Here is a 57019-nt window from a genome sequence, read left to right as displayed (position 1 = left end):
CGTGCCGGGGGCGGGGAGCCCATCTTCGGTGGTGCTCTCCGTCATGCTGCCGTTGCGGGCTTGAATTACCAGGTAATTAAGCGGCTGCTCACCGCTGTTGCGCCAACAGCGTCGTCCTTCCGGGGCTACCCTGACTACCGATCCCGGGCCTACCGGCACGATGTGGTCATCCACACTGAACTCGCCTTCACCGCTCAAGAAGAAATACACCTCTTCGTTGAGCTTGTGAGTGTGGGTAAAGGGCATGGCGACTCCTGCAGGCAACGAGTTGATGGATATCTCCATGCCGCTCAGCCCCAGCTCCTCCTTGAGAAAATGTTTTCCCTTTGCCGGTCTCGGCAGCAGGGGATGTGCAAACAGGTAATCCATCCACTGCTGTGGCTCACCCACCTGGATACAGGACATGTTTTGCTGGCTCTTCATCGGTTCTTCCTCGTAAAGGGTGAGATCAGCGATCGCTTACCTGCGCGGCGAGCGCAGGCGTGCGGTTCCCGTACTGGAGTTCATCCAGGATTTGCCGGGCTTGCTGGAGCTTGCCGGTGGCGGCGCCGGCCTGCAGGTACTCGGCTTGAGCAAACCAGCTGTAGGCGTACTGGGTATGAGTCAGCGCCTGGGTTGGGTCGGCTGCTGCTGCATCGAGGTGGCACTGCCCGACGCTAAGCGCCAGGTTGCTGTCGACAAACTCGGGGTCGAGCTCGGCGGTCAGGCAATGGGGCTGCGCTGCCTGGGTGGGTAAAACGACACTGAGGGCGATAGCGGACGCAAGAGACACAGACAATATAATACGGCTCATGTCGATCACTCCTAGGTTTGACGTTTAGGAAGATTGGTTCCATCATGGAACCTGTGGGCGACGTTAGGTTTTATTAAAGAACCTGTCAAGAGGTTTTTCGCCGTTAAATTGAAATTCGTCGGGAGCGTCCATTGGAAAGAGTCAGCTTTGAAGACCGGAATTGCTCGCTAGCTCGGGCCCTGGATGTTTTGGGTGACTGGTGGAACGTGTTGATCATCCGCGAGGCGCTGTGGGGCACTCACAAGTTCGATGATTTCCAGCGTCATCTCGGCATGTCCAAGGGCATCCTGTCCAAGCGCCTGAAGCTGTTGCAGGAGCACGGGATTCTGGAAAAGCGCAGCCAGGGAAACAGCGTCGACTACTTCCTTACCGCCAAGGGCCGTGAGGTGCAGACCGTCATCATCAGCATCATGCAATGGGGCGACCGCTGGTATCCGCAAGCTGAAGGCTCGCCGGTGGTGCTGGTCAATCGCCAGACAGGCGTGCCGCTCGCGCCGTTGGGCTTGCAGGACAGTGAGGGCACGCCGCTGGAGCTGACTGATATCGGTCTTTGTGCAGGCCCTGGCGCCAACGAGGAAACCCGCGAGCGAATCCGCCAGATTCAGCGCCGCCAGGCCCCGAGCTGATCAGACGAGTTTTTATGTGTGCGGCCTGGTGGCGATCGGAGCTCCGTGCCGAATCATTGAGTTGCTAGGGCCCGTTCGCCATGGCATGCCGACGGGGGATTACTCTGTGACGAATGTTGCAATGACCGTCCCGGGAAGGGCATCCGCTGCATAGGTAAAGGTGCCGGAGGTGCGTACTTCTTCGGCCGCACGCATCAAGCCGCCGAGTGCAGCGCGGGCCATTGAACCGCCAACGCTGATACGGCGGACACCCGCATCCTGAAGTTCTGACAATGAATAGGTCGGGCCTTTGAGGCCCATGACCACGTTGACCGGCTTATCCAGCGCCTGGCATACCGCGCGGATCGATTCGATATCCGGCAGGCCCGGCGCGTAAAGCACGTCCGCTCCGGCTTCGGAGAATGCCTGCAGTCGCTTGATCGTATCGTCCAGGTTCTCGCGACCGTAAAGGTAGTTCTCGGCTCGTGCTGTCAACACAAAGGGCAGCTCGCGTGCGGCTTCGGCAGCGGCTTTGATACGGTCTACGGCGTGGGCCAGCTCGAAGATCGGCGCATCCGGGTCTCCCGTGGCATCTTCGATGGAGCCGCCCACCAGACCTACTGCGCACGCCATGCGAATGGTCTGCGCGCAGGTTTCGGCTGCAGCACCGAAACCATTTCCCAGGTCGGCGGACACGGGCAGATGGGTCGCTGCGACGATCTCGGCAGCGTTTTTCAGGATCTCGTCACGGCTGAGGCCGGTCAGCGAGTCCCGCTTGCCCTGCGACAACGCATAACCTGCGCTGGTGGTAGCGAGTGCTTCAAAACCGAGGCTGGTAAGCAGCCGGGCCGATCCCGCATCCCATGGGTTGGGAATCACGAACGTCCTGCTGCGTTGGTGGAGCTCTTTGAACTGCTCGAACTTGCGCTGCTGATCGGACACTGCTTCCCCCTGTGTTTTTGTTGTCGGGCCAAACGCGTTTGAAAGCCATCTCACAGCTGGGATTAAAGCACAGCCGCGGCGAGCCCTTGGGCTTGCTGGATCAACCGTCTGACGGGCGCGACAGTCGCTTTATGGAGAGGAACTATGCTTGGAAAAACAGCGGCACGGACGGTCTTGTTTGCAGTAGAAGGAAGTTTAGCCAGAGCGCTTCGAACGTAGCTTCTGACTCACCTTGGCGCTGGCGCACCGGAGGCTGGCTGTCGAATGATATTGATATATTTGCGCAATTAAACTTTACGGTTTCATTCAAAATTAAAGACTTCAAGGCGGATCATGCTGGATATCACCAATTTATGGCTGTTTGTAATTTCCGTGTTTCTCCTGTCAGTGACGCCAGGGCCGGATATGGCTTATGTGGTAGGCCAAAGTGTTGCCAATGGTCGTCGCGCTGGAGTCATTTCGGCTGCGGGAGTGGCTCTGGGTAGCTGCACCCACGCCTTGGCAAGCGCAGTCGGCTTGACGGCCTTGATTGCCGCTTCACCGATGATTTTCACCCTGGTGAAATACGCGGGTGCGCTATATCTGATGTACCTGGGGAGCAAGCTGATCCTCGGCACTTTTAGCCGTACGAGTACCGATGGAGACGGCAAGTCTGAAATCAAAAGAGGCGCAAGGCTGGGCGAGCTGCTTGCGAAGGGCTATATCACTACTCTGACTAACCCTAAAGTGCTTTTGTTTTTTATCTCCTTCTTTCCGCAATTCGTCGTGCCCCACGGCAATTACCAAACGGAATCCTTTTTGATGTTGGGCGCGGTATATGCGCTGGTGGCTTTTTTAACCGATGCCATGTTTGCTCTTCTAGCAGGGAGCGCTGCGGGAACGGTATCTCGCAACAGGCGCGTGCAGAGCCTGCTGGACCGGGTAGTTGGCACCACCTTTATTGCCTTGGGGGTCAGGCTGGCCTTTGTCCATCGCTAGCAGGTATTGGAAAAAACAGTTTTTCAACGGTCTGCCAGGCTCTGATCAAGCCTGTTGCCAGGCACCTTGCCATCCGGCTTGGGCGTAGCCTTTTCCAGCTGCGGGCAGGCCCATTCCACAAATGCCCGCACGCGTGGTGAAAGTTGCAAGGCGTGTGGGTAGACCAGCTGGATGGGCAGGTCCGCCGGCTCGAATGCTTCGAGGACTCGCACCAGACGGCCGTCCGCCAGCTCGTCGGCCACCTGGTAGTGCGCCAGGCGTGTTACGCCCAGGCCCTGCACGCAGGCGAGGGCAGTGCTGCGGATCTGATTGCAGACCAACCGTGGGCTGATGTCCTGTCCGACCTCCTTGCCATCGTGCCGGTAGTACCAGCGTCTTCCGTGGGCGGCGAAGGCGATGCAGGCGTGGTTGCCCAGTGCGGCGGGGCTGTCGAGGGGCGGGGCGTTGCGCAGGTATTCGGGGCTGACGCAGGTGATCAGGCGGGTGGTGCCGACCTGCCTTGCCACCATGGCGGAGTCGGGGAGGTGGCTGATGCGCAGGGCGAGGTCCAGGCGTTCTTCGAGCAGGGGCAATACTTGGTCGCTCAGCTTCAGCTCTACCCGCATCGCTGGGTGTTCCTTGAGAAAGGCGTTTACCAGCGGGGTGACGTAGCGTTGGCCGAATTCCACCGGCGCGGTGATGCGTAGCAGGCCGCGGGCAACGCCGTCGCGCGCATCCAGGCGCTGCTCCATCTCATCGAAATCGCCCAGCACCCGGCGGCTCCAGGCCAGGTACTCCGCGCCTTCTTCAGTAAGCGCCATGCGTCGGGTGCTGCGATTCAGCAGACGCACGCCAAGGTGGCGTTCCAGTGCGGCCAGCGAGCGCACCAGAGAGGCGACCGATTGCCCGCTGGCATCCGCTGCGGCACTCAGGCTGCCGCTGTCGACGATGCGAACGAAGTTGGCCATTGCCTTGAGCTTGTCCATTACCACCTTCTTATCTGTGCGATTACTGCATAGGTCTTGTCAGGCGCGCACCATAGGTCAAAGGCGCATTGCCGGTGAAACTTCACGGACTGTTTTCAACCGGAGTGCCCACATGAATCAACAACCAAGCCCCGCCCGGATCCTGGCATACGACCATATCGGAATTCGGGTCAGTAACAAGCAACAGGCGATGGCTTTCTACCAGGCGCTCGGCTTCGTGGAGAGCGCCAGCTTCCCGCTGTTTGAAGCCAACGAAATGCTCAGCGCCGATGGCGTGCGGATCAATCTCATCTTTAACGGTACGCGCACGCCCAATGCCCACAATGCCCTGCTGGACGCGCCGGTGAAGCTGCCGGGCATGACGCACCCGGCCTTTATCGTCGATGACCTTCAAGCGCTCGAAGCCTGGCTGGGTGAGCACGGGATCGTCATCACCGAAGGGCCGCACCACATCGGCCCGCGAAGAGTCGCGCTATTTATTCGCGACCCTGACGGCAATGTCCTTGAATTCAACCAACTGGTGGATGGAGAAGCGCAATGAAACTGTACGACCTGCAAGCGTCCGGCAACTGCTACAAGGTTCGGCTGTTCGCGTCACTGGCCAATATCGAGCTGGAATTGGTGCCGGTGGACTTTCTCCATGGCGAGCACAAGCGGCCGCCGCTTTCCGAGCTCAATCCGCTGGGGCAGTTGCCCATTCTGGTGGATGGACAGTACGTCTACCGTGACTCCCAAGCGATTCTCGTTTACCTCGCGGGCGCCTATGGCGGGCTGGCCTGGTGGCCGGCGCATCCCCAGGGGCAGGCTGAAATCGTCCAGTGGCTGTCTTTCGCCGCCAATGAAATCAACCACAGCCTTTGTACCGCCCGGCTGGTGCAGAAGTTCGGCTATGCGCTGGATAAAGAGGCCGCGCTGGCGAAAGCTCCGGCAGTGCTGGCGCTGCTTGACCAGCACCTGGAAGGCAATGAGTGGCTTGCGATGGGCCGGCCCACCATTGCCGATTGTGCGGTCTATCCGTACGTGGTGCTGGCGCCGGAAGGTGGTGTGGATCTAACGCCGTACCGCCACGTAGCCCGTTGGATGGAGCGGATCGAGCAGCTGCCCGGCTGGCAGGCAGTGGATGCCGTTATGCCTGAAAGCGCCTGACCGATGCCGTGTTACAACCCATCCGCCAAGCGACGTGCGCGCACATGATCGATCAGTGCACGCAGCTTCGGCGGCTGGTTGTGACGGCTTGGGTAGTACAAATAGAAGCCGGGAAAGGGCGGCAGGAAATCATCGAGCAGCGACACCAGTTCGCCGCGCTCGATATAGGGCAGAAAGGTTTCCTCCATGCCGATGGTGATGCCGCCGCCGGCCAGTGCTGTGCGGATCATCAGCTGCATGTCGTTGGTGGTGATTCGGGGATCGACGCTTACATCGAAATCCCGCCCGTTCTCGCCGAACTCCCAGCGATAGGGCGCCACTTCCGGTGCAGGGCGCCAGCCGATGCAGTGATGCGCAATCAGTTCGCGCGGGTGGTGGGGCGTCCCGTGCGCGGCGAGGTATGCCGGTGAGGCGACCGTTACCTGGCGCTGCAGCCCGGTGATGGGGATCGCCACCATATCCTGTTCGATCACTTCGCCCAGGCGAACGCCGGCATCGAAGCCTGCGGCGACGATGTCCGACTCGTCGTCCGTCACGGTGATATCCAGGACCACGCCTGGGTAGGCCTCGGCGAAGGAAACGATAAAGGGCCCGGACAGAAAACGCTCCGCAATCGAAGTGACCGCGACGCGCAACAGTCCCCGCGGCGAGCTGTCGGCGGTCACAGCCTCCAGTGCAGTAGTGACCTTGCTGAGTGGCTCGGCCAGCTGGCGATAAAGCTGCTCGCCCGCTTCGGTCAAGCGCACGTTGCGCGTGGAGCGCTGCACGAGGGTGATGCCGAGGCTATCTTCAAGCTTGCGCATGCCCTGGCTGACGGCTGAGCGGGTGATGCCGAGGCGGTCGGCAGCGGCGCGGAAGTTGTCCGATTGCGCCACAGCGACAAAGAGCGGCAGAAGCTTGAGATCGGTTTTCATTGGTTAATTTTGCTAACCACTGCAGTTAGTAATGGGCGAGTTCTTTTGACGCTGCTGCGACTCTAGAGTCTTGGTCGTGACTCATCAAGAGGACGCATCTCATGAATCAGAATGTCAGCAAGGTCGTGCTTGTCACTGGTGCAAGCAGTGGTATCGGCGAGGCCACCGCGAGGTTGCTTGCCGAGCATGGCGCAACGGTTGTGCTGGGCGCGCGGCGCGCCGAGCGGCTTGAACATATCGTCCGGGATATCACCGCTGCCGGTGGGCGCGCGCAGGCCTATTCCCTGGATGTGACCGATCTGGAGCAGGTCAGGGCGTTCGCCGACCATGCCGTTGCGCAGTTCGGCCGCATCGACGTCATCGTCAACAACGCCGGGGTCATGCCGCTCTCGCCCCTGGAAGCGCTGCGGGTCGAAGAGTGGGACCGGATGATCGACGTCAACATCCGCGGTGTGCTCCACGGGATTGCCGCCGTGCTGCCGGTTATGAAGGCGCAGGGTGTGGGGCAGGTGATCAATATCGCCTCGATTGGTGCCCATGCGGTCAGCCCGACTGCAGCCGTCTATTGCGCGACCAAATATGCCGTATGGGCCATTTCAGAAGGGTTGCGCCAGGAAAATACCGACATTCGCGTAAGCACCATCAGCCCCGGAGTGACCGAGTCCGAACTGGCGGAAAGCATCGCTGATCCCACCGGGCGCGAGCAGATGAAGGAATTTCGCAAGATTGCCATCAGCCCGGAAGCCATCGCCCGAGCCATCCAGTTCGCCATTTCCCAGCCAGACGATGTGGATACCAGCGAAATCATCATCCGCCCGGTCCGGAGTGCCTTCTGATGAAACTCTTTCATGCATTGCTGGCTGCCGGAATGCTGACCGCTCTTGCCGCCCCCAACCTGAGCAGCGCACAAACGGTGGATGAACGAAGCGCCCGCGGTGCGGAGGTCATTCGCCAGCTCAACAACGGTAAAACACAACCTGCACTTGAGGCCATGCGCGGCGAATTCCCGTTCCTCGCCGAAGCGACCGAAGCCTACGCACTGGGCGATGTCTGGAGCCGGCCAGGGCTGGACAGTCGCACACGGCAATTGACCGCCGTGGCGGTCATGGCGGCGCTGGGAGACACCGGCACCATGCGGGTGCATGCGGGCTATGCGCTGAACATCGGCGTCTCGGAAGAGGAGCTGAAGGAGATGATTTACCTGATCACGGTGCCGGCGGGCTTTCCCCGGGCCATCGCAGCATCCAGCGTGCTTGCCGACCTGTTTGAGGAGCGCCGCCAGGCCGCAGCGGAGCGAGAGCAGTGAACCCTGAAGACGGCGCGTCTCAGGTCGGGCGGGCGCTTGGCTGCAGCGCGCCGGTGCGGTCCAGGTGCAGACGCAGGAAATCCTCGGCGAGAAACAGCCGGCCTTCATAACCGGCGGCGGCCTCGGCGCGGATTTCCTCGATGGAGTGGCCGCGATTCGATCCTGGCTGGTAGCGCGCGCTGAAATGGGTAAGGACCAGGTTGGGCACACCGGCCTGCTGCGCGAAACCGGCGACCTGAGCTGCAGTGCTGTGGCCGAAGGGGTTGCCGGTGGCTTGGGTAACGGCCTGGCCGTAGGTGGCCTCGTGAACCAGCACGTGCGCGCCCTGGCAGGCTTCGGCCAGCAATGCAGGGCGGTCGTTGTCGCCGCCGATGACAAAGCGCCGGGGCGGCCGGCCGTAGTCCAGGTAATCATCGCTGCACAGCAGGCGGCCCTCATGTTCCACATCAAAGCCACGTGCCAGCTGGCCCCAGATCGGGCCACGGGGAATGCCATCGCGCGCCAGACGGTCGATGGCGAGTTTCGGATCCGGACGGGCCTCGGTGAAGCTGAAGCCGTAGCTGGGTACACGATGGGAGAGGGCGGTGGCCTCCACGCGCACCTGGGAGCTGCGCCATTGGCCAAGGGTTTCGACCGCGCGAAAACGCAGTTCGAAGGGCAGCCAGGTGTGGCTCATGGCGAAGGTGCTGCGCAGCCAGGGCTCGATGCCCTCCGGAGCGATGATCTCCAGCGGTTCCTCGCGCCGCGCCATACCGGCGCTGGCGAGCAGGCCCGGCAGGCCGTAGCAGTGATCGCCATGCACGTGGGTAATGAAGATGGCCCGCAGGCCATGCAGTGTCAGCGGCGTGCGCAGCAGCTGGTGCTGAGTCCCTTCGCCACAGTCGATCAGATACCAGCCCTTGCCGCTGTCTTCCAGCAGGGCCAGGCCGCTGACGTTGCGCGCCCTGGTGGGGGTGCCGGAGGAGGTGCCAAGAAATAGCAGGTCCACGCTTTCGCTCCAGTGTCGTTGTCGCGCCAGTATGGCGCACGGCATTCGACACCGGGTATGGACCTGCTGGTTCTCACGGCTGCATGCAGTTGACCATCCAGGACACACCGAAGCGGTCGGTAAACATGCCGAAGCGCTCGGCCCAGAAGGTTTTCTCCATCGGCATCACCATCTGTCCGCCCTCGGACAGTCCATTGAACAGGCGTTCGCCTTCGACAACGCTCTCCGGGTGCAGGCAGATCGAGCAGCCCTTGATGCCTTCATAGGGCCCGCCGCCGCAAACATCGCCGGGCAAGGTGTCGGATGCCATCAGGCACTGTTCGCCCAATGTCAGGCATGCGTGCATGATGCGGTCGCGGTGTTCGGCGGGGAACTGCTCGGCGTCCGGCGAGTCGGCGAAAGTCATTGTCGCCAGCTCGCCGCCCAGCACCTGCTGGTAGAAAGCGAAGGCCTCACGGGCCTGGCCATCGAAGGTGAGGTAGGTGGAAATCTTCATGGTCGTTCTCCTTCAACGGGTAAGTTGCGCGCGCAGGCGCTGTTCCTGCTCGCGTAGTTCCGGGGTGAGCTCGGCGCCGAAGTCTTCTGTTTCGAACAACTGACGGATTTCCATTTCAGAATCACCGATGGCCGATGCAGGGCAGCGCTTTACCCAGTCGATGGCCTGCTGCAGTGACTCCGTCTGTAACAGCCAGAAACCGGCAATCAGCTCATTGGTCTCGCTGAACGGGCCATCGACAACCGTGCATTGGCCGCCGGCAAACCTGACGCGCGCACCCTTGCTACTGGGATGCAGGCCCTCGCCGCCCAGCATCACGCCGGCCTCGACCAGTTCCTCGTTGTACTGGCCCATGGCGGTCAGCACCGCTTCACTGGGCATTTCTCCGGCCTCGCTTTGAGGGGTGGCCTTGATCATCACGATAAAACGCATATCGAATCCTCCAGACTGAAAAGCCTAGGCGAAGAATGTCGCCGGCTCTGATCACTGGTCGAACGGACGGGCAACGGATCGACAGGGCGGAAGATGTTTTTTGTGCAGGTCGGCGGGACGGCCGGGCCTTGGGCCGAACGCGAGGTAAAGCTGCACTATGCTCAAGGCGAGGCAGGGCACGCTGCATGTCGCCAGCCGGCGCCATGGCCAGTCCTGACGTCCGATCAATGAGTCGAGGGGTTCACTATGTGGCTGGTGCTCATACTGCTGGTGCTGATTGCGTTCATCGTTTATTCAACGGTGAGTTGGAAGCTTCATCCTTTTCTCGCGCTGCTTGCGGCGGCAATCCTGGCGGGCTTCGCCTATCAGGTGCCGGTCGGTGAAATCCTCAAGACGGTGGCGTCGGGCTTCGGTGGGATTCTTGGCTACATCGGCATCGTTATCGCGCTGGGTACCATCATCGGGGTGATCCTTGAACGCTCCGGCGCGGCGATCACCATGGCCGAAAGTGTGATCCGGCTGCTGGGCGAGCGCTTCCCGACCCTGACGTTGTCGATCATCGGCTACCTGGTGTCGATCCCGGTGTTCTGCGATTCGGGCTACGTCATTCTCAATTCGCTGAAGAACGCCCTGGCGGCGCGGATGAAAGTCTCGGTCGTGGCCATGAGCGTGGCGCTGGCCACCGGCTTGTATGCCACCCATACCTTCGTGCCGCCGACCCCCGGGCCGATTGCGGCGGCGGGCAACCTGGGGCTGGAGGGGTCGCTGGGGCTGGTGATCGCCGTCGGCCTGCTGGTATCGGCCGTGGCGGCGCTGGCCGGGATGCTCTGGGCCAATCGCTTCCTCAAGCAGGATGATCGCGCGTTGCTGGACGAAGCCCCCAGCGAGCTGCTCGCCGAAGACGTGGATTTCGAAACCTTGCGCGCCCGCTATGGCACGCTGCCTACGGCCTGGCAGGCGTTCGCGCCGATCTTCGTGCCCATTGCGCTGATCTGCATCGGCTCGGTTGTCGCGCTGCCGGGCAAGCCGCTGGGCGAGGGTGTGGTGTTTTCGGTGCTGAGCTTTCTCGGCCAGCCGGTGGCGGCCTTGCTGATTGGCTTGGGCTTCGCCTGCACGCTGCTCAAGGGCGAGGACAAGCGCCAGCAATTCCACGACCAGGTGGCCGCGGGCATCGTCTCGGCGGCGCCCATACTGCTGATCACCGGTGCCGGCGGTGCCTTCGGCGCGATGCTGAAGATCACGCCGCTGGGCGATTACCTGGGACAGAGCCTGTCGGCGCTGGGCATCGGCCTGTTCATGCCCTTTATCGTTTCCGCCGCGCTGAAGACGGCGCAGGGCTCCACCACCGTGGCGCTGGTGACGACTTCAGCGATGGTCGCACCGCTGCTGGGCAGCCTGGGACTGGACAGCGAAATGGGCCGGGTATTGACGGTGATGGCCATCGGCGCCGGCGGCATGACGGTGTCCCATGCCAACGACAGCTTCTTCTGGGTGGTCTCGCAGTTCAGCCGCATGAAGGTTTCCACGGCCTACCGCGCACAAACCGTGGCGACGCTGATCCAGGGTGTGGTCGCGATGATCCTGATCTGGCTGCTGAGCCTGGTATTGCTCTGAGGACCCTGCGCCTCACACCGGCGGACCCGGTGTGAGGCGCGGTGCCAGCTAGCGGGCCTGGTGTTCGGCGGACAGCGTCTTGATCATCGCCACCGTCAGGTATAGCCGCGGCGCTATGCTCGACAGTTCGATGTACTCGTCATCGGCATGGAGGCCAGCGCCCACCACACCCATGGTTTCCAGTACGGCCGGCTTGTCGCTGTCGGGCACATAGGCGTAGCCGGCATCGGTGCCGAAGCGCATGGCGATGGGTTCGATGGTCTTGCCAATTTCTCCATAGAGCTTCTGCGCCGTCTCGGCCAGCCGGTCCGAACCGGCGTTCTTAGCCAGCGGCGGACGGCCCTTGTCGATGCGCACCTGCACCGTGGTGTCGTCGATCAGCTTGTCCTTGATGATGCGCTGGGCATCGGCCAGCACCCGGTCGGTCTCGGTGAGGTCCGAGTAGCGCATGTCGGCTTCGGCAGTGGCGCTGTTGGGGATGATGTTGCGCTTCTCGCCGCCCTTGATCATGGTCCAGTTCACCGTGGTCCCCTTGTCCGCATCACCCAGGTCCTTGAGCTGTACCAGTTGATGCGACAGCTCCATCACCGCGTTGCGGCCGTCTTCCGGGGCGGAACCGGCGTGGGAGGACTTGCCCTTCACCTCGAGCATCACGCCATTGATGCCGTTGGTGGCGATGGTCACGGCATCCTTGTCTGGCGGCTCGTAGGAAAAGACATAGTCGTGCTTGCGGGCGAGCTCGGCGATGATCTTCTTCGAGCCGGCCGAGCCCATTTCCTCGTCGGGGTTGAACAGCACGGTGAGGGTGCCGAAATCCTCGAACTTCTGGTCCTGCAGGAGCTTGATCGCATGCAGGATCATCGCCACGCCGCCCTTGGCATCGGCCACGCCCGGGCCGTAGGCGCGGTTGTCATCGGTGCGGAACGGCCGCTTGGCGGCGGTGCCTTCGCCGAAGACGGTGTCGTAGTGGACCATCAGCAGGAAGTTGGCAGTGCCGCTGCCTTTCAGCGTGCCGACGATATTGTCGCCCGCCGAGGGCGTCGCCGGGGTGGTCGTGACTTCGGCACCCAGCGCCTTGAGGCGTTCGACCAGCATCTGGCTAACGGTGGCGAGCCCTTGTTCCAGGCCCGTGCCGGTATCGACCGCCACCAGGGATTTCAGGGTTTCGAGGTAGGCCTGCTGCTCCGTTTCAGCCTGTTTGAGCAGTTCATTGGGCTGAAGCTCGGCAGCGAAGGTGGGAAGGGCGAACAAGCCGAGCGCGAGGGCGGCGGCGAGGGAAGTGCGTCGAGCGTGCATGAGGGCCTCGTTCGTTTTTTGTGGTTATCGAACAATGAGAGGTCCGACAGGCACGCATGTTCCGCCCGTCTATTTCAGCGGATTGGCGGTCAGTTTTCCGGCTGGGCGCCGTACAAGCGCTTGCTCCAGTCTTCCACTGTGCCCTGTTGCAGGCGCCGGTCCACCAGCTTGCGCCAGGACGGCACCAGCGGCAGTTCGCTCAGTTCCTGCAGCGCCGTGTGATCCAGGGTGCGCTGATACAGCACCTCCAGCACCCGGGTCAGGGACCAGCGTGGGAATGGCCGGTGTTCCAGCGTAAGCATCTGCCCGGCCTCGAGCGTGCCGGGTTCCAGTACCCGGTAGTACCAGCCGGTCATGCCGCTCTGCTGCACGCGCAGCGCCATGTCCGCCACGCCGAAACGGTCGTTGAGCTTCCAGCAGGGCTGCCGGGTCTGGACGATTTCCAGGCGAGCGTCGCCGCAGCGCAGGATGTCGCCAAGACACAGGTCCGCCTCGCTCAAGCCCCGGGTGCTGATGTTCTCGCCGAAGGCGCCTGGCTGCTTCAGCAGCGGCAGATCGCCCAGCTGCTGGCGCCAGCGCGCGTAGTGCTCGTAGGCGTAGTGGTGCACCGCCTTGTTCACGCCGCCATGCACTTTAGGGTCACCCTGTTCGTCGCCCTGCAGCCCTTCGACGTCGACCTGGACGGGGCCCGCGACCGGCTGCTTGGCGATGGCGCTGAAGCTGCCTGGCCGGGTGTAGGGCACGGCCTTGCCCGTCAACACTTGCTCGATTCTTGCCAGTTTCATCCCACGCTCCCGTGCCATGCAGCCTGCGATTATGCCCCATCGTCTCGAGCTGACTCCTGTCGAATCCGCTCTGGAGCGTATATGGTTCCGGCTGGATAAACCGATGACGGAGCCTTCGATGAGCCTGACCACGCCCTACGATCCACAGAACATCTTCGCCAAGATCATTCGCGGCGAAGCCCCTTGCTACAAGCTCTACGAGGACGAGGATGTGCTCGCCTTCCTCGACCTGTTCCCGCAATCCTTCGGGCATACGCTGGTGATCCCCAAGCGTTCGGCCGCCTGCAACCTGCTCGACGTGGACACCGAGGCGCTGTGCAAGGTGATGCGGGTGGTGCAGCAGCTCACTCGGGTGATCGTCGATGAGCTGCAGCCGGAGGGCGTGCAGGTGGCGCAGTTCAACGGCGCGCCGGCGGGGCAGACGGTGTTCCATATCCACATGCATATCGTGCCGCGTTATGCGGGGCAGGGCCTGGGCGTGCACGCGGCGAAAGCAGCGGACCACGACGAGTTGGAAAAACTGCAGCAGCGCTTGGTGCAACGGATCGCCGCTTCATCCTGATTGCGGCGCGCAAGAGATTCGAGCAAATCAGATTCGGACCATCGGCAGCCGCTGCCGCGAACGTCGTCTGCTGGAGCGGCCTCCAAGTTCAACAGTCCATGAACGAGCGTTGCGAGGCCGCTATGAGTACAAACCAAAAAGCTACCGAGCCGTCCGCTGCCGATGAAGTCGATGTAACGATGACCGATGCGGGCGAGAAGAACCCCGGTGAGGACCCTGATTTCGACGAGCAGGTGCGACCTGGGGACGATGGCAAACCGGAAGTGTTGCCGGACGATCCGGATATTCAGGGTAGCGACGGCTCGGCGGGGCCGGGCTAGAGGTCAGTTCTGAATCGCGATAGCGCGCCGGCAGTCATCTTTACAGGGCAGACCCGCGAGTCAACCGGCTTTGGCGGGTGCGGCATGGGAGGCTTGCCAGTTTGAAAGCGCTCGCTGGCAATCGCACGGTTGTCTGGCATTCTCGTTAGCAATTGCTGTCATATTGCCGTGCCGGATGACCGGCGTTTCATTGCCAAGGAACTGCCATGCGCCTGATCGTTGCCCTGACTGCCGTGCTGTCGTTGACCGCCTGTTCTTCCTGGCAGCCTGATCCGGACGAGATCAAACCGATCCCGGCAGAGCGGGTGCTGGCCTATCAGGAGCCTCTGGAAAATGCCGGCGAAGTGGTGGTCACCCGAGACTTCGGCTTGCGTGGCGGCGGTTGTTATATCGCGGTGATGATCGACCGCGAGCTGGCTGCGCGGATCCATGTGGGCGAGGTGGTTCGCTTTCAGGTCCCGAGCGGGGCGCGAATAGTCAGCATCGGCGTCGACCCGCTGGACGATACGCTGTGCAGCAAGCTCCGCCTGCGCCGCGAGAAGCTTGCGCAAGTCGAGGCGGGCAAGACCTTGGAGTACCGGGTGGTCGTCGATAATCGCATCGGTTTCGATATCGTTCCGGTGGAGGACTGACTGCCCTTCAGTTTTATGTAGGAGCGGGCCACGCCCGCGAAAATAGCTTCACAACTCGCATTTCGCGGGCATGGCCCGCTCCCACTCTCCAATGCTCTGACGGCGCCAGCGGCAGCGGGCCCGACCAACGCAGCAGCGAAGAAGCACCAAAGTATTATTCGTGCCGGCTCGGGTGCTTCGTAACCTGCAGGCATGATGCCTTTATTGTCTTACCTCACCGGCCTTTTCAGTCCGATTTCCCATGGCTTGCAACGTACCTGCGCGCTGGTTCTGCTGGCGTGCCTGTCACCCCTGGTCGCCACCTCCGCCGCTGCTGAAGGGAAGGAAACGTTGCCGGTCCTCACGCTCAGCGCGCTGCAGTTCGGCACTGCGCACTGGGAGCTGGACCACCTCAAGCGCCAGGGTCTCGACCGGAGCAATGGATTTGAGCTGAAGGTGCAACTGGTGGCGGACCTGCCGGCCTCGCGCCTGGCGGTTTCCAGTGGCAGCGTCGAAGGTGCGGTGAGTGACCTGCTCTGGGCCCAGGCCCGCTACGAGGCGGGAACGGCTTATCGCTACGTTCCTTTTTCTTCGCAGATCGGCGAAGTTCTGGTAGCCGAGGACAGTGCCATCCGCACGCTGGCGGACCTGCGCGGCAAGCGCATTGGCGTGGCTGGCGGGCCGGATGGGCTTGGCTGGCAGTTGCTGCAGCAGGCGGCCAGCCGCCAGGGAATCGACCTTTCCCGCGAAGCGCAGGTGCAGTATGCGGCGCCGCCGCTGCTGAGCCAGGCACTGCGCCGGGGGCAGGCGGACGCACTGTTGACCTTCTGGCAGTTCTCGGCGCGCATGCGGGGCGAAGGCGGTGTGCGTACGGCGTTCGCCCTGGAGGATCTGCTCAAGTCGCTGGGGCTGGAGGCGCAACTGCCGGTACTGGGCTATCTGTTTGCCGAAACCTGGGCGTCTCGCAATGAGGATCTGCTGGGGCGCTTCCAGCTCGCACTGCGCCAGACCAAAACGCAACTGGCGCAAGAGCCTGCTCACTGGCAAGCCATAAGGCCGTTGATGCGGGCCGAGGATGAGGCTGTGTTCGACGCGCTGCGAGACAGCTTTATCGAAGGCATTCCGCCGCCTCTGGATGAAACGCGCATCGGTCATCTGCAGCAATTGCTCAAGCTCGTTGGCGCGGATCCGCAGAAGCTGATGTCGGCTGAACTGTTCCGGGTAGGGCAGTGACTTCGCCACGCTGGGCCTGCTGGATCGCGCTGCCGCTGGCCGTGTCGCTGTGGGCGGTGGTTGCACTTCTTGCACAGACGCCGTTGCTGCCCTCGCCCCTGGTGGTGCTGGATACCTTCTGGCAGGCGCTGCAGAGCGGTGCTCTGCTGCATCACCTTGGGGTCACCCTGCGGCGGGTGATCTTCGCCTTCGTCCTGGCCATGCTGTTGGGCGCATTGATCGGCATCTGGATGGGTCGTTCGCGGCTGACCAACGCCTTGCTCGACCCGTTGCTGGTGCTGTTTCTCAACCTACCGGCGCTGGTGACCATCATTCTGCTCTATGTCTGGTTTGGCCTGGTGGAAGTGGCGGCGGTGCTGGCGGTGGTGATCAACAAGGTGCCCAACGTCGCCGTAACGCTGCGCGAAGGCGCGCGTAGCCTGGATCCCCGGTTGGAGCAAATGGCGCATGTGTACCGCTTCAGTCATAACCAGCGGCTTGTTCATGTCTGGCTGCCGCAACTCTTTCCTTACTTTATGGCGGCGACCCGAGGCGGGCTGGCGCTGATCTGGAAGATCGTTCTGGTGGTGGAGTTGCTCGGACGCTCCGATGGCATCGGCTTTCAGCTGCATATGGCCTTTCAGGTGTTCGATGTGGCGAGCATTCTGGCCTACAGCCTGGCCTTTATTGCGGTGGTGCAACTGATCGAGCTGGTACTGCTGCAACCGTTGGACCGGCGAGCATCCGCCTGGCGCGAAGCAGGTACGCCCCATGCTTGAGTTGTGTCTGGACGGCGTGGTCGTCGGCCATCCGGTCATCGGCCGGGTCGCGACTACGGTGGCGGAAGGCGATCGTATCTGCCTGCTGGGCCCATCGGGAGTGGGCAAGACCACGCTGCTCAATGCCATCGCCGGACTTGATCCACGGCTGAGCCCGATGGTCTGGGCGGAGGAGGGTCTGCGCATCGGCTATCTGTTCCAGGAGCATCGTCTGTTGCCCTGGCGCACGCTGCGGCAGAACCTGGCGCTGGTGGGTGCGGCGCCGGCTGATATCGAACGGCTGCTGGAGCAGGTCGGGCTGGCCGGAGCCGGTGACCGGTTGCCGGATCAGCTATCGCTGGGTATGGCCCGCCGTGCAGCCTTGGCGCGCTGCCTGGCGATAAAGCCACAGCTGCTGTTGCTGGACGAGCCGTTCGCCTCGCTGGACCCCGACCGGGCCGCCGAATTACGCGCGCTGATTGCACAGTTGCTCGATGCCCAGCCACAGATGGCAATGATCTGCGTAACCCACGATGCCCGAGATGCCGACGACCTGGCCAATCGTCTCTGGTACATGGCCGGCACGCCGGCGACGCTGCAATACGATCACGCCTTAAGTAGCGATGCCAGCGCCAGCGCGATCAGTGAGCGGTTGCGTCTGGGCGTGCTGTAGATGGGCTTGCCCGCGAGCGCTGCTCTTCAGTCCGGTATGCCGATAAAGTTCGCGAGCAAGCTCGCTCCTACAAAGCGGTGTGTCAGCCGGTGGCCAGCTGGGTCAGCGCATGCAGCGCCAGGCCTACCAATCCGCCGACCAGGGTTCCGTTGATGCGGATGTATTGCAGGTCCTTGCCGACGCTTTGTTCCATCTGCTCGACCAGTTCGCGGCTCTCCCAATTTTCCACCCGCTGAGCGATATAGGCGCCTATCTGCCCGCGGTAGCGTTCGAGCATGGCCGGGGCAGCTGCCAACAGGCGCTCGTTGATCCAGTTGCGCATGGCCGTATCGCTTGCCAGGGCATCGCCCAGGCCCTGGGTCAGGCGGACGATACGCTGGCCGATCCGCGAATCGGGGCTGGCCAGGTCGGCTTTCAGCCACTCGGTCAGTTCGCTCCAGAGCGACTGGATATAGGCGGTGGTCGCCGGATGTTCCAGCAACTGGGCGACGATGCGTTCGACCTCTAGACGATAACCCGGGTCGTGTCTGAGGCGTTCGATATAGCCCTCAAGGTGCTCGTCGAAGCGGGTGCGCAAGGCATGCTGCGGATCGTTGGCGATCTCGGCAATCAACGCCGAAACGCCATCGACAAACTTGTTCGCCGACCAGCCGCCTACGGCCTTGCCCAACCCCAGGTAGCGCAGGGTGCGAACTTCGGCGGTGATGGCGTTGGCCACCAGCGCGCGGGTGTCTTCGTCCTGCAGTAGCACGTCCAGGCGTGCCAGGCTCTCGTCGAGCATGGCCTGGTGCTTGCCCTGGCGGGTCAGGACTTCCAGGATCTGCCCGCAGACCGGTGCCAGGTCGGCCTTGCGCATGCGCTTGGTCAGGCGAGTCTGGACGAACTGGCGCACGCGTTCGTCCTGCAGCGAATCGGCGCCGAAGCGCGCCATGCCGACCAGTTGCCGGCCTACCGCCTCGGCGTTGTCCGGGTGCCGCAGCCAGCCGGCCAGGCGCCCACCCAGATCCAGTGCCTGCAGTTTGCTCAGCACCAGCGGCGTGGCGAGGAAGTGTGCGGTGATAAAGGTCGACAGGCTCTGGCCGATGCGCGCCTTGCTGCGCGGGATGATCGCCGTATGCGGAATGGGCAGGCCCAACGGGCGCCGGAACAGCGCGGTGACCGCGAACCAGTCGGCAATGGCGCCAACCATGGCCGCCTCGGCGAAGGAGGCCAGGTAACCCCAGGCCGGATGCCGGGGCTCCATGGCGGTGGCCAGCACGTAGAGCAAGGCGGCCAGCAGTAACAGGCAACCGGCGACCAGCTTCATCCGCGCGACCGGAGACTGCCAGCGATGTTGCAGAGGGCTCATGCGATTCCTCTTGATGATGTGGCGGTTCGCGTGCAGGCGAGTCCCTTACTCCCGGCACATATTGCCTGTAGGAGCCAGCTTGCTGGCGAAGCAGTTCAAGCACTGATCTCCAGCAAGCTGCTTCCTAGAAAGGCCCGCTCCCGTCGGCGGAGATGAAAACCTACCTGTATGCATCCGCCGCAGGCGGCCGTTACTCGTCGCCGTCATCTTCCTCGCGCAGCAGCACATAGTTGCCGTCTTCGGTGCGCTCGCAGACGTAATACATGGCGATGCTGCCGTCCGCCTGGGTGACAGCGGCATAGTCGTCGGCTTCGACCGTGAAATGCTCGCGTGAGTCCGTTGCTGCTTCGCTGGCGAATACGGCAGTGAAGAAGTCTTCCTCCGGCATGCCGTCGAAATAATCGGCGCGCTCCTTGGCATCCCACTCGACCGGTGCTTCGAAGGGGCCGGTGATGACGACGCGGGCATCGCCCATGTCCTGTTCTTCGCCCTCCGGGTCGGTGGGGTGGGCGCGGTAGATGGTGCAGTCCAGCGCGTCGGGGTGGGACAGGAGTTCGTCTCGCGAGAGGGCAGGCATGGTGCAGCTCCGGTGGCAGGTTGAATGGGCGGCAGTGTGGTGGAGTCCGCGGGCGCCTGCAATCTCGATGATGCATGAACAGCTCTTTTCCAGGGCCGCTGCGGCAAATTGGCGCCGTGTGTGGGCAGGCTGTGTCGTCGGCTCTGCAAGCGCAGTCATAGCTTGACTTTGATCAGGGACGGGCCGCTCACGGTGGCCGATTCTGTCCCCACGCGGAACCCTGATGCAGGTCCACATTGAAGTACGTGGTGTTCTGAGCCCCTGTGCGAAATACCGATGCGGCTTCGTGTGAATTTCACGAATCGTCTGGAATGCACCTCATGAAAATGGTTTTTTCACCAGCCGAAGGGCTGATGAATCGTTTGTCCTATCCAAGCAAGTTCGGTCTGCTGGGGCTACTGGCCCTGGTCGTCTTCACCATCCTGATCATGACCCTGGCGGGTCAGCTCAACACCACCATCGAGCGCTCGCAGAATGAGCTGGTCGCCACCAGCCTGGCGCGTCCGCTACTGAAGACGGTGGAATACACGCAGCAGCATCGTGGTGTTTCATCGATGCTGCTCAGCGGCGACACGAGCGTCACTGCGCGGCGCAGCGGGCTTGAAGCCAAGGTCGACGAAACCCTGCGTCAGCTGGAGCAGACGCTGGCGGCAGACAAACGTGAACTGCCGCAGTGGCGCGCGATCACCAACGCATGGAGCACGCTCAAGCGTGGCGGACTGAACATGCCCAGGGGCGAGAACTTCGCGGCGCACTCGGCGCTGGTCGAAGACCTGCTGCGTTTCCAGCGCACGCTTTCGGATGCCTATACCCTGAGCTTTGATCCGGAAGCCGAGACCTTTTATCTGATGACCTCGGCGCTCAACGACCTGCCGGCCATGCTGGAGCGAGTGGCGCGTCTGCGCGGGCAGGGCGCAGGCGTACTGGCCCAGGGCGAGATGGATGATCAGCGGCGCATTGCACTGATCCTGCTGGCCGAGGAAATCAGCGCCTCGATGGCCGACATGCAGGAAAACCTCGACAAGGTGATCGTCCTGCGGCCCGAGCTGGCCGGAGATCTCCAGCGCGCACTGGCGACCCTGGGCAGCAAGTACCGGGAGGTCAGCCAGGTGGTGGAGCAGGTCACCCGACATGATGATCTGCACAGCACCGCCTCCAGTGAATTCTTCGCCATGGGGACTGCGGTCATCGATATCGGTTATGCGCAGATGTACGACCTGCTGTTGCCGACGCTGGATACCTTGCTCGGTCAGCGTATCGCCCATGCGCAGAAGGTCCTGTACCTGAACATATCGGCGCTGATTGCGGTGATGACGGTGATCGGCTATCTCTCGGTGGGCGCTTACCTGTCGGTGATGAGCAGTGTGCGCAGCTTGCGCGAGGGCAGTGAGCGGCTCGCTTCCGGTGACCTGACTGCGCAGATCAAACTGACCGCCCGCGATGAGCTGCGCTTCGTTGCCGGCAGCTTCAATGATATGGCCGAGGCCATGCGCAAGCTGATTGGCAGCATCAAGGACAATGCCGATCACGTTGCCGATTCGGCAACCAATCTCGTAGCGGCTTCGGGGCAGATTCATGTGGCCTCGCAACGCCAGAGCGATGCGGCCGGCAGCATGGCTGCGGCGGTGGAGGAAATGACGGTCGGTATCGAGCATATCGCCCTCAATGCCGGCGAGGCGGACAGCCTGGCCAAGCGTTCTGGTGAGCTCTCGCGTCAGGGTGGCGAAATTGTCGCCTCTGTAGTGGCGGAGATCAGCGAGATCGCACGCTCGGTGGAAAGCTCGGCGCGTACCGTTGAGGAGCTGGGTGAGCGCTCGGGGCAGGTGTCGGCGATTGTCGGCGTGATCGGAGATATCGCCGCCCAGACCAACCTGTTGGCACTCAACGCCGCCATCGAAGCGGCCCGTGCTGGCGAGCAGGGGCGTGGTTTTGCGGTGGTGGCCGATGAGGTGCGCAAGCTGGCCGAGCGCACGGCCAACTCAACCCGCGAAATTACCGAGATGGTCGACTCCATCCAGCAAGGCACCCTGGGCGCCGTGGCCAGCATGGAAGAGGGCGTGGCGCGTGTTAACGAAGGTGTCGAGCGTGCCCGTTACGCGGGCGAGGCCATGGGCGGAATTCGCGATGCAGCCAATCAGGTGCTTTCGACAGTGGCCGAGATCTCCCATGCCCTGCGCGAGCAGAGCACCGCCTCGGCAGAGATTGCCAAACAGGTGACGATGATTGCCCGCATGGCAGAGGAAAACGGCGAGGCCGTAAGCAGCAACCACGAGACGGCCAATCGCCTGGGTGAACTGGCCGACACGCTGTTGCAGAACGTCAGCCGCTTCAAGGCATAAGGGATGTTTCGCCCTAGCTGCTAGGACGCTCTGTAGGGTGGGTCGCGCTGTATCGATCCACCAGGCGGAGCAAAGGCGGATCTAAACACCATCGGCATCAGCAGCGTTCGGTCAGCGGTTGCCGAGGCTGCTCAGCAGAGCCTGAGTGTCGGTGGCGCCCATCAGGCCTGCTGCAGCCAAAGGCGTGGCGCCATTGGCGTCGGTGGCATGCGGGTCGGCGCCCTGACTGATCAGGTACTCGACGATCTCGGTGCGGTTGAACATGGCTGCCATCATCAATGCGGTCTTGCCGTCGGGCGAAGCGCCTTCGACATCGGCACCGCCTTCGATCAACAACTTCACCATTTCCAGATCACCCTTGAAGGCCGCGCCGGCCAGCGGCGTTTGGCCCCGGTTGTTGGCCAATTGCGGATCTGCGCCGCCTTCCAGCAGCACGCGCGTGGTGTCGGCGTGCCCGTGGTAGCTGGCCAGCATCAGCAGGCTGTCGCCGTTGTGATTGCGCAGGTTGGCAGGCAGGCCCTGGGCGAGCAGTTCGGCCAGGCGCTGGGTGTCTCCGTCACGGGCACTGGCAAAAACCTGCTCGGCGAAGGCCAGGGTAGCGTCGTCCAGTTCCGGGTTGGGCTTGGGGTGGTCCGTCATAGGTTCCTCGCTGTTGGTGTTCCGGCCTCGGATGTGCGGGCATTGTGCCAAAGCGCTAAACCGATGCCCGCACAGCTGTTTCTATCCGCGTGATAGGCAGGCCGAATGTTGTGGCAGTATTGACCGCCTTTCACCATCGAACGTTGTCATGAAGCCTGAAGATCTGGAATTGCTGGTAACCCGGACGATGCCCTACGGCAAATACAAGGGGCGGCTGATCGCCGATCTGCCGGGCAACTACCTCAACTGGTTCGCCAGGGTGGGCTTTCCACCTGGGGAAATCGGCCAGCTGTTGGCCCTGATGCAGGAGATTGATCACAACGGCCTGTCTCGGCTGCTTGATCCGCTCAGGCAGCGCCAGAAACAGTAGGGCGAACGAATTCGGCTTATATGCTTTCGTTGGCGGGGGCGGCGTAGATGCCGACTTCCACGGCCAGTGCCATCACCCGCTCAACATCGCTGCTATAGACCAGTACCGCTTGCAGCTCGTCGTCCAGCGGCTCGCTGAAGTTCACCAGTGCATAGCCACCCTTCTCGGGGTAGAGCGCGCCGAGCTGAGTCTGGATGCGGTTGAGTGCCTTGGCCGGTTCGACCTTGGCCAGTTGCTTGGGCTGCAGCACAAAGCTGACGCTTTCGCCGAACGAGGCGCGGATCTGCTCGAACAGCGCCTGGTAGTCGTCGGCTTGAAACAGCACGGTCTCCGGAAGGCTGCCAACAATCACCCATTCGCCAAGCGGGATGGGAAAGTCATCGTCGTAGTTGATATCCGGATTGGCCTGGAGAAAGCCGGTGGGATCAGCATAGGCCTGGGCGGCTTCGTCGGCGATGCGGGTGATTTCTTCATCGCCCATGCAGCCCGAGCTGATAAGGGTGATCAATTCGACGAGCGACTCTTTCATGAAGGGCTCCTGCGCGGTGGGCGGGCAAGGATACCTCAAGGCTTGAGGCTGGGTGGCGGGCCACGTAAAGAGAGCTATCTTCAGATGATGGACGCGGCATTCTGAACGCCTCACATTCAGACCGGGCGGTCACGGAAAATATGCCAAAAGACTTAATTCCTGCGCTGGAAATTGGTGCAACGTTACGGAATCTTTCAGCTTTTCATGCACAATAGCCGGCAACCCATGCGCCAGCGTCACGGCTTGTAGCGGTCTTTTCGTAACGCCTGCTGGTGCGCACATTTTGATCAAGCCCCCATTCGAGAGGAACGGCAGTGCATAACGTCGTCATCAGCGGTACCGGCCTTTATACCCCTGCTCACAGTATTTCCAATGACGAGCTGGTGGAGTCATTCAACGCCTGCGCCCGCCGCTTCAATGCCGAAAACGCTGCCGCCATCGAGGCGGGTGATGTCCAGCCGATGCCCGAATCCAGTTCAGCCTTTATCGAAAAGGCGTCGGGCATCAAGAGCCGCTTCGTTACCGACAAGGCCGGTATCCTCGACCCCGAGCGTATGGTTCCGCGCATTCCCGAGCGCAGCAATGATGAGTGGTCGATCCTTTGCGAGATGTCGGTGAAGGCTGCCGAGGAAGCGCTGGCCCGCGCCGGCAAGACTGCAGCCGATATCGACGGCGTGATCGTCGCCTGTTCCAACCTGCAGCGCGCTTATCCGGCAGTTGCCATCGAAGTACAGGCGGCGCTGGGCATCAAGGGCTTCGGTTTTGACATGAACGTGGCCTGCTCCTCGGCCACCTTCGGCATTCAGAATGCCGCCAACGCGGTTCGGCTGGGCCAGGCGCGGGCGGTGCTGATGGTCAACCCGGAAATCTGCACTGGCCACATGAACTTCCGGGACCGTGATAGCCACTTCATTTTCGGCGATGCCTGCACGGCGGTGATCATCGAGCGCGCCGACCTGGCGACCTCCGAGCATCAGTGGGAAGTGGTCAGCACCAAGCTGGTGACCGAATTCTCCAACAATATCCGCAACAATTTCGGCTTCCTCAACCGCACCGCCGAAGAGCACATGGGCGATCCGGACAAGCTGTTCGTGCAGGAAGGCCGTAAGGTCTTCAAGGAAGTCTGCCCCATGGTGGCGGAGCTGATCGGCGCGCATCTGCAGGAGAGCGGCATTGAGGTCGAGTCAGTCAAGCGCTTCTGGCTGCATCAGGCCAACCTCAACATGAACCTGCTGATCGTGCGCAAGCTGCTGGGCCGCGACGCTACCCCAGAAGAGGCGCCGGTGATCCTGGATACCTACGCCAACACCAGCTCTGCCGGCTCGGTGATCGCTTTCCACAAGCACCAGGATGACCTGCCGGCTGGCAGCCTAGGCGTGCTCAGCTCTTTCGGTGCGGGCTACTCCATCGGTAGCGTGATCCTGCGCAAGCGCTGATACCTTCCTCCGATGCTCGTTCCCATGCTTTGCATGGGAACGTAGCCATCGACGCTTTATCTCCTACGGCTATCCGTACGGCCTTGCCCGTTTAGTTCGGCTGCCCGCATCTCTTCCTGAGACGGCATCGGCGCGCTGCTATTCTCTTCCAAAGAAATCAATTACGAAAAAGTTCCCGTAAATTTTAACTGTCATATTGCAGCAACCCCTCTGTCATATCGGCTTCCCATAATCGCCTCCGTCGAAACAGACGACGTCATGTCATTCGCAGGACGACGTTCCATAAAACGAAGGAGCTTTTCCCAATGAAGAAGAAGTTGATTGCGATTGCTGTTGGTACTGCGATGGCGGTTCCTGTGGTGGCAATGGCCGATGTATCTTTCTACGGCCGTGCACATATATCGGTCGATTACCTGGATGATGGTGCTGACTACTCCGAAACCAACCTGTCGAGCAACTCTTCGCGTCTGGGCTTCAAGGGCAATCATCAGATCAACCCGAATCTTGAAGCATTCTTCCAGATCGAACAGCAAATCAACTTCACTACTGGCAACTCCGACGGCGGTACAGACTTCGCAACTCGCGATACCTTCGTCGGCCTGCGCAACAGCGACCTCGGTGCCCTGCAGGTCGGTCGTTTCGACAGTCCGTTTAAAGTCGCCCGTGGCCCGGCCAACCTCTTCGGTGACCAGGTCGGTGACATGCGCAACCTCGCGCGTGCTGGAGATGGCCGCTTTGATGAGCGCTATGACAACACCATCCAGTACACCACGCCGACCATGGGTGGTTTCAACGCCAAGCTGGCCTACTCGATGTACCAGGGTGAATGGGCAGTAGAGGATGAAGATAGCGATGCGCTGAGCATGTCATTGAACTATGCCGGCGGCCCGCTGGAGGCCTCCTTGGCATACGAGAAAGTGGAAGAGGACGCCTCTCGTGGTGAGCGTGACGGTATCCGTGCCGCTGCCGCGTACAAGCTGACCGACGCGTTCAAGTTGGTGGGCTTCTATCAGACCCTCGACTATGACGGCAATGATGCCACCACCAGCTTGGACCGTGACCTCTGGACCTCCGACACCTACGGTGTGGGAGGCGAGTACAAGGTCGCACCCAACACGGCCCTCAAGGCTATGTGGATGACTCGTGACTCCGATGCTGACAATGCTGATGCAGATATGTGGGTCGTGGGTGTTGAACACAAACTGGACAAGGCCGTTCGTGTCTATGCCAACTATGCAGTAGTTGATAACGACGACAACTCTGAATTGGTGCCATGGAAAGAGGCCCGTACCGCCAATAACGTAGAGAATGCGATGGGGGAAAAGGCTGCCGGCTTTACTGTAGGTCTGCGCTACGACTTCTAATTCCGTTTCGAGGAGTTAGTTAAACAAACCGGGCTGTTCCTTAAAGGACAGCCCGGTTTGTCATTTAAGTGAAACTTTTCAGTCTTATTATCGTTTCCAGATTGTCATCTACCCCCATTCCACCAATAGTTGGTGGACCTTTGCACCAAGGAGTTTTCATGCGCAGCTTGTTCGTTCTTGCCATGGCATGCCTATTGGCAGCCTGTGCCCAGCAACCCCATGTTCAGCTGTATTCCGGTTCGCCGTTACCGGAGAGCCAGATACTGACGTTGGTGGTTCCCAGCGAACTGGAAATCCGCAGTATCAACGGCCAGCCACACTCTGCTGCCAACTCCATGTTTGGCGCTTCGGACAAACGCTTGCATTTGCAGCCCGGTGCCTACCAGGTTCAAGCCTTCTACAAGAACGGTTTCGATATCAACGGCGGCATGAGCCATGAACTGGTACGCGGACGCACGGCTATCTTCAATTTCGAAGGCAAGGCGGGTGAAACCTGGCGTCTGGAGTTCGAGCGCCCGCAGAACCTGGCTGAAGCCCGGGCGTTCGAAACCGAGTTCCCCGCTTGGGCGATGAACACCCGTACCGGCGAACGTATTGAGGCCGAGGCCGGCAACCGCAACACCTCGGTGCTGAGCGCCATGCTGGGTACCAGTGAAGTCGCCCCGGAAGCCACCAGCGTTGCGCCGCTGGGCGCCGTAACCGAGCCGGCTGCTCAGGGTGTGCCACTGCGTTCTGCGCCCACAGCGACGGCGGCTCTGCCGCACAGCGATGCCACCCTAACCACGCTGCAGCAGATGTGGAACCTGCTGACCCCGGAAAGCCGCGCGGCCTTTCTGAGGTGGGCCCAGCAGTAAGAGCCTAAAGCCCACGCCTCTGCGCGAATCCTTCGCGGGCGTGCGTTGACCAGCGCCGTTTTATAGGACCAGGTCCTGCCTGCGAACAAGGCTAACGCCTCTGCGCGGAGCCCCTTCACGGGCATGGCCCGTTCCTACAGGGCGGGGCGCTGGTGAGACGGCCTTTTATTACGTCGCGTGACGAGCCAGACTGCTCGTCATGCCTATCCAGACAGTTCCCCATCTAGCCGAGATCGCCCCGCACCAGTGGGACGCCTTGCTGCCCGTTCCGCAGCCGTTTCTGCGCCATGCTTTCCTTTCCAGCCTTGAAGACAGCGGAAGCGTCGGCGGCTCTACGGGCTGGCAACCGCAGCACCAGGTTCTGGTCGATGCCTCCGGTACCCCGCAGGCGGCGCTGCCGCTGTATCGCAAGAGCCATTCCTATGGCGAATATGTTTTCGACTGGGCTTGGGCCGATGTCTGCCATCGTGCAGGCATCCTCTATTACCCCAAGCTGCTTTGCGCAGTGCCATTCTCGCCGGTAACGGGCGCTCGGCTGCTGGGCAACCGCGAGTCGGCCATGGAGTTGCTTGATCTGCTTACGGCCGATTTGGCTGAACGGGGCCAGTCGGGGTTGCACCTCAACTTCACCGAGCCGGACGCCGATGCCTTGTTGCGCGGCCGGGATGGCTGGCTGGAGCGCATCGGTTGTCAGTTCCACTGGCACAACCGTGGTTACCGCGATTTCCAGGATTTTCTTGACGGCTTCACTTCGCGCAAGCGCAAGCAGGTGCGCAAGGAACGCGAGCAGGTGGTTGCCCAGGGCATCGAGTTCGACTGGCGCGAGGGGCATCAGCTCGATGAGGCGGAGTGGGATTTCGTTTACGCCTGCTATGCCAATACCTATCACGTGCGTGAGCGCGCGCCCTATCTGACGCGTAGTTTCTTCAGTCTGCTGGCCGAGCGTATGCCCGAAGCGATTCGCGTGGTGTTGGCCAAGCAGGGCGGTCGCCCGGTGGCCATGGCCTTCAGCCTGATCGACGCGCAAGGGCTTTACGGACGCTATTGGGGATGCCTGGCCGAATTCGACCGGCTGCATTTCGAGACCTGCTTCTATCAAGGTATCGACCAGGCGATTGCTGCAGGTCTGTCTCGTTTCGATGCCGGCGCGCAGGGTGAGCATAAGCTCATCCGTGGTTTCGAGCCGGTGATCACCCGTTCCTGGCATTACCTTGTGCACCCTGGGCTACGCGCGGCGGTGGGCGATTTCCTCCAGCAGGAGCATCAGGGTGTGCTGCGTTACATCGAGGCCGCGCGGGATGCGCTGCCGTATCGCCAAGACTCCTAGATTATCTGCTCTTCGGCGCTGCGCTGACGCCTTCCAGGGTGGCGAAGGAGGTGTCCTTGGCCGTTAGCAGGAAGTCGCGCATAAAGGGTGAATCCAGCATATCGGCGCGGATACCGGCGAACAGCGTGGCAAACAGACCCTTTTCACCCAGGCGCCGGGCAGTGACATAACCGCGAGTGCTGTACTCGTGCAGCGCCCAGTTGGGGACGCAGCAGACACCACGACCCGACGCCACCAGCTGCATCATCATGACCGTCAGTTCCGAAGTGCGTACCTGCGCCGGCTCGATATCTGCGGGCTCCAGGAAGCGCGTGAAGATATCCAGTCGGTCGCGCTCAACCGGATAAGTGATCAGGGTTTCGCTGGCCAGATCCTCGGGGCGCACGTAAGACCGGCTGGCCAGCGGATGTTGGTTGGCAACTGACAGCAGCGCCTCGTAGGTGAACAGCGGGACATAGGTAATGCCCGGCAGCTCGACCGGGTCGGAAGTCACCACCAGATCCAGATCACCCCGTGCCAGCGCCGGCAGTGGCGCGAAGGAGAAACCCGAGGCCAGGTCCAGCTCCACTTCCGGCCAGGCATCGCGAAACTGGTCGATGGTGGGCATCAGCCATTGGAAGCAGCTGTGGCATTCAATGGCCATATGCAGACGGCCCGCGGTTCCTCCGGCCAGTCGTGCGAGGTCGCGCTCGGCGCTGCGCAATTGCGGCAGTAGGCTGTCAGCAAGCTGCAACAGCCGCAGACCGGCGCTGGTGAAACGCACCGGGCGAGTTTTGCGGATAAAGAGCTGCAGGCCCAGGCGCTCTTCAAGCTCCTTGAACTGATGTGAAAGCGCTGATTGAGTTAGGTGTAGGCGCTCGGCGGCTTCCACCAGGCTATCCGTTTCGCGCAGGGCGTGAAGGGTCTTCAGATGACGAATTTCCAGCATGCCGGGGCTTCCTGCGTTGCGAATTGGCGGGACGAACAATATCTACTTGAGTGCTGTTCATCGAAAGTCTGGAGTTTCTCTCAATCTGCTCATGGAGTCGAGCCGTCGCAGGCCTTCGTGCAACGGCGAAACAGCTGGTTTTCTGAGGAGCTCTACAGCCACAGCCGGCTGACGAAATAGGCCAGGCAGATGAAAAAACCGAAGGCGATCAGGACCAGCACGCCGTCGCGCGCCATCATCCCCAGTCCGAGGATGCTCAACGCCACACCCGCCGTGGTATTACCAAAGGGAATCAGCTCCAGTGGCGGCATGGTGGCAGCGATCAGCAGGCACAGCACCGCGTTGAAGCGTACGGCAATACCTTCGGTGAGAAAGGTCAGGCGCTGTCGCAGCAGGCGATCGATATATTTTGAAGGGCGCTTGAGAAAAGCCATGGCGCGATCGTACTTGCTGCGCGACGCCGTACGTTTCAGCAGCCAATCCGGCAGCCAGATATGGCGTCGGCCGACCAGCAGCTGCACCGCAATCAACGTGATCATCACGGCAAAAATGCTGGGCAGGCCGGGAATGCCCGATAGCGGCGAGAACACCAACAGGCCTGGCACCAGCAACAGTGCACCGAAGCTGCGATGGCCGGTCGCCTGCAGCATGCAGTCAATGCTGACGGGCTCGTCCTCTGTGCCGGCTTGCTCCAGCAGGTCCAGCAATGACCCCAGGTCTTTTGGTTCTTGTGGCCGATTCATATTTGGTTCATGGCTTGGGTTGTCTGATTGGGAAAGGCTTTGGCCTGCTTCGGTGTTTGGTGGCGCACTTCCGCGAGCCGGAATCTGATTCAAAAAAGCTTCGCGCCGGGGCCTCATTGCGTCCGTGGCTCTGCACAACCATGCCGAATGTGGCTTCAGGATCAAGTGCGGTAACGGATAACTCAGGCATGGATGCTTGGAAAGCGTAGACGCCCAAATGTCACAGAATGAATATTTCTATCGATCAGAACAAAAATGATGAGTTTGTTTCATTTCGTCTGGATGCCCAAACTCCCGCCATCGAAATGAGATGGACGGAGAATCGTTATGGCTGTTGCTCACTCACTGGGCTTTCCCCGCATCGGTGCGGATCGCGAACTGAAGAAAGCCCTAGAGGCGTACTGGAAAGGCGACCTGGAAGAAACCGAGTTGCGCGAGGTGGGCCGCGAGCTGCGTGCCGCCCACTGGCAGCTGCAGGCAGATGCCGGTATCGAGTTGCTGCCTGTGGGAGATTTCGCCTGGTATGACCAGGTTCTGACCCATTCGCTGATGTTCGGCGTAGTGCCGGAGCGCTTTTGTCCCGCCGGCGGCAAGCCGACGCTGGATACCCTGTTTGCCATGGCGCGGGGTGTGACCAGCAGTTGCTGCGGGGCAGGGCAGGCGCAGGAAATGACCAAATGGTTTGATACCAACTATCACTACCTGGTCCCTGAATTCACGCTCGATCAACAGTTCAGTCTGTCCTGGCCGCAGCTGTTCGAGGAAGCCGAAGAGGCTCTGACGCTGGGGCACTCGGTCAAGCCGGTGCTGATCGGCCCGCTAACCTATCTCTGGCTGGGCAAGAGCAGGGGGGCGGATTTCGACAAGCTGGAGCTGCTTGAAAGACTGCTGCCGGTGTACGGCGAAGTGCTCGACAGGCTGGCCACGCTGGGCGTCGAGTGGGTGCAGATCGACGAGCCGATTCTGGTGCTGGATTTGCCGCAGGACTGGAAGAGCGCTTTCGAGCGTGCCTACAACCAACTGCAGCGGGCGCCGTTGAAAAAGCTGGTAGCAACCTATTTCGGTGGTCTGGAAGACAACCTGGCGTTGGCCGCTTCGTTGCCAGTGGATGGCCTGCATATCGACCTGGTGCGCGCGCCGGAGCAGTATCCGTTGATCCTCGACTGGCTGCCGGCCTACAAGATCCTCTCCCTTGGGCTGGTCAACGGGCGGAACGTCTGGCGCTGCGATCTGGAAAAGGCGCTGGAGGTGGTGCGCCACGCCGCAGAGCGTCTGGGTGACCGTCTGTGGCTCGCTCCGTCGTGCTCGCTGTTGCATACGCCGGTAGATCTGGCGCGGGAAGATCAGCTGGATGCGGAGCTCAAAAGTTGGCTGGCCTTCGCCGTACAGAAATGCACCGAGGTGGCAATTCTCGCTCGCGCAGTGAACGTACCTGAGGATGCTGAAGTGCGGGCTGCAATGCAGCTAAGCCGCGAGGTGCAGGCCAGTCGCGCACGGTCGCCGCGCATCCACAAGCCTGAGGTGCAGGCGCGCCTGGCGGCGATCAAACCACGGCATGCTCAACGCCAGTCAGGGTTTGCCGAGCGCATCGGAAAACAGCGTGCGCTACTGAAGCTGCCGGCCTTTCCTACCACCACCATCGGCTCGTTTCCGCAGACGCCGGCGATTCGTCTTGCGCGTCAGGCTTTCAAGCAAGGCAGGCTTGGGCTGGCCGACTATACCGAGGCCATGCAGGCCGAAATCCGCCACGCCGTCGCGGTGCAGGAGCAGCTGGGCCTGGACGTGTTGGTGCACGGCGAAGCCGAGCGCAACGACATGGTTGAATATTTCGCCGAGCAGCTGGATGGCTACGCCTTCACCCGCTTCGGCTGGGTGCAAAGCTATGGTTCGCGCTGCGTCAAACCGGCAGTTATCTACGGCGATCTGAGCCGGCCGGCGCCGATGACAGTGGAGTGGATTCGCTACGCCCAGCAACAAACTCAAAAGGTTATGAAAGGCATGCTGACCGGCCCGGTGACCATGCTGATGTGGTCGTTCTCCCGGGACGACATCAGCCGTGAGCAGCAGGCGCGCCAGCTGGCCCTGGCGATTCGCGATGAAGTTTGCGACCTGGAGGCGGCCGGTATCCGCATCATTCAAATCGACGAGGCGGCGTTCCGCGAGGGCCTGCCGTTGCGCCGAGCACAGTGGCAAGGCTATCTGGACTGGGCCGTGGAAGCCTTCCGCCTGTGTGCCAGTGGCGTGCGTGATGAAACACAGATCCATACCCACATGTGCTACAGCGAGTTTAATGACGTGATCGAGTCGATTGCAGCTATGGACGCCGATGTCATTACCATCGAAACCTCGCGCTCGCAGATGGAGCTGCTGGAAGCCTTCCGCGCCTTCGAGTACCCCAACGATATCGGGCCGGGCGTCTACGACATCCACTCGCCGCGTGTGCCGGATACTGCCGAGATGGTGCGGTTGCTGGAGCAGGCGTGTGAGCGCATTCCGGCCGAGCGGCTATGGGTCAACCCGGACTGTGGGTTGAAAACGCGCGGCTGGGCCGAAACCGAGGCGGCGCTGGTGAATATGGTGGCGGCGGCGAGGCAGTTGCGCGCGTAGGGTGGATGACGCTTTTTTCATCCACCGATCTTGAGTCGGCCCACACGCCTGCTCGCTGGTGGACAAGCTTCGCGTTGTCCACCCTACGGCTCTGACGTGCGGCGGGGCACTCTGCTTCTGGGGGAGGATTTAGCCGCAAAGCCCAGCTTCGTGCCGAGGGCGGCATTCCCACAGAGCAGAGTTCAACGCATCACCGTGGGAGATTCTATGGTGCAGCGCAACACTTAACCGGCATTTTTGGTCGATACATTGATTGGTTTTTCATCAAGGCGAAGGCGATACGGGCCAGCTTTCGGCCGAGCTTTACTAGAGCCTGAGTCGTCTTCAGTCCCTGGCTAAGATAGGTTTCATATAGGCCGGACCAGGCTTTTGTCCGGCGGGCAGACATGGCCGCGTTATACAAAAGGCGTCGCAGCTCCGGATCACCTTTCTTGGTCAGTTTACGGCGACCCACCTGCTTGCCTGAGTCCCGAACTCTGACGTCCATGCCCAGGTAGGCAACGAAGGCATCGCTGTTCTTGAATTCGCCTCGGTGGAAAGTATTGGCCAGCGCTACCGAGGTGAGATCGCCGATGCCCTCTATAGCCTTACAGCGCTGGGCATCCGACTGCCAGCCCACCTCAGCCATGGCCTCTTTGAGGCGGCGTTCGATCAATCTTTCGATGTCCTTGATGTTGTTGCTCAGGCGTTTGGATGCGCTCTTGAGGTCGGGCATATCGTCCAGGCTCTGGGTCAGGGCGATGCGGGTATGCACAAGCGAAGCCCGGCGTCGCAGCAGGCTCTGGATGCGGTAAAACGCATCGTGAGGCGGCACCCAGGGTTTGAGGTCGCTCAGTTCCTTGCTCAGGTAGCGCAGAATCAACCGAGCATCAGCCGGGTCGGTCTTGGCGCGACTGCCAACGCCATCGCGATACCGGTTGAGTCGATAACCATCGAGCAAATAAAGCTCAACGCCCGCCTGATGCGCCAGCGTTGCCAAGGTGCGGTGATAGGTACCAGTAGCCTCGAGTGCGATTTTGGTTCGGCCCGCAAGCGTCTTCAGCCAGCCGCCGATGGCTTGGGCTGTGTTGGCAATCCTCTTAAGATCCTTCGAATCACTGCGGGCAATGACCAGCTCGGCCTTGCTGACATCGACACCCACCATGACTGGCGTAATGGGCTTTGCCATGCTTTACCCTCCAAGCTAAGGTGATTTTACTTGTCAGGGCTCATCGAACGCTGGCTTGCAACATTTCGTCGGTCATGAGCGGCAAGGCTCCGCCGATGGATTCTCTATCGGCGTTTTGATGAGAAGGGCGGGGGCTAAATCTCCCACAGTCCGTGCCGAAAGGCCGGAAGGCGCGCTTGCCCCCTCCACCCTGACAAGTCCAGTTTGGACCTGCAGGAAAACCATACAAGGCGCGCCCCCGCGCCGAATGCAGTTTTGTAGGATGGAACCACCGCAGGCGTTTCCGTCGTCTACTGCGAATTGGCGGTAGGCGACGCCCCAACGACAATGCCCCCGTTTCAAGTGCGTTTGACAGCCTTCTTCGGCACAGCCTTGCGCTTCTTCTTTTTCCAAGGTGCGGCTTTGCCCGGTGGGTTTGGCGGGCCGCTGATGGTCAGGCGCAGGTCGCGACAGCGTTCCACCTGTTTGCGCATCCATGCCGACTGCTTGGCGACGAACTCCTCCAGGCTCATTTCGCCGGATTGCACCATGTCCAGCGCCTGTTCCCAGATTGCCGTGGTGCCAGGGTCGGCAATCGCCCGAGGTACCGCATCGATCAGGCTGAAGGCGGCGGGGCTGGCCGACAGCGCCTTGCCCTGTTTGGTCAGGTAACCACGATCCAGCAGGCCCTGAAGGATGCCGGCGCGCGTTGCTTCGGTGCCGATGCCGGTGGTGTCCTTGAGTTTCTGCTTGAGGCGTGGGTCGTCCACCAGCTTGGCGACATTCTTCATCGCCTTGATCAGATCGCCCTCGGTGAAGGGTTTGGGCGGTTGAGTCCAGAGATCCTTCAGCGTCACGTCTGTCACTGCACACCGTTGGCCCTGATGCAGCGATGGCAAGGCTTGCGCAGGCGTGGGCTCGCGGCCCTTGGCCGGCGCCAGCGCTTCGGGCATGGCGCGCCGCCAGCCAGACTCGACGATGACCTTGCCTACCGCCCGCAACGCCTGCCCGGCGCAGTCGAAGTCCGCCTGGGTGCGGTCGTATTCGTGATTGGGAAGGAATTGCGCCAGATAGCGCGCACGAATCAGGGTGTAGACAGAACGCTGCTTGCCCACCAGGCGTGACAGATCAGTGGCGGCAGCGGTGGGAATGATCCCGTGGTGAGCGCTGACCTTGGCATCGTTCCAGGCCCGCGAGCGGCGTTGCGGCTGCAGCTGTTCGAACAATGACGCGAGGCTTGGGTCGCTGCGGCCAAGTGCGGCGATGATGGCCGGCGCTTCGCCGTGCTGGCTCAGTGGCAGGTAACCGCAGTCGCTGCGCGGATAAGTAATCAGCTTGTGGGTTTCATAAAGTGCCTGGGCGATATCCAGGGTTTCCTGGGCGCCGAGGCCGAACTTCTTCGAGCAGATTTCCTGCAGGGTGCCCAGGTCGAAGGGCAGCGGTGGCGCCTCTCGCATGCGCTCGGTGCGCAGCTTGACCACCTCGGCATGGCTCGCCTGGCTGATGGCTTCCAGCGCTTGCTGGGCATGGGGTTGCTGAATGCAGCGGCCTTGCTCGTCGCAGACATCCTCATTGGCGCGCCATTGTGCGGTAAATGGAATGCCGTCGGCCTGCAACTGCACTTCGATGGCCCAGTAGGGCACCGGGACGAAGTCGGCGATGCTGCGATCGCGATCTACAACCAGGCGCAGCGTCGGCGTCTGCACACGACCCACCGGCAATACGCCCTGATAACCGGACTGGCGCCCGAGCAAGGTGAACAACCGGCTCATGTTCATCCCGATCAGCCAGTCGGCGCGTGAGCGGCCCAGCGCCGAATGATAGAGGTTGAAGGTTTCAGCACCCGGTTTGAGCGCCGCCAGCGCCTTGCGGATCGAGGCATCGTCCAGCGCAGACAGCCACAGGCGCTGGATCGGCCCGCGGTAGCGGCAATGTTCCACCAGCTCGCGGGCGATCATCTCGCCCTCACGGTCGGCGTCGGTGGCGATCACCAGTTGGCTGGCCTCAAGAAGCAGGCGCTTTACCGCCTTGAACTGGCTGGCGGTCTTCGGCTTGATCTGCATCTTCCAGCGCTCGGGAATGATCGGCAGATCGCTCAGCACCCAGCGTTTGTAGCGTGGGTCATAGGCATCCGGCGGGGCGGTTTCCAACAAGTGGCCGATGCACCAGGTCACCGTCACGCCGGCACCGAGCCAGCAGCCGTCGCCGCGTCGGTTGGCGCCGAGCACCCGGGCAATGTCCTTGGCCTGTGAAGGTTTTTCGCAGAGAAACAGCCGCATCGCTTCATCTATCCGTTGTCGCAACGGGCATAGCATGCGCAGCGGCGGAGCTGCAGGCAATCTTTATCTGTATGAATATACAGTTATTGGCGTTTGCCGCCGCCTATATAGGCGAAGTTATGGCCAGCCACACCCATGGTTGAGGCGCTAGACCACATACTTCGCAATCGCCACAAAGTGCAGCAGGCTGCCGGCCATCACGAACAGGTGCCAGATACCGTGCCAGTGGAGAAAGCGCTGGTCGTAGGCGTAAAAGATAATGCCCACCGTGTAGAGCACGCCACCGGCCACCAGCCAGGCAAAGCCTTCTCCGCCAAGCGCGGCGAGCAATGGCTTGACCGCCACCAGCACGATCCAGCCCATCACCGCATAGATGACCACCGACAGCACCCGTGCTTCCGAGCGTGGCTTGATCTCCTGCAGCATGCCGATTACGGCCAGACTCCAGACGATGCCGAACAACCACCAACCCCAGGCGCCGCGCAGGCTAACCAGGCAGAAGGGCGTGTAGCTGCCGGCGATCAGCAGGTAGATCGACAGGTGATCCAGCTTCTGCATGATCACCTTCGCCCGCCCGCGCAGGCTGTGATAAAGCGTGGAGGTGCTGTACAGCAGCACCAGAGTAAAGCCATAGATCGCCACGCTGACGATCTTTGCAACGTCGCCGCTCATGGCGGCCAGTACCAGTAGCCAGACGCTGCCGATGAGTGCTAGCACTCCGCCAGCCAGGTGCGTCCAAGCGTTGAGTCTTTCTCCGTGGTACATCGCGGCCCTGCCCGAATCCTCAGTTACCCATCAGTACGCCGAACACCTTCTTGGCCATGCTGGTTGCCGCCTGTGCAGGATTCTTACGGATGCTTGCTTCCTGCTCGGCGATTACTGTGAACAGGCCGTCCAGCGCTTGCTCGGCGACGTAGCCTTCGATGGTGCCGTATTTCGCATCGACCGCGCCGAGCCCCGAAGCCTTGGCCGCGATGGCGTTGTACTGTTGGGCGACGCCGACCTTATCGGTGGCCTGCTTGATGATCGGCATAAAGCGCTCGCGGATCTGATCACGGCTGGTCTTGTTCAGGTACTGGGTTGCCGAATCATCGCCACCGGCGAGGATGCTTTTGGCATCGGCTACGGTCATCTTCTTCACCGCGTCCAGCAGCAGCTCCTGGGCCTGCGGCACGGCGGCTTCGGCGGCCTGATTCATGCTGTCTTCCAGGGCCTCGACCTGCGCGCCCATGCCCAGCATCTTCAACATGCGCGAGGCCTTGCCGAGGTTGCCCGGCAGCTCGATGCGCACATCCGGATCATTGCTGAAACCGCCTGGCTTGCCGAGTTGCTGCACGGCAACCTTGGCGCCCTGGCTGAGGGCATCCTTGAGGCCTGCGTTGGCGTCGCCCTGGCTCAGGTCGGACAGCGAAAGGGCAAAGGCGCCAGCAGACAACATAAGGCCGGCGATTAGGGTCGTGGTGCGGAGCATGGGGTGGGTCCTCCAGGGTGATGTGTCCGAGCTTAGCAAGAAGCATCCGGCAACGTCTGCCGTGCTGAATGCGCGCGCCAGTGTCGCGGCGCCATTCCACTCCAGCGCTTGAAGGCGCGGGAAAAGGCCGTCTCATCGGCATAGCCCAGATGCAGCGCGAGATCGGTAATCGACTGTGTAGACAGGCGCAGTTGCTGACGTGCTTCAGCGTAGCGAACCTGATCAAGCAATTCGCGAAAGGTCTGCCCCTGTTTCTGCAGCGCCATCTGCAGGCTACGCGGATGCTGCCCTAGCAGGCGCGCGACGACCTCCAGCCGGGCTTCGCCGGTGGAAAGAATGGACTGCAGGACGTAGCGGATCTGCTCGGTGATATCCGTCGGCAGATGCTGGCTGAAACGGTATTGCTCGATCAGGTGAGACTTGAGCTGCTTGCGTTGTTCCAGCGGGCGCAGCGAGTAAATATCGTTGCCCGCGACGAAACCGCTACAGGGCTGCTCGAACAGCACGGGACAGGGGAACAGCCGTGCATATTCGGCTGGATCGCCCATGGCTGCATGGCTGACAAGCAGCTGGTGTGGCTGCCATTGTTCGCCGAACAGACTGGCCATGCTGCGCTGTGTGACACCCAGCCCGAGCTCTCGCAGCTGACGCAGGTCCACCGGCTCCTGCAGCTGCAGGCGGTACTCGATGCGCAACTGTTCCTCGTCGCTTCCCAGGTGTAGGGAAATGCCCTGGGCATGCAGATGTACGTACTGCTGGGTGAGCTTGAGCACCTCGGCGAAGCTATCTGCCTGGGCCAATAACAGGCCGAACGGACCAAGCACCAGATAGTCGTGATACTCGCTCAGCTGCAGGCCGAAGCTGGGTGCCGGACCTTCCGCTGCGGCCAGGTTGAGTGCCTGGGCAAAACGCGCATAAGGCACATACAGATCGGGGCGGCGCAGTACCAGCGGATCGAGTTCGCAGCGGCGCACCAGCTCGTGCGGGTTGAGGCCGTAGCGATGACACAGGCTGTCGAAGCCGATAAATACCGCGCTGCGGGCGATCTGGGTCATACAAATGATCCTGGTGAGCGGCAGCTGTGGAGTGGTCGAGTGGCGCTTCGCTTCTGCTGCGAAACCCGCGTATTGCGCTGATCTCCAACTGCTCTACACAAGCCAGACTGCGCCATCATTCCGGCTGAATATAAGCCTATTTCTGTCGGCATTCGCAATATGTCAACTTTCCCTTCGTGAAATGTCAGGCCCATAACGCTGGGCTCACCTAGGCTGAATCTATCGCATCAGGGAAGAGCCCCTTTTATGAACACAGCACATCATCATTGTGAAACCCTGGTGATCGGTGCCGGGCTGGCGGGAATCAGCACCGCACTGGAGCTGCTTGATAGCGGACGCAAAGTGCTGCTGGTCGATGCCGCGCCACGCAGCCATTGCGGTGGCCAAGCCAACGACGCCTTCGGCGGCATGCTGCTGTGCGGCACTCCGGAACAGCGGCGCAACAAGGTGCAGGACTCACCAGAGCTGTTGCTGGAAGACTGGCTGCGTGTGGCCGCTTTTGAGCCGGACGATCTGTGGGGGCGGCGCTGGGCGGAAATCTACGCAGAGCGCAACAAGGCCGATGTATACGACTGGTTACGGCAGCGCGGCATCAGTTTTTTCCCAGCGGTGCAGTGGGTGGAACGCGGCAATTTCGGGGATGGAAACTCGCTGCCCCGCTATCACGTGGCCTGGGGCTGCGGACGCGGTATCGCACAGACGCTGGCCAGACAAATGTTCGAGCACGACAGGCTGAGCTGTTTGTTCGAGCACCGGGTGTTGGGGCTGGAGCGGCGCAACGGCGCCGTGGTGGGCTGCCACGGGCGCAGCAGCACGGGCGATTTCTTGATCGAAGCCGAGCATGTGGTGGTGTGCAGCGGCGGCATCAACGGTGACCTGGGCAAGGTTCGCCAGCACTGGGACCCACTCTACGGTCCGTTCCCCGAAAACATCCTCAACGGTACTGACCCCCGTGCCGATGGCGCATTGCATGAGCAGGTGCAGGCGGTGGGCGGGCAGGTGGTCAAGTTGGGGCGCATGTGGAACTACGCTGCCGGTATCGCACACCCGGAGCCGCAGTATCCGCAACATGGTTTGAGCCTGATTCCCTCACGCTCCGCTCTCTGGCTTGAGCCCAGCGGCCGGCGCATCGGGCCGCAGCCTCTGGTCGGCGGTTTCGATACCCATGACCAGTGCAAGCGCATCGGCCATCTGCCCGGCCAGTACGGCTGGCAGCTACTCAACTGGCGCATTGCAATTAAGGAAATGGCGATTTCCGGCACCGACAGTAATCCACATTTTCGTGACCGCAGGATGCTGCGGCTGCTTTGGCAGCTTGCCACTGGCAACCGTGAGCTGGTGCGCTGGATGATCGACAAATGCCCCGATGTGCTGGCGGCGGACAGCCTCCCACAACTGGCCGAGAAGATGGCGATGCTGGCCGGCGATGACCGCCTAGATACGAACCTGCTGGCCGCCACGGTGAAGCGCCACGATGCCGGTATCCGTCGCGGCCCGGCGCTGTACAACGACGAACAGCTGCGCCGGTTGCAGCAACTGCGGCAATGGCGCGGCGACCGGCTGCGTACCTGCCGCATACGGCCGATCCTGGATTCCGGCGGTGGTCCGCTGATTGCCATCCGCACCCGGTTGATCAGCCGCAAGAGCATGGGCGGAATGCTGACGGATCTGCACTCGCGAGTGCTTAACGAGCAGAACAGACCGGTGGCGGGCCTCTATGCCGCGGGAGAGGCGGCGGGCTTCGGCGGTGGTGGCATCAGCGGAATCCGCTCCCTGGAAGGCACCTTTCTGTCCAACTGCATCCTCAATGGCCGCCGCGCCGCGCAGGCTATCGTCGGCTACGCGTCGCACAGATAAGAACAAGGAACAGAGCCATGAAGAAAACCGGAGCCGCACTTGCACGCTTCGCCCTGGAGCAACTGGGCGTCACCCACACCTTCGGCATTCCCGGCGTGCACAACACCGAGCTCTATGACGAGCTGAACGCCTCGGACAGCATCCAGCCGGTGCTGGTTACCCACGAGTGCGGCGCGGCCTTTATGGCCGATGCCTTCAGCCGTACCGGCAACAGCATCGGTACCCTGGTGATAGTGCCCGCCGCGGGCGTCACCCACGCCGCCAGCGGCATCGGCGAGGCAGGGCTGGACGGCATTCCGATGCTGATCATTTCCGGCGGTATTCACAGCGAGAGCGGCCGGCGATACCAGTTGCACGACATCGACCAGCACGCGCTGCTGGCGCCCATCACCAAGGCGACCTTCCGCATACTCAGTCATGCCGAGGTCATTCCCACGCTGTACCAGGCCTATCGCATTGCCACCGGCGGGGAACCGGGGCCGGTGTTCGTCGAGCTGCCCTACAACATTGGCAACTTCCTCGGCGAGGTGCCCGAGATGCCGGCATTCGTGGTCGAACCGCCGGTGCCAAGCCATGACTCGGCGCAGTTGCGCGAAGCGGCGCGGTTGCTGGTGGAGGCTCGCCAGCCCGGCCTGTTCCTCGGCTGGGGCGCGGTGGGTGCGCAGGCTGAACTGATCCAGCTGGCCGAGCTGCTGGGCGCCCCGGTCTGCACCACCTTGCAGGGGCTCAGTGCTTTTCCCGCCACGCATCCGCTGCATGTGGGCATGGGCTTCGGCGAATACGCCGTGCCGGCTGCGGCCAATGCCTTCGCCGGTTGCGATTGCCTGCTGGCGGTGGGCACGCGCTTCGCCGAAATTCCCACCGGCAGCTTCAGCATGCCGGTGCCGGACAACCTGATTCACCTGGATATCAACCCGCAGGTGTTCGATGCCAACTACCCCACGCGGGTAGCGGTAGCCGGCGCGGCGGAACAGCTGATTCCCGCTCTGCTGGTCGAAGTGCGGGCGCTTCGCAGCGAAGCGCCGGCCAGCCCGCTACCGGCGCGAATCACGGCGGACAAGGCCGCTTATGCGAAGGAATGGCTGCAGCACGACAGCCGCGGGCGGGTGAACCCGGCGCTGTTCTGCCAGGCCCTGCGCGCTCAGTTGAACGATGAAGCCATCGTGGTGGCCGACGATGGCAACCATACCTTCCTGCTGGCAGAGCTGATGCCGATCCATGGCCCGCGCGGTTTCATCTCGCCCAGTGATTTCAATGCCATGGGCTACTGCGTGCCGGGGATGATCGGCGCCAAGCTGGCCAACCCCGACCGGCAGGTGGTCGGCGTGGTGGGGGACGGCGCGCTGCGCATGACCGGCCTGGAACTGGTTACCGCCAGCAGCCTGGGGTTGGGCATGGCGCTCTTCGTGTTCAATGACGGCGAGCTTTCGCAGATCGCCCAGGCGCAGGAAATCCCCTACAACCGCAAGGCCTGCACGGTACTGCATCCACTCAACCTGGCAGCACTGGCCGAAGCCACCGGCGCCGCCTTCGTTTCCATCGAGAATAACGACCAGTGCGCCGAAGGCATCAATCGCGCCATGGCGCTGGCCGGGGAGGGCAGGCCGGTGCTGGTGGATGTGCGCATCGACTACAGCAAACGGACACGTTTTACCGAGGGCGTGGTCAAGGCCACCCTCAAGCGTTTCACGCCACGCGACAAGGTGCGTGTGGTGAGCCGTGCATTGTGGCGGCGAGTGACCGGTTGAGGAGCACGACGATGAGCCCTGTCTTTGCCTGCATGGCCGCCAGCTGCGACGACTACCGGCGGCTGGCCGAGCGCCGCCTGCCGCGCTTCCTGTTCGACTACATCGATGGCGGCGCGGGTGACGAGCAGACGCTGGCCGCCAACTGCCGGGACTTCCAGCAGGTGCATCTGCGCCAGCGGGTGCTTTGTGATGTTGACAACGTCGACACCCGCTGCGAGTTGATCGGCCAGCCAGCGAGTATGCCCCTGGCGCTGGCGCCGCTGGGCATGGCCGGGCTTTATGCGCGGCGAGGCGAGGTTCAGGCCGCGCGGGCCGCGGCGACGGCCGGGGTGCCCTTTGGTCTGTCCACGGTCGGTATCTGTTCGTTGGCTGAGGTGCACGCGGCGAGTGCGCAGAAGTGCTGGTTCCAGCTTTACATGCTGCGCGACCGCGAAGCGGTGCAGGGCCTGCTGCAACAGGCGCTGGCCAACGGCTGCGACACCCTGTTGTTCACCGTGGACCTGGCCGTGGCGGGAATTCGTCGCCGCGACATGCGCAACGGCATGCTCGACGGCACCTGGCGCGGCAAGCTCGCCAAGGCCACGCAACTGATGCAGCGCCCCGGCTGGCTGCTGGACGTGGGCATTCGCGGCAAGCCACACCATTTTGGCAACCTGACCGATCGGGTGGTCGATCCCAACGACCTGCGCGCGTTCAAGGCGTGGCTGGATGCACAGTTCGACCCCTGCGTGACCTGGTCCGACATCCGCTGGCTGCGCGAGCAATGGCCGGGCAAGCTGATTCTCAAGGGCATTCTGGAACCGGACGACGCGCTGCGGGCGCTCGATTGCGGTGCCGATGGCATCGTCCTGTCCAACCATGGGGGCCGGCAGCTGGATGGCGTTTCCTCCACAATCCGCCAATTGCCAAAAGTCGCCGAGGCGCTCGACAGGCGCCTGCCGATCCTGGTCGACGGCGGCATCCGCAGCGGTGTGGACATTCTCAAGGCTCTGGCGCTTGGCGCCCAGGGTGTAATGATCGGACGCCCCTGGGCCTGGGCGCTGGCTGCCGGAGGCGAGGCAGCGGTCGAGCGCTTGCTGAGCAGCCTGGGTTCGGAGCTGGCAGTGGCCATGGCGCTTTGCGGAGTGCGAAACCTGGGGCAGGTGGACGCGAGCTTGGTGGATTCCGGACTTGCCGAGAACAGGATTCTCTAGGGAAAGAGTCGTTGCCGGAACGATGCGAAACGGCTGGCGGAAAGGGTTTGAAACAAAAGCGAGAAACCGTCGGAGCAGGCGGCCCGGTTCCTGAATTCAAGCAGCTTTTTCAGCGCCCTGATCTTCTTCTCATGCTTCTCGACCTAGCTTCGCGCGCTTTGATCTTCTCTATCCCACATGGGCCAGGACGCGGTGTAGAGACGGGCACTCACCTCCTTGCGGCAGACGGCAGTGAACTAACACCCAGGCCACACAATCCTCATCTATGCACAGTTCAGAGCGCGCTTGACCGGCCATCACATACGCAATGCCGGTCAGGACGCCCAGCGATGAGGAGCCCCGCCGTGACCGAAACCACCCACCGCACGCATCGAAGATCCCGCCGCAGCACGCCGAATCCGCTGCATGCGACCCTGCTTGCCGGGACTGTCCCCCTGTTCCTCGGTGCCCTGTTGAGCGACATCGCTTACTACCGCAGTTACCAGATCCAGTGGAGCAACTTTTCCTCATGGCTGATTGCCGGAGGCCTGGTGTTCTGTGGCCTGGCCTTGCTCTTCGCACTGGTCAACCTGATCCGAGCCGAGCACAAGGCGGGTAGACCAGCGCTCTACTTTTTGCTGCTGCTGGCCACCTGGGTGTTGGGCTTCGTCAACTCCCTTGAGCATGCCAAGGATGCATGGGCGGCGATGCCCAATGGCCTGATCCTCTCGTTAATCGTTACCTTGCTGGCCTGTGTGGCGACCGGTATCGGACTTACCAACCTGCGCTCGAGGGGTGCCAAATGAACTACATCAGCCCGCTGACCGCCCTGAGCCTGGCATTGCTGTTGAGCGCATGTGGTGGCGACGAACAGAACATCGCCCAAACCTATGGCGCTGAGCCCAAGCTGCCCGATCCAGAGCGGGGTTTGCTGCCCAGCATGAAGATCGCCGAGCCCACGCCATGGGGCGATCAGGTACCGACGGTGCCTGAGAACTTCACGGTTACCGCCATCGCAACCGACCTCAAGATCCCGCGCCAGACCCTGGTGCTACCCAACGGTGACATCCTCGTGGCGGAAGGGCGTGGCGGTAATGCGGCCAAGCTCAAGCCCAAGGACGTAATTGCTGGCTATATCAAGGCCAAGGGCAATACCTCTGTGGAAAGTGGTAATCGCCTGACGCTGCTGCGCGATGCGGATGGTGATGGCACCTACGAACTGCAAACGGTCTTCGCCGAAGACCTCAATGCCCCTTATGGGCTGGCTTTCCATGACGGCAACCTCTATGTGGCCAATCAGGATGCGCTGGTGCGCTTCGACTATCAGGATGGCCAGACAGAGGCCAGCGGTCCGCCTGTCAAAGTCACCGACCTGCCATCGGCAATCAATCACCACTGGACCAAGGCGCTGACCATCAGCCCTGACGGTCGCTTCCTCTATGTGGGTATCGGTTCCAACAGCAACATCACCGAGCGTGGCATGGAGGCCGAAGTGGATCGTGCGCTCGTCTGGCAGATCAACGCCGAGACGGGCGCTTACAAACCCTACGCAACCGGCCTGCGTAACCCTACTGCCCTCGCCATCCAACCGGGTTCCGGGCAGTTGTGGGCGGTAGTCAACGAAAGGGACGAAATAGGGGAGGACCTGGTGCCGGATTACCTGACATCGGTACAGGAAGGAGGCTTCTACGGCTGGCCCTACAGCTACTGGGGCAAGAATGTCGACGACCGCGTGAGGCCGCAGGACCCGGACAAGGTTGCCGCCGCCATCACGCCGGACTACGCCCTGGGCTCCCACGTCGCCGCCCTCGGCCTGGACTTCTCCAGCGAAGTCATGGGCCCGGAGTACGCCGATGGCGTATTTATCGGAGAACACGGCAGCTGGAACCGAAAAAATCCGGTGGGCTACAAGGTGATCTTCGTTCCCTTCGAAAACGGTCGACCATCCGGTGAGCCGATGGAGTTCGTAACCGGCTTTCGCACCGACGACGGCAAGACCCGCGGCCGCCCCGTCGGTGTGACGGTTGATCCGCGCGGCGCGCTGATCGTTGCTGATGATCTGGCTAATACGGTGTGGAGGGTGAGTCGAAATCAGTAAAGGCACTGTTCGACAAAAAACGCGGCTGACGTTTTCAGGTGTCAGCCGTAGTTTGTTAGTTACCGCACGTTATTGACCAAGTCGTGCAAGATTGATGCGAAGTGGCTAGCAATCGCTCAGGGATGAACGCGTGATAATGGACCCGTATTAGGAGTTCAATTTCACAAGGACGCGAAATGTTTTTTCCCTCTCGGAGCAGGGGGCTACTGCTTTGCCGTGCGGGCAAGTCGGCGGTAGCCTTTTGTCATGCCTCTTTAGTCGCACCGACTTTCAAGCATGCTTTGCTGGTTTCTCTGCTGATCCTGGCTGGCCCCGCTGCGGCTGCCGATTCAGTGCTGGGACAGGAATTACTGCGCCAGCAGGAGCGCGAGCGCGCTCAGCGTGAAAAGCTAGAACCTTCTCCTGACGTGCGCTTTGAACTGCCGGGAGCGCAGTTTGACGGCGACCGGCTACCCGAACAGGAAACGCCTTGTTTTGCCATTCACCATATTCAGCTGCTGGGCGAGGCAGCGCCTGCTTTTCAGTGGGCGCTAAGTGCCGCCAACCCCGCGGATGACCCAGCTCTAGGTCGTTGTCTGGGAGCTACCGGCATCAACCTGAGTATGAAACGCATCCAGAATGCGATCGTTGCCCGAGGCTTCGTCACCACTCGTGTACTGGCCGAGCCCCAGGACCTGAACCAGGGGACGCTCCGCTTGACCCTGGTACCAGGCCGCATCCGCAACATCCGTTTCGCCGAGAACAGCAGTAGCAGGGCCAGGATCTGGAATGCCGTGCCTGCTAACTCGGGCGATCTGCTCAACTTGCGCGATATCGAACAGGCCTTGGAGAACTTCAAGCGGGTTCCTACTGCCGAGGCTGATATCCAGATCGTTCCGGCAGAAGGTGCTGACGCCAAGCCTGGCGAAAGTGATGTGGTGATCCATTGGAAACAGGCGCTACCGTTGCGCCTGAGCCTGTCCCTGGACGACTCAGGCAGCGACTCGACGGGCAAGTACCAGGGTAACGTGGCGCTGTCGTTTGACCACCTGCTGACCCTCAATGATCTGTTTTACCTAAGCTACAACCACGATCTGGGCGGCGGACAATCCGGTGAGCGTGGTAGCAAGGGGCATACCCTGCATTATTCGTTGCCCTACGGTTACTGGATGCTGGGGATCACCGCCAGCGAGTACGACTACCACCAGAGCGTGGCGGGAGCGAGCCAGACCTATCGTTACAGTGGGCATAGCCGCAACAACGAAGTGCGCCTTTCTCGCCTTCTGTATCGCGACGGAGTGCGCAAGACCATAGCCGCTCTCGGTGGCTGGACCCGTTCATCAAGCAACCATATCGACGATACCGAGATCGAAGTGCAGCGTCGGCGCATGGCGGGGTGGGCGTTTGACCTCAGCCACCGTGAGTTTGTCGGCACCAGTACCCTTGACCTTGGCCTCGGCTACCGACGTGGCACTGGAGCCCACAACTCCCTAAGGGCACCGGAAGAGGATTTCGGTGAAGGCACCTCGCGCGCTGCGATCATCACCGCCCACGCCCAAGCGCACGTGCCCTTCGAGCTAGCCCGCCAGCGCCTGCGCTACACCGGTAGCTGGCGTGCGCAGTGGAATCGAACGCCGCTGGTACCGCAGGACCGATTCTCCATCGGCGGCCGCTACACCGTGCGCGGCTTCGATGGCGAGAACATTCTGTCCGCCGAACGAGGCTGGTTGATCCGCAACGATCTGGGCCTGGCTCTGGGACGTAGCGGTCAGGAGCTATATCTGGGGTTGGATTACGGCGAGGTGGGCGGCAGCTCCAGCGAGTGGCTGCTTGGCAAGCACTTGGCCGGTGCTGTCATCGGCCTGCGCGGTGGTTACAAGGCTCTCTCTTACGACCTGTTCTGGGGGCAAGCGCTCGACAAGCCCGATGGCTTCAAGACCGCCGACAGCACCACCGGGATTCAATCTCAACTTGTCGTTCTGAGGAAGGCCATGCGCTTCGATACCCTGGATTTCACCGCCCCCGGTCTGTTTGACAGCCCTTGGAACGAAGCCGAGGTCCTCGGCTCCGCCGTCTGGTTGTGGATGCATTCACCAGCGCATCGTGATGCGCCGCTGCACAGTCTGTCGGCTTTGCTGCTGCCGGCGCTCAAGCACAAGCAGTTCATCCTTGCTTGCGAGCAGGGCAAGCCGGTGTTCTACCTGTCTTGGCTGAACCTAAGCGCGCAGGCGCAGGCGCGTTACCTGCGTGAGTCACCGCTGTGCATTCCCGACGCGGACTGGAACAGCGGGGACTGCATGTGGATTCACGATTGGGTTGCGCCGTTCGGCCATACCCAGCAGATCACCCGCCTACTGCAACGCAGGCTCCTGGCCAACCGCTGCGCTCGGGCGCTGTACCACCGTGGTGAAGAGCGGGGCCTGCGGGTAAAGACTTTCCAGGGGATCGGCGTGATGCCCGCCGAAGCGCGCGCCTGGTTCGAAGCCCATCCGCTGCCGTCCGCCAGCTAGCGCACGCCACTTCAATTGTCGTCACGTTATTTGTCACGCAAAGGGAATTGCAATGAACAAACATCTGTACCGGATCGTTTTCAACAAGGCGCGCAACCTGCTAATGGTTGTCGCCGAAAACGTGACCAGCAACGTCAAGGCCCCTGGCTGCACGGGTCGCGGGAAGCAGGCTGGCAGTACTTGTGTGGTTCGCCTGCAACCCTTGCGGTTTTCTCTGATGACGGCGCTTGGCCTAGTGATACTGATCGGGCCACAGGCCCACGCCGATATCATCGCTGACCGCAATGCGCCGGGTAACCAGCGACCCACTGTGCTCGATAGCGGCAACGGCACGCCTTTAGTGAATATCCAGACGCCCAGCGCCGCCGGTGTGTCGCGCAACCTCTACAGTCAGTTTGACGTGGATGGTCGGGGTGCCATCCTCAATAACTCGCGGGGCAACGTAAAAACCCAGCTTGGCGGCTGGGTCGAGGGCAACCCCTGGCTGGCCAAAGGAAGCGCTCGGGTGATCCTCAACGAGGTCAACTCCAGCAACCCAAGTCGTTTGCATGGATACGTCGAGGTAGCCGGCCAACGTGCCGAGCTGGTGATCGCCAACCCTGCGGGAATCACCTGTAATGGCTGCGGCTTCATCAACGCCAATCGTACGACCCTAACCACTGGCCAGCCGCTGCTTAACGGCGGTCGGCTCGATGGCTATCTGGTACAGGACGGCAGGGTGGTCATTGAGGGTGCCGGGCTGGACGCCAGTCGCAGTGATTACACGGCAATCATCGCGCGCTCAGTGGAAGTCAACGCTGGCATCTGGGCCAATGACCTGGCTGTGGTCGCTGGGGCCAACCGGGTAAGTGCCGACCAGCAGCAGATCAGCGCGGCGCCGGGCAAGGGAGCGGCCGCCGGCGTTGCTATCGACGTCGCCCAACTGGGCGGCATGTATGCTGGCAAGATCACCCTGGTGGGCAACGAGGCCGGCGTGGGTGTGCGCAATGCAGGAAAGATCGGTGCCAGCGCCGGTGAGGTGGTCATCAGCGCCGACGGCCGTTTAGAAAACTTAGGCAGCATCGCCAGCGCCACGGCTGTTCGGGTAGAGGTCGGCGGCGACCTGCTCAACAACACCGGGCAGATGCAGGCCCTGGGTGACATTCAGGTCGTGGCAGGCGGGCAGGTCGATAACCGCACCGGCCTGCTACGTGCCGGTCAGGAACTGCGCTTGGTCGCCGAGAGCCTCGATAACAGGGCGACCCAAAATGCCGAACAGGGTATCGAAGGGCGCTCGCTGGCCATCAGCGCAGATCAGATTGACAACACCGCAGGGGAATTGCGCGCCGACGGTGACATGAAGCTGAGCAGCGATGGCGGTCTGGACAATACCCGCGGACAGATTGCCGCTGGCCGTGATCTGCGTATCGCTGCGAGTGATCCAGCGGTGGCCGGCCCGAGCATAGAAAATACCGACGGCACCCTGATTGCCGGGCGGGCACTCGCCATCAAGGCTGACCACTACAGTGGGGATGGACAGGCACTGAGTCTTGGCGACTTGTCCCTGCAGCTGAGCGGCGACTACCAGCATAGCGGGCTGCTACAGGCGGGTGGCGATCTGGATTTGAAGCTGGCCGGATCCTTGAGCAACCAGGGTGAGTTGCTGGCGGGCGAGCGCCTTGTCCTTCAGGCTGCCGAGTTGGCCAACCAGTCCGGTGGCGAAATCACCGCCAGCCAGGGACACATCCAGGTAGCGGGTGAACTGAGCAACCGTGGTCTGATCGACGGCGAGCAGGTCGAACTGCGCGCCACGCATTTGACTAACCTCGGTACAGGGCGAATCTACGGCGATACCCTGAGCATCGAAGCGGATAGTCTGCGCAACGATGTCGAGCAGGGCGAGACCAGCGTGATCGCCGCTCGTGAGCGTATGGACATAGGTGCGCGGGTCGTCGCCAACCGGGAGCAGGCGCTGATCTTCAGTGCTGGCGATTTGGCCATCGGCGGCCACCTGGACGCGGACGGTCGCGCCAGCGGCCAGGCCGAGACTCTGCACAACGCTAGCGCCACCATCGAAGCCCTTGGTGACCTGGCGCTGAACGTGCGCAACGTACGCAACAGCAACGAGCACTTCAGCACCGAAGTGGTCGAGGTATCGCGCGAAGCTAGACGGGAATTCCAACTAAGCGGCTCGGCCAACCGCTACGGCTCGGATCGGATTTCCACCTACACCGACGAAGTGCTGTATTTGGTGACCCCCGAAGGGCGGCGCGACAACTGGAATCGCTACGACTACACCCGCGTGGTCAATGAGACCCGGATCAAGACCAGCGCTCCCGGCCAGATACTTGCTGGCGGCAACCTCGCCATCGACGCCGAAGAGGTAGTCAACGACAAGAGTCAGATCATCGCCGGCGGCCTGCTCCAGGCCAATATCGACAGCCTGACCAACACCGAGGTGGCGGGCCAGCGCGTAACCAGCGATAGCGGCACGGTGACCAACTTCTACCGCATCCAGCGCAAGGGCCGAGACCGTCAGGGCAGCCGGAGTAGCGCCTATCGACCGGCAAGCAGTATCCAGGAAATCAGCCTGCAACCCAGTGTCTATGAACAACACGGCACGCCGAGCGGTAGTGGCCTGGGTCTTGGTCCTGTCGTCTCGGTACCGTCGCTTGATCAGCAGAATGCCAGCGGCATCGTTCAGCAGGTGCGCAGCGCCAGCCTGGCGCTTCAAGTGCCGAGCAGCGCCCTGTTCCGTCCCAGCAGCAGCGCCAGCTATCTGGTCGAAACCGACCCGCGTTTTGCCAATTACCGTAACTGGCTATCGTCCGATTACATGCTGCAACGGCTTTCCGTGGACCCAGCGACCGCGCAGAAACGCCTGGGCGATGGCTTTTACGAACAGAAGCTAATCCGTGAACAGGTCGCACAACTGACTGGCCGGCGCTTCCTTGAGGGCCATGCCGACGACGAAGCCCAGTATCTGGCCCTGATCGACAGCGCCGTGACCCTGGCCCAGGCCTGGCAACTGGTGCCGGGCGTGGCCCTTAGCGCCGAGCAGATGGCGCAGTTGACCAGCGATATTGTCTGGCTTGTGGAGCGTGAGGTGACCCTGGCCGATGGCACCACTACCTTGGCTCTGGTGCCGCAGGTCTATGTGCGTGTGCGTGAGGGCGACCTAGACGGGCACGGCGCATTGCTTGCCGGGCAAACTCTGCAACTCGACCTAAGCGGCGACCTGGTCAACAGCGGCAGCCTTGGCGCGCGAGGCGTCGCAACAATCAGCGCTGAGAACATCGACAATCTCGGCGGGCGCATCCAGGCCAACGCCGTTGGTCTACAAGCGCGTAGCGACCTGAACAACCTTGGCGGTCTGATCAGCGCGGGCGACAACCTTAGCGTCACGGCAGGGCGCGACCTCAACCTGATTGCCAACCGCCAGACCACCCGGAGCGAGCAGGGCAGCCGGGAGATGGTATCGCGCATTGCCGGGCTGTTCGTCTCCGAGCCGGCAGGGCAACTGCTCGCTGCAGCGGGACGCGATCTTCGTCTGCAGGCCGCGCAGGTAGTAAATAGCGGTGAAGGCGGGCAGACCCTCCTGGCCGCCGGGCGGGACGTTGATATTGGTTCTGTGCAGGAAAGTCATAGCCAGGCCATCACTTGGGACAGCGCCAACTGGCGCAAGGAGTCCGGTAGTCGCGAAGTCGGTAGCAGCATCCAGACTCAGGGGGATCTGCAGCTTCAAGCCGGCAACGATCTCAATCTGCGCGCGTCGAGTGTCGGTGCCGGGGGCGCTTTGTTCGCTAGCGCCGCGCGCGATATCCGGCTCAGTGCCGGCAGCCAAACCCGTAATGTGGATGAGGCGCACAGGTCCGTTGGTCGCAGCGGTATTAGCGCAAAAACCACGAATACCCGGGACAGCTTCAGCGACAACCAGGCACAAACCAGCAGTCTGACCGGCGCTCAAACGGTGCTCCGGGCTGGCCGCGATATCGGCAGCGAAGGGGCGCGTCTGGAGGGCAGCGACGAATTGCTGTTGATCGCCCAGCGCGATATCAGCCTTCTGGCGGCCACCAGCAGCGGTAATCAGGCCAGCAGCAAATTACGCAAGAGCATGACCTCCGCCGACTCACGCAGCAGTCGAAACAGCTGGCAAAGCCCCGAAGGCAGCAATCTACAGGGCGGTGACATCGAGCTGCACGCTGGCCAGGACATCAAATTGCAGGGGGCTGTAATGCGTGCCGAAGGCTCAGCCCTTCTCAGCGCCGACCGCGATATCGACATTAGCAGCGCCATACATAGTCAGAACAGCAGCAGTGCAAGGCAGGCGAGTCGCCTGGGTTTTGCACACCATGCATTGCTGGCCCATGAGCAAAAGGCTCAGCAGGGGCAGCAGAGTCAGCACGAGGCGGTGGGCAGTCTGCTCAGTGCAGACAGCCTGCATTTGGACAGCGGCCGTGATACCCGCATCGCCGGCAGCCAACTGGTGACCGACGGCAATATCGACATCAATGCGGGTCGCGACCTGCTTATCGCCAGCAGCGAGAGCCAGGCCAGCCATAGCAGCAAGACCAGTAGCCGCAAGACTGGCGAGATCGGCGAGTGGTGGCAGCCGGCCATGGGTAGCGTCAAACAAAGCGAAAAGACCCAGGGTGAAACCATCCGCCAGGTCGGCAGCCGAATCGCTTCGCTTGAAGGCGACATCAGCCTCAAGGCTGGCGAAGCGTACAGGCAGACGGCGAGCCAGGTCATGGCGCTGCAAGGTGATATCGACATCGAAGCACGACAGGTGGCCATCGAGGCCGGGCACGATCGCCTCAGTCACAGACAAACTCACAGTACCGGCAGAACGGCATTGGGTGGCACTGTCAGCGTTCCCCTGGTGGACGCGGTGCAAAGCATGCAGCAGATGGGCAAGGCTGCTAGTCGCACGGATGACAGCCGCCTGCAAGCCCTGGCCGCCGCAACGACCGCGATGCAGATCAACAACGCGCTGGACAGCGGTACAGCGCTGATGAACGGTAACCTGGGTGGTATCAAGATCAGCGCCAATCTGAGCAACAGCAAGAGCAGCAGTACCACCACCCAGAGCGGGCGTAACGTGGTAGGCAGCGGCGTTATCGCTGGCGGCGATCTGAATATCAGCGCCCGTGGCGACGGTAACAGTGACATACGTGTGATCGGTAGCCAGCTTAAAGCTGGCAATGACCTCAGCCTGCACGCGGATGGAGAGATAAACCTTCTGGCTGCGCAGAACACCGCCGAGCAACACAGCAAAAACGCTGGCAGCGGCTGGAGTGTCGGCGTCGGCTTTGCGCTCGGTGGCAGCCAGAACGGCTTCACACTGGAGCTGGCGGCCAATAAGGCGCGTGGCAAGGCTGATGGCGAAGACCTGACCCACAGCAATACCTATGTCACGGCGGGCAATACCCTCAGCCTCACCTCAGGCGGTGACACCAACCTAAAGGGCGCGGTGGCCAGCGGTAAAAAGGTGGTGGCTGATATCGGCGGCGATCTCAACCTGAAAAGCCTTCAGGACACCAGCAGCTATCAGTCGAAGCAGAGCAGCACCGGGGTAGGGCTAAGTCTGTGCATTCCGCCGTTCTGCTACGGCTCGTCCAGCGGCAGCGGCTCCGTTAGCCAACAGAAGATCAACAGCGACTACGTCAGCGTGACCGAACAAACCGGCATCAAAGCGGGTGACGGTGGCTTCCAAATTAAAACCGTAGGCAACACCGACCTCACGGGCGCGATGATTACCAGCAGTGACCAAGCCGTAACAGACAACAAGAACAGTCTGAACACCGGTACTCTGACCCATTCGGATTTACTCAATAGGGCCGAAGCCAGTGCCAAGAATAACGGTTTCAGTTTGAGTAGTGACTTTTTTACTCAAGGTAAATACGGCGCTGCCAAAGGCATTATCGGTAATGCTATTGATAATGGTGCTGCCGAGGATGACTCATCCGGTAGAACCCTGAGTGCCGTAAGCCAAGGCACCATTGTGGTTACCGATGGGGTAGCACAACTGGAGAAAACCGGGAAGACCGTCGACGAAACTCTGGCGAGCCTGAGTCGTGATACCAAGTCTATTCATACTGCCGCGCAGCGGCTGGATGCGCGGGACTTGGCACATCAAGCAGAAGCGGTACAGATTATCAATAAAGCGATATTTGCAGAGGCAGCCAAGTTCTCCGATGAAGCTTACCGCACCATGTTCTTGAAGGACCACGTGATATATGAAGTGATTCGTGGTGAAGATGGAAAGATTGCCATCGATGAAAATGGTAAGGCGCTAGTTAGAGAGCTCTCTCAGAGCGAGAAGGTGAGCCTGCAAGCGGGCAGTGGCGGACGAGTTAAAGTTTTTACCAACGGAATTTTCAACGACGAAGATGCCGCATTAGGCTATACCGCACAGAATATTCCAGGAGGGGCTGAGACAATATACTTAGTAGCCTTCCCGCAAACCGACAGTTTGGTCGCTGAGTTGATGGTGGCAGGGTATCAGAGCTTTCTGGAAAATGATTTATGGGGTTTGGCGAACGCCACCGTAGAAATTAAAGACCTCATGAAGTTATATGGAGAAAGTGGGCTGGATTTGTCAGGGCATAGCCGTGGCAGTATGACCATCGGAAATGCTCTAGAGTCGTTGCAAAGAGAGAGTGATGGAAAAGAGCCATTGAGCGATACCTTAATTCGCTTTTTCGGCCCAGCCTATAACGCGGAAAAGGCAGCAGGTATGCTGTATGAAATGAGCGAGGGTCGCCAAGACACGGTATATCTGCAAAACCATAAATATGACTTCGTGGGGGTTGCGCTGGGTAATAACCCGGCCACCTATGAGACTGTTCCAAATAAGAGTTACAAGATAAGGGAGTGGATAAATATTCTTAAGGACAGTCCGACGGTGCACAGTTGCTATGGTAATGCTTCAGATAAATGTATTACTGCATACGGGAAGGCAGAGGTTATGGAGATAAAGCGCCAATGAAAATGGCGAATAAAATAGTAATTTCTTGTTTTTTGGTAGGGGTGTCCGGATGCATTAATCCTGAGGCGTTTCGCCCGTCGCCGCCATATTATGAATCATGGGGAAAGATGGGTGCGACTGAGTTGGATGTAAAAAAAGCATTGTTGGAGTGTGGAGATACTCATCCGGCAGGTGGGCCTAAGGAAAGTTTAAACGAAGTAGCTTTAGTTTACTATTGCATGGTTGGATATGGTTACACTCCTCGCGGCTTTAAAGGGCGTATAGAGGACTCGACAAGTTTATGTCGCATTCATGCGGACCTGCCAATTTGCCAACCTGACGCGCTAGTTCCAAAACCTAGCATCGAGCTGCGATTAAATAGTAGGTATTGCCGTCAATATCTAAATTACAATGATTGTTTATCTTATTTGTCGAGCAGTAGCGTCGGTGTTCATGTGTGTTCCAGGCGAAGCTATAGGGCGCCACCGTTAGAATGCTTGCCTTGAACGATCAGCGTGTATTTGCAAATCCATAGGTTGAATTTGTGGGGCCTTGCTAGTTAACTGTCCGGTCACTATACGGTCGTTCCTGATAAAATTACCAGCTAAAGGAGTGTATGTGTATTCTTAAAGGTGGTTCTGTGGAGCTTGGTTGTTATGGTGCGGTTTCGGTTGCACGGAAACAGCAGAGCAAGCAATGAAAAGGCTTCATAATAACCTTTCTCTTTAGTTTTGGACGTTTTTATCTGGTTATAGGGTCTTCCGGTAGTTCGCACTGGGTGGCGTAAGGAAGGTTCATGGGTGGTGGTAACTATAATCAATTAGGGGGCTGTCCCGAATATTACTGTCCCTAATATGAAATGGCTTGTTGCACCATAAGGTCGGATTATGCATGTCTAAATCTTTTCAGGGGTGGCAGGTCAGGCAATAATAGCGGTGCCGTAATATTAAGGCTTTGCCGCTTGAGGGCGGCTTGGCTGGATTTTTTAATACCAAGGAGGGATTATGAGGTTCACTAGGTTTACATTTTTTTTCATTGCGGTGCTCTCGTTAACTGGTTGTGTTTCGGCTATTCAAACAAAGAACGTAAGAAACTATACCCTCATGGGTATGCAGGCTCAGGCAGTTGGGAATTGGGACTTGGCTCGCAGAGCTTATGCGAGGGCAGTTGTGAATGCTGAGTTAGCGAAATTACCGCCAGCAGTACGCTCTGTTTTAACGTACGAATATGGGCGGGCATTGGGGGTTACGTGCTTTTTTGAGCTTTCTGAGTCAGAGCTGAACTTGGCTTACAAACTCGATAAAGAGGCTGGCAATCCTCTCTATTTGTCCTTGGTTGAGCTAGCTAGGTTGAGTTTGGATCAGAATAAGTATCATGAGGCGGTGGGTTACTTTGCAAAAGCTATAGTTGAGTTTGATAAAGAAGATTTCGCCGCGAATGCGCCTATCGGTTATGCAGATGTACTTGCCGAGTACGCGGCATCTCTATCAGCAATTGATAAAAAGAGTGAGGCTTCTTCTATCATGCATAAGGCAGCTGAAATAAGAGCCGCTAACCCGCAAGGACGTTCCATAACAGATCGAACGCCTTACGGGAAATTCTGTACCGCCTGAGAGCGGGTTGAGCAGAAGGAATGACAGTTGTCCGATCAGCGTCGGTGAGAATATAGCTAAATGAAGTTCGTGACGGGCTTTCGCACGGACGACGGCAAGACCCGTGGCCGCCCCGTCGGTGTGGCGGTCGATCCGAAAGGCGCGCTGATCCTCGCCGACGATCTGGCTAATACCGTGTGGAGGGTGAGTCGCAATCAATAAGTGCAGCCGCTAGGGCGGCTGCACTTCGCAGGAAACTGATCGAGAGCGATCAATGGCGCCTCTCGATCAGCTCTCGCATTGGTGTGGGCAGCATTCCGTACAGCTTGTTGCTAATGGTCTGTTCGTGGCGCTGCCAGAGTATGCCGAGGTAGATAACTCCAAGGCCGATGATGGTCAGGACGAAAGGGAAGATGATGCTATCCCTGAACACATCGTAAGCCAGGTGAGCAAAGTAGCTCGTCGCACCCAGGCCGCCCAGAACGGCAAACAGCCTGCGCGAAAGTACAGCCCCGACAGCGATCATTGCCAGGTTGATGCACAGGTAGATGAACCTGTCCAACTCACTGTCAAGGTACATCGTGGACAGACCGCACCAGAAGGCTATGGCGCCAAACAGATAGAGCCAGAACGCATAGTCCTGTCGAGTGCGGATATCAACCCAGAAGCCCAGCAGTGCGATAAGCAGGCCAAACCACAGGGATA

General features: G+C 61.0%; 50 protein-coding genes and 2 pseudogenes (2 of these 52 only partly in view). 30 read left to right on the top strand and 22 right to left on the bottom strand.

Annotated features, from left to right (window positions below; translation table 11 throughout):
• A protein-coding gene (locus BN1079_RS06890) for a cupin domain-containing protein (protein ID WP_037023233.1) crosses the window boundary here: on the bottom strand, positions 1 to 423 show its 5' portion. 12 nt of this gene lie to the left of the window's left edge; only the first 423 of its 435 coding nucleotides appear in the window; its start codon is at positions 421 to 423; its stop codon lies beyond the left edge, outside the window.
• A gap of 25 nt (positions 424 to 448) precedes the next feature.
• Complete coding sequence (locus BN1079_RS06885; RefSeq protein WP_052114445.1) at positions 449 to 793, bottom strand: hypothetical protein; 345 nt, start codon at positions 791 to 793, stop codon at positions 449 to 451.
• Positions 794 to 924: 131 nt separating this feature from the next.
• On the opposite strand from BN1079_RS06885, the gene BN1079_RS06880 reads away from it, so the two are divergent.
• On the top strand, positions 925 to 1419 hold the full coding sequence (locus tag BN1079_RS06880; protein ID WP_037023232.1) for a winged helix-turn-helix transcriptional regulator: 495 nt from the start codon (positions 925 to 927) through the stop codon (positions 1417 to 1419).
• 99 nt (positions 1420 to 1518) lie between these two features.
• Here BN1079_RS06880 and BN1079_RS06875 read toward each other — a convergent pair whose 3' ends face one another.
• The gene (locus BN1079_RS06875; protein ID WP_037023231.1) at positions 1519 to 2340 is read right to left on the bottom strand and encodes an isocitrate lyase/PEP mutase family protein; all 822 of its coding nucleotides are present in this window, start codon (positions 2338 to 2340) and stop codon (positions 1519 to 1521) included.
• A gap of 333 nt (positions 2341 to 2673) precedes the next feature.
• On the opposite strand from BN1079_RS06875, the gene BN1079_RS06870 reads away from it, so the two are divergent.
• A complete protein-coding gene (locus BN1079_RS06870; RefSeq protein ID WP_037023230.1) occupies positions 2674 to 3318 on the top strand; it encodes a LysE family translocator in 645 nt (214 codons plus the stop codon).
• Between the two features lie 23 nt (positions 3319 to 3341).
• Here the strand turns inward: BN1079_RS06870 and BN1079_RS06865 are convergent, their stop codons facing one another.
• Positions 3342 to 4283: a LysR family transcriptional regulator gene (locus tag BN1079_RS06865; RefSeq protein ID WP_052114444.1), complete on the bottom strand. Its 942-nt coding sequence runs from the start codon at positions 4281 to 4283 to the stop codon at positions 3342 to 3344.
• 112 nt (positions 4284 to 4395) lie between these two features.
• On the opposite strand from BN1079_RS06865, the gene BN1079_RS06860 reads away from it, so the two are divergent.
• Together BN1079_RS06860 and BN1079_RS06855 are read left to right on the top strand one after the other, a co-directional pair.
• On the top strand, positions 4396 to 4824 hold the full coding sequence (locus BN1079_RS06860) for a VOC family protein (protein WP_037023229.1): 429 nt from the start codon (positions 4396 to 4398) through the stop codon (positions 4822 to 4824).
• Complete coding sequence (locus BN1079_RS06855) at positions 4821 to 5429, top strand: glutathione S-transferase family protein (protein ID WP_037023228.1); 609 nt, start codon at positions 4821 to 4823, stop codon at positions 5427 to 5429. Before BN1079_RS06860 ends, BN1079_RS06855 begins: the two co-directional genes overlap by 4 nt.
• A gap of 11 nt (positions 5430 to 5440) precedes the next feature.
• On the opposite strand, the gene BN1079_RS06850 is transcribed toward BN1079_RS06855, so the two are convergent.
• Positions 5441 to 6343, bottom strand: a complete 903-nt coding sequence (locus BN1079_RS06850; protein ID WP_037023227.1) for a LysR family transcriptional regulator — start codon at positions 6341 to 6343, stop codon at positions 5441 to 5443.
• 101 nt (positions 6344 to 6444) lie between these two features.
• Here BN1079_RS06850 and BN1079_RS06845 point away from each other — a divergent pair, with 101 nt between their 5' ends.
• Positions 6445 to 7179 (top strand): SDR family oxidoreductase, encoded by a 735-nt coding sequence (locus tag BN1079_RS06845; protein WP_037023226.1) that lies wholly within the window; start codon positions 6445 to 6447, stop codon positions 7177 to 7179.
• Positions 7179 to 7649 (top strand): carboxymuconolactone decarboxylase family protein, encoded by a 471-nt coding sequence (locus BN1079_RS06840; RefSeq protein ID WP_037023225.1) that lies wholly within the window; start codon positions 7179 to 7181, stop codon positions 7647 to 7649. The genes BN1079_RS06845 and BN1079_RS06840 overlap by 1 nt, the downstream gene beginning before the upstream one ends.
• Positions 7650 to 7668: 19 nt before the next feature.
• Here the strand turns inward: BN1079_RS06840 and BN1079_RS06835 are convergent, their stop codons facing one another.
• From BN1079_RS06835 to BN1079_RS06825, 3 genes are all read right to left on the bottom strand, one after another.
• Positions 7669 to 8637: a ribonuclease Z gene (locus tag BN1079_RS06835; RefSeq protein WP_037023224.1), complete on the bottom strand. Its 969-nt coding sequence runs from the start codon at positions 8635 to 8637 to the stop codon at positions 7669 to 7671.
• A 73-nt stretch (positions 8638 to 8710) separates the two neighbouring features.
• The gene (locus BN1079_RS06830; protein ID WP_037023223.1) at positions 8711 to 9133 is read right to left on the bottom strand and encodes a VOC family protein; all 423 of its coding nucleotides are present in this window, start codon (positions 9131 to 9133) and stop codon (positions 8711 to 8713) included.
• A 12-nt stretch (positions 9134 to 9145) separates the two neighbouring features.
• On the bottom strand, positions 9146 to 9565 hold the full coding sequence (locus BN1079_RS06825) for a YciI family protein (protein ID WP_037023222.1): 420 nt from the start codon (positions 9563 to 9565) through the stop codon (positions 9146 to 9148).
• Between the two features lie 246 nt (positions 9566 to 9811).
• Here BN1079_RS06825 and BN1079_RS06820 point away from each other — a divergent pair, with 246 nt between their 5' ends.
• Entirely contained in the window at positions 9812 to 11179 is a 1368-nt protein-coding gene (locus BN1079_RS06820; RefSeq protein ID WP_037023221.1) for a GntP family permease, read from the top strand.
• Positions 11180 to 11227: 48 nt separating this feature from the next.
• On the opposite strand, the gene BN1079_RS06815 is transcribed toward BN1079_RS06820, so the two are convergent.
• Positions 11228 to 12475 carry a M20/M25/M40 family metallo-hydrolase gene (locus BN1079_RS06815; RefSeq protein WP_037023220.1) on the bottom strand — a complete coding sequence of 416 codons (1248 nt, stop codon included), beginning with the start codon at positions 12473 to 12475 and terminating at the stop codon, positions 11228 to 11230.
• Between the two features lie 89 nt (positions 12476 to 12564).
• Positions 12565 to 13260, bottom strand: a complete 696-nt coding sequence (locus BN1079_RS06810; RefSeq protein ID WP_037023219.1) for an MOSC domain-containing protein — start codon at positions 13258 to 13260, stop codon at positions 12565 to 12567.
• Between the two features lie 118 nt (positions 13261 to 13378).
• Here BN1079_RS06810 and BN1079_RS06805 point away from each other — a divergent pair, with 118 nt between their 5' ends.
• From BN1079_RS06805 to BN1079_RS06780, 6 genes are all read left to right on the top strand, one after another.
• Entirely contained in the window at positions 13379 to 13822 is a 444-nt protein-coding gene (locus tag BN1079_RS06805; protein WP_037023218.1) for an HIT family protein, read from the top strand.
• Positions 13823 to 13944: 122 nt separating this feature from the next.
• On the top strand, positions 13945 to 14142 hold the full coding sequence (locus BN1079_RS06800) for a hypothetical protein (protein WP_037026672.1): 198 nt from the start codon (positions 13945 to 13947) through the stop codon (positions 14140 to 14142).
• A 206-nt stretch (positions 14143 to 14348) separates the two neighbouring features.
• The gene (locus BN1079_RS06795; RefSeq protein ID WP_037023217.1) at positions 14349 to 14774 is read left to right on the top strand and encodes a hypothetical protein; all 426 of its coding nucleotides are present in this window, start codon (positions 14349 to 14351) and stop codon (positions 14772 to 14774) included.
• 195 nt (positions 14775 to 14969) lie between these two features.
• Positions 14970 to 15986 carry an ABC transporter substrate-binding protein gene (locus BN1079_RS06790; RefSeq protein WP_074436829.1) on the top strand — a complete coding sequence of 339 codons (1017 nt, stop codon included), beginning with the start codon at positions 14970 to 14972 and terminating at the stop codon, positions 15984 to 15986.
• A complete protein-coding gene (locus BN1079_RS06785) occupies positions 15983 to 16744 on the top strand; it encodes an ABC transporter permease (protein ID WP_037023215.1) in 762 nt (253 codons plus the stop codon). Before BN1079_RS06790 ends, BN1079_RS06785 begins: the two co-directional genes overlap by 4 nt.
• Positions 16737 to 17396 carry an ATP-binding cassette domain-containing protein gene (locus BN1079_RS06780; protein WP_037023214.1) on the top strand — a complete coding sequence of 220 codons (660 nt, stop codon included), beginning with the start codon at positions 16737 to 16739 and terminating at the stop codon, positions 17394 to 17396. Before BN1079_RS06785 ends, BN1079_RS06780 begins: the two co-directional genes overlap by 8 nt.
• 82 nt (positions 17397 to 17478) lie before the next feature.
• Here the strand turns inward: BN1079_RS06780 and BN1079_RS06775 are convergent, their stop codons facing one another.
• The gene (locus BN1079_RS06775; RefSeq protein ID WP_037023213.1) at positions 17479 to 18744 is read right to left on the bottom strand and encodes a DUF445 domain-containing protein; all 1266 of its coding nucleotides are present in this window, start codon (positions 18742 to 18744) and stop codon (positions 17479 to 17481) included.
• Between the two features lie 190 nt (positions 18745 to 18934).
• Positions 18935 to 19321: a hypothetical protein gene (locus BN1079_RS06770; RefSeq protein ID WP_037023212.1), complete on the bottom strand. Its 387-nt coding sequence runs from the start codon at positions 19319 to 19321 to the stop codon at positions 18935 to 18937.
• 320 nt (positions 19322 to 19641) lie between these two features.
• On the opposite strand from BN1079_RS06770, the gene BN1079_RS06765 reads away from it, so the two are divergent.
• The gene (locus BN1079_RS06765; protein WP_037023211.1) at positions 19642 to 21660 is read left to right on the top strand and encodes a methyl-accepting chemotaxis protein; all 2019 of its coding nucleotides are present in this window, start codon (positions 19642 to 19644) and stop codon (positions 21658 to 21660) included.
• 111 nt (positions 21661 to 21771) lie between these two features.
• On the opposite strand, the gene BN1079_RS06760 is transcribed toward BN1079_RS06765, so the two are convergent.
• Positions 21772 to 22299, bottom strand: a complete 528-nt coding sequence (locus tag BN1079_RS06760; RefSeq protein ID WP_037023210.1) for an ankyrin repeat domain-containing protein — start codon at positions 22297 to 22299, stop codon at positions 21772 to 21774.
• A 148-nt stretch (positions 22300 to 22447) separates the two neighbouring features.
• Between BN1079_RS06760 and BN1079_RS06755 the strand changes: the two genes are divergently transcribed.
• Positions 22448 to 22669 carry a DUF3820 family protein gene (locus tag BN1079_RS06755; RefSeq protein WP_037023209.1) on the top strand — a complete coding sequence of 74 codons (222 nt, stop codon included), beginning with the start codon at positions 22448 to 22450 and terminating at the stop codon, positions 22667 to 22669.
• A 16-nt stretch (positions 22670 to 22685) separates the two neighbouring features.
• Here BN1079_RS06755 and BN1079_RS06750 read toward each other — a convergent pair whose 3' ends face one another.
• A complete protein-coding gene (locus tag BN1079_RS06750; RefSeq protein ID WP_037023208.1) occupies positions 22686 to 23198 on the bottom strand; it encodes a hypothetical protein in 513 nt (170 codons plus the stop codon).
• 314 nt (positions 23199 to 23512) lie between these two features.
• Between BN1079_RS06750 and BN1079_RS06745 the strand changes: the two genes are divergently transcribed.
• The 4 genes from BN1079_RS06745 (at position 23513) to BN1079_RS06730 (ending at position 28179) form a co-directional block, all read left to right on the top strand.
• On the top strand, positions 23513 to 24634 hold the full coding sequence (locus BN1079_RS06745) for a beta-ketoacyl-ACP synthase III (RefSeq protein ID WP_037023206.1): 1122 nt from the start codon (positions 23513 to 23515) through the stop codon (positions 24632 to 24634).
• A 305-nt stretch (positions 24635 to 24939) separates the two neighbouring features.
• The gene (locus BN1079_RS06740) at positions 24940 to 25998 is read left to right on the top strand and encodes a porin (RefSeq protein WP_037023204.1); all 1059 of its coding nucleotides are present in this window, start codon (positions 24940 to 24942) and stop codon (positions 25996 to 25998) included.
• A gap of 158 nt (positions 25999 to 26156) precedes the next feature.
• Entirely contained in the window at positions 26157 to 26852 is a 696-nt protein-coding gene (locus BN1079_RS06735; RefSeq protein ID WP_037023202.1) for a DUF2057 family protein, read from the top strand.
• A gap of 199 nt (positions 26853 to 27051) precedes the next feature.
• Entirely contained in the window at positions 27052 to 28179 is a 1128-nt protein-coding gene (locus BN1079_RS06730; RefSeq protein WP_037023201.1) for a GNAT family N-acetyltransferase, read from the top strand.
• Between the two features lies 1 nt (position 28180).
• Here BN1079_RS06730 and metR read toward each other — a convergent pair whose 3' ends face one another.
• Positions 28181 to 29107, bottom strand: coding sequence for a transcriptional regulator MetR (metR, locus tag BN1079_RS06725; RefSeq protein ID WP_037023200.1), 927 nt, complete (start codon positions 29105 to 29107; stop codon positions 28181 to 28183).
• 152 nt (positions 29108 to 29259) lie between these two features.
• Positions 29260 to 29850, bottom strand: a complete 591-nt coding sequence (locus BN1079_RS06720; protein ID WP_037023198.1) for an exopolysaccharide biosynthesis protein — start codon at positions 29848 to 29850, stop codon at positions 29260 to 29262.
• A 327-nt stretch (positions 29851 to 30177) separates the two neighbouring features.
• Between BN1079_RS06720 and metE the strand changes: the two genes are divergently transcribed.
• The gene (metE, locus tag BN1079_RS06715; protein ID WP_037023197.1) at positions 30178 to 32457 is read left to right on the top strand and encodes a 5-methyltetrahydropteroyltriglutamate--homocysteine S-methyltransferase; all 2280 of its coding nucleotides are present in this window, start codon (positions 30178 to 30180) and stop codon (positions 32455 to 32457) included.
• A gap of 205 nt (positions 32458 to 32662) precedes the next feature.
• On the opposite strand, the gene BN1079_RS06710 is transcribed toward metE, so the two are convergent.
• The 5 genes from BN1079_RS06710 to BN1079_RS06690 all read right to left on the bottom strand — a co-directional run bounded on the left by BN1079_RS06710 (position 32663) and on the right by BN1079_RS06690 (position 38409).
• Positions 32663 to 33625 (bottom strand): IS110 family transposase, encoded by a 963-nt coding sequence (locus tag BN1079_RS06710; protein ID WP_037023196.1) that lies wholly within the window; start codon positions 33623 to 33625, stop codon positions 32663 to 32665.
• 338 nt (positions 33626 to 33963) lie between these two features.
• Positions 33964 to 35883, bottom strand: coding sequence for a DNA topoisomerase III (locus BN1079_RS06705; RefSeq protein ID WP_037023194.1), 1920 nt, complete (start codon positions 35881 to 35883; stop codon positions 33964 to 33966).
• Between the two features lie 147 nt (positions 35884 to 36030).
• A complete protein-coding gene (gene trhA, locus BN1079_RS06700; RefSeq protein ID WP_037023193.1) occupies positions 36031 to 36648 on the bottom strand; it encodes a PAQR family membrane homeostasis protein TrhA in 618 nt (205 codons plus the stop codon).
• Between the two features lie 19 nt (positions 36649 to 36667).
• The gene (locus BN1079_RS06695; protein ID WP_037023192.1) at positions 36668 to 37354 is read right to left on the bottom strand and encodes a DUF4197 domain-containing protein; all 687 of its coding nucleotides are present in this window, start codon (positions 37352 to 37354) and stop codon (positions 36668 to 36670) included.
• 32 nt (positions 37355 to 37386) lie between these two features.
• Positions 37387 to 38409, bottom strand: a complete 1023-nt coding sequence (locus BN1079_RS06690) for an AraC family transcriptional regulator (RefSeq protein WP_052114442.1) — start codon at positions 38407 to 38409, stop codon at positions 37387 to 37389.
• Positions 38410 to 38655: 246 nt separating this feature from the next.
• Between BN1079_RS06690 and BN1079_RS06685 the strand changes: the two genes are divergently transcribed.
• The 10 genes and pseudogenes from BN1079_RS06685 to BN1079_RS17575 all read left to right on the top strand — a co-directional run.
• Entirely contained in the window at positions 38656 to 40266 is a 1611-nt protein-coding gene (locus BN1079_RS06685; protein ID WP_037023191.1) for an FAD-dependent oxidoreductase, read from the top strand.
• Positions 40267 to 40283: 17 nt separating this feature from the next.
• Complete coding sequence (locus BN1079_RS06680; RefSeq protein WP_037023190.1) at positions 40284 to 42014, top strand: thiamine pyrophosphate-binding protein; 1731 nt, start codon at positions 40284 to 40286, stop codon at positions 42012 to 42014.
• Positions 42015 to 42025: 11 nt separating this feature from the next.
• A complete protein-coding gene (locus BN1079_RS06675) occupies positions 42026 to 43207 on the top strand; it encodes an L-lactate dehydrogenase (RefSeq protein ID WP_037023188.1) in 1182 nt (393 codons plus the stop codon).
• A gap of 344 nt (positions 43208 to 43551) precedes the next feature.
• Entirely contained in the window at positions 43552 to 43992 is a 441-nt protein-coding gene (locus BN1079_RS06670; RefSeq protein ID WP_037023187.1) for a DUF2231 domain-containing protein, read from the top strand.
• Entirely contained in the window at positions 43989 to 45284 is a 1296-nt protein-coding gene (locus tag BN1079_RS06665; RefSeq protein WP_037023183.1) for a PQQ-dependent sugar dehydrogenase, read from the top strand. The genes BN1079_RS06670 and BN1079_RS06665 overlap by 4 nt, the downstream gene beginning before the upstream one ends.
• A gap of 176 nt (positions 45285 to 45460) precedes the next feature.
• Positions 45461 to 47074, top strand: a pseudogene (locus tag BN1079_RS06660) (ShlB/FhaC/HecB family hemolysin secretion/activation protein); the annotation flags it as partial.
• Between the two features lie 180 nt (positions 47075 to 47254).
• Positions 47255 to 47773, top strand: a complete 519-nt coding sequence (locus BN1079_RS17705) for a toxin-activating lysine-acyltransferase (protein ID WP_171819325.1) — start codon at positions 47255 to 47257, stop codon at positions 47771 to 47773.
• Between the two features lie 52 nt (positions 47774 to 47825).
• Positions 47826 to 54743 (top strand): hemagglutinin repeat-containing protein, encoded by a 6918-nt coding sequence (locus BN1079_RS17580; RefSeq protein ID WP_052114441.1) that lies wholly within the window; start codon positions 47826 to 47828, stop codon positions 54741 to 54743.
• A gap of 983 nt (positions 54744 to 55726) precedes the next feature.
• Positions 55727 to 56335, top strand: coding sequence for a tetratricopeptide repeat protein (locus BN1079_RS06650; protein ID WP_037023182.1), 609 nt, complete (start codon positions 55727 to 55729; stop codon positions 56333 to 56335).
• Between the two features lie 66 nt (positions 56336 to 56401).
• A pseudogene (locus BN1079_RS17575) lies at positions 56402 to 56536 on the top strand (sorbosone dehydrogenase family protein); the annotation flags it as partial.
• A gap of 49 nt (positions 56537 to 56585) precedes the next feature.
• Here BN1079_RS17575 and BN1079_RS06645 read toward each other — a convergent pair.
• A protein-coding gene (locus BN1079_RS06645) for a hypothetical protein (protein ID WP_037023181.1) crosses the window boundary here: on the bottom strand, positions 56586 to 57019 show its 3' end. Its footprint extends 595 nt past the window's final position; the window shows 434 of its 1029 coding nt (coding positions 596–1029); the start codon falls outside the window, past its right edge — the gene reads right to left on this strand; it ends in the stop codon at positions 56586 to 56588.

It is taken from the genome of Pseudomonas saudiphocaensis (genome assembly GCF_000756775.1).
GTDB classification, from domain to species: Bacteria; Pseudomonadota; Gammaproteobacteria; order Pseudomonadales; family Pseudomonadaceae; genus Stutzerimonas; species Stutzerimonas saudiphocaensis.
Note: the sequence above shows the minus strand (reverse complement) of the source record. Positions and strands in the feature narration are given on the sequence as shown.

Bases quoted from the DNA above. Each gene is read 5' to 3' on its own strand.
- BN1079_RS06885 (WP_052114445.1), bottom strand. From the start codon at position 793: ATGAGCCGTATTATATTGTCTGTGTCTCTTGCGTCCGCTATCGCCCTC.
- BN1079_RS06870 (WP_037023230.1), top strand. From the start codon at position 2,674: ATGCTGGATATCACCAATTTATGGCTGTTTGTAATTTCCGTGTTTCTC.
- BN1079_RS06865 (WP_052114444.1), bottom strand. From the start codon at position 4,283: ATGGACAAGCTCAAGGCAATGGCCAACTTCGTTCGCATCGTCGACAGC.
- BN1079_RS06860 (WP_037023229.1), top strand. From the start codon at position 4,396: ATGAATCAACAACCAAGCCCCGCCCGGATCCTGGCATACGACCATATC.
- BN1079_RS06855 (WP_037023228.1), top strand. From the start codon at position 4,821: ATGAAACTGTACGACCTGCAAGCGTCCGGCAACTGCTACAAGGTTCGG.
- BN1079_RS06850 (WP_037023227.1), bottom strand. From the start codon at position 6,343: ATGAAAACCGATCTCAAGCTTCTGCCGCTCTTTGTCGCTGTGGCGCAA.
- BN1079_RS06845 (WP_037023226.1), top strand. From the start codon at position 6,445: ATGAATCAGAATGTCAGCAAGGTCGTGCTTGTCACTGGTGCAAGCAGT.
- BN1079_RS06840 (WP_037023225.1), top strand. From the start codon at position 7,179: ATGAAACTCTTTCATGCATTGCTGGCTGCCGGAATGCTGACCGCTCTT.
- BN1079_RS06830 (WP_037023223.1), bottom strand. From the start codon at position 9,133: ATGAAGATTTCCACCTACCTCACCTTCGATGGCCAGGCCCGTGAGGCC.
- BN1079_RS06825 (WP_037023222.1), bottom strand. From the start codon at position 9,565: ATGCGTTTTATCGTGATGATCAAGGCCACCCCTCAAAGCGAGGCCGGA.
- BN1079_RS06820 (WP_037023221.1), top strand. From the start codon at position 9,812: ATGTGGCTGGTGCTCATACTGCTGGTGCTGATTGCGTTCATCGTTTAT.
- BN1079_RS06815 (WP_037023220.1), bottom strand. From the start codon at position 12,475: ATGCACGCTCGACGCACTTCCCTCGCCGCCGCCCTCGCGCTCGGCTTG.
- BN1079_RS06810 (WP_037023219.1), bottom strand. From the start codon at position 13,260: ATGAAACTGGCAAGAATCGAGCAAGTGTTGACGGGCAAGGCCGTGCCC.
- BN1079_RS06805 (WP_037023218.1), top strand. From the start codon at position 13,379: ATGAGCCTGACCACGCCCTACGATCCACAGAACATCTTCGCCAAGATC.
- BN1079_RS06800 (WP_037026672.1), top strand. From the start codon at position 13,945: ATGAGTACAAACCAAAAAGCTACCGAGCCGTCCGCTGCCGATGAAGTC.
- BN1079_RS06795 (WP_037023217.1), top strand. From the start codon at position 14,349: ATGCGCCTGATCGTTGCCCTGACTGCCGTGCTGTCGTTGACCGCCTGT.
- BN1079_RS06790 (WP_074436829.1), top strand. From the start codon at position 14,970: ATGCCTTTATTGTCTTACCTCACCGGCCTTTTCAGTCCGATTTCCCAT.
- BN1079_RS06780 (WP_037023214.1), top strand. From the start codon at position 16,737: ATGCTTGAGTTGTGTCTGGACGGCGTGGTCGTCGGCCATCCGGTCATC.
- BN1079_RS06775 (WP_037023213.1), bottom strand. From the start codon at position 18,744: ATGAGCCCTCTGCAACATCGCTGGCAGTCTCCGGTCGCGCGGATGAAG.
- BN1079_RS06770 (WP_037023212.1), bottom strand. From the start codon at position 19,321: ATGCCTGCCCTCTCGCGAGACGAACTCCTGTCCCACCCCGACGCGCTG.
- BN1079_RS06765 (WP_037023211.1), top strand. From the start codon at position 19,642: ATGAAAATGGTTTTTTCACCAGCCGAAGGGCTGATGAATCGTTTGTCC.
- BN1079_RS06760 (WP_037023210.1), bottom strand. From the start codon at position 22,299: ATGACGGACCACCCCAAGCCCAACCCGGAACTGGACGACGCTACCCTG.
- BN1079_RS06755 (WP_037023209.1), top strand. From the start codon at position 22,448: ATGAAGCCTGAAGATCTGGAATTGCTGGTAACCCGGACGATGCCCTAC.
- BN1079_RS06750 (WP_037023208.1), bottom strand. From the start codon at position 23,198: ATGAAAGAGTCGCTCGTCGAATTGATCACCCTTATCAGCTCGGGCTGC.
- BN1079_RS06740 (WP_037023204.1), top strand. From the start codon at position 24,940: ATGAAGAAGAAGTTGATTGCGATTGCTGTTGGTACTGCGATGGCGGTT.
- BN1079_RS06735 (WP_037023202.1), top strand. From the start codon at position 26,157: ATGCGCAGCTTGTTCGTTCTTGCCATGGCATGCCTATTGGCAGCCTGT.
- BN1079_RS06730 (WP_037023201.1), top strand. From the start codon at position 27,052: ATGCCTATCCAGACAGTTCCCCATCTAGCCGAGATCGCCCCGCACCAG.
- metR (WP_037023200.1), bottom strand. From the start codon at position 29,107: ATGCTGGAAATTCGTCATCTGAAGACCCTTCACGCCCTGCGCGAAACG.
- BN1079_RS06720 (WP_037023198.1), bottom strand. From the start codon at position 29,850: ATGAATCGGCCACAAGAACCAAAAGACCTGGGGTCATTGCTGGACCTG.
- metE (WP_037023197.1), top strand. From the start codon at position 30,178: ATGGCTGTTGCTCACTCACTGGGCTTTCCCCGCATCGGTGCGGATCGC.
- BN1079_RS06710 (WP_037023196.1), bottom strand. From the start codon at position 33,625: ATGGCAAAGCCCATTACGCCAGTCATGGTGGGTGTCGATGTCAGCAAG.
- BN1079_RS06705 (WP_037023194.1), bottom strand. From the start codon at position 35,883: ATGCGGCTGTTTCTCTGCGAAAAACCTTCACAGGCCAAGGACATTGCC.
- trhA (WP_037023193.1), bottom strand. From the start codon at position 36,648: ATGTACCACGGAGAAAGACTCAACGCTTGGACGCACCTGGCTGGCGGA.
- BN1079_RS06695 (WP_037023192.1), bottom strand. From the start codon at position 37,354: ATGCTCCGCACCACGACCCTAATCGCCGGCCTTATGTTGTCTGCTGGC.
- BN1079_RS06690 (WP_052114442.1), bottom strand. From the start codon at position 38,409: ATGACCCAGATCGCCCGCAGCGCGGTATTTATCGGCTTCGACAGCCTG.
- BN1079_RS06685 (WP_037023191.1), top strand. From the start codon at position 38,656: ATGAACACAGCACATCATCATTGTGAAACCCTGGTGATCGGTGCCGGG.
- BN1079_RS06680 (WP_037023190.1), top strand. From the start codon at position 40,284: ATGAAGAAAACCGGAGCCGCACTTGCACGCTTCGCCCTGGAGCAACTG.
- BN1079_RS06675 (WP_037023188.1), top strand. From the start codon at position 42,026: ATGAGCCCTGTCTTTGCCTGCATGGCCGCCAGCTGCGACGACTACCGG.
- BN1079_RS06665 (WP_037023183.1), top strand. From the start codon at position 43,989: ATGAACTACATCAGCCCGCTGACCGCCCTGAGCCTGGCATTGCTGTTG.
- BN1079_RS17705 (WP_171819325.1), top strand. From the start codon at position 47,255: ATGCGCTTCGATACCCTGGATTTCACCGCCCCCGGTCTGTTTGACAGC.
- BN1079_RS17580 (WP_052114441.1), top strand. From the start codon at position 47,826: ATGAACAAACATCTGTACCGGATCGTTTTCAACAAGGCGCGCAACCTG.
- BN1079_RS06650 (WP_037023182.1), top strand. From the start codon at position 55,727: ATGAGGTTCACTAGGTTTACATTTTTTTTCATTGCGGTGCTCTCGTTA.